This window comes from Phaeospirillum tilakii, from assembly GCF_042683125.1.
In the GTDB taxonomy this organism is placed as follows: domain Bacteria; phylum Pseudomonadota; class Alphaproteobacteria; order Rhodospirillales; family Magnetospirillaceae; genus Phaeospirillum; species Phaeospirillum tilakii.
This window is the reverse complement of record NZ_JBHUIY010000005.1, coordinates 1-55,486: the sequence shown is the minus strand read 5'-3', so window position 1 is coordinate 55,486 and position 55,486 is coordinate 1. Positions and strand designations below refer to the sequence as shown.

General features: G+C 71.6%; 50 protein-coding genes, 1 tRNA gene and 1 other RNA gene (1 of these 52 cut by a window edge). 23 read left to right on the top strand and 29 right to left on the bottom strand.

What is annotated here, in order from left to right:
- A protein-coding gene (locus tag ACFSNB_RS04015) for a methyl-accepting chemotaxis protein (RefSeq protein ID WP_377314725.1) crosses the window boundary here: on the bottom strand, positions 1–1,616 show its 5' portion. Its footprint begins 79 nt before the window's first position; 1,616 of the gene's 1,695 nt are visible here — the first part of the coding sequence; it begins with the start codon at positions 1,614–1,616; its stop codon lies beyond the left edge, outside the window.
- A gap of 224 nt (positions 1,617–1,840) precedes the next feature.
- On the opposite strand from ACFSNB_RS04015, the gene ACFSNB_RS04010 reads away from it, so the two are divergent.
- Complete coding sequence (locus ACFSNB_RS04010) at positions 1,841–4,297, top strand: helicase-related protein (RefSeq protein ID WP_377314723.1); 2,457 nt, start codon at positions 1,841–1,843, stop codon at positions 4,295–4,297.
- Between the two features lie 146 nt (positions 4,298–4,443).
- Positions 4,444–5,664, top strand: coding sequence for an MFS transporter (locus ACFSNB_RS04005; RefSeq protein WP_377314721.1), 1,221 nt, complete (start codon positions 4,444–4,446; stop codon positions 5,662–5,664).
- Positions 5,665–5,667: 3 nt separating this feature from the next.
- On the opposite strand, the gene ACFSNB_RS04000 is transcribed toward ACFSNB_RS04005, so the two are convergent.
- The 4 genes from ACFSNB_RS04000 to ACFSNB_RS03985 form a co-directional block, all read right to left on the bottom strand.
- Complete coding sequence (locus tag ACFSNB_RS04000) at positions 5,668–6,468, bottom strand: TOBE domain-containing protein (RefSeq protein ID WP_377314719.1); 801 nt, start codon at positions 6,466–6,468, stop codon at positions 5,668–5,670.
- A gap of 216 nt (positions 6,469–6,684) precedes the next feature.
- Positions 6,685–7,794 (bottom strand): patatin-like phospholipase family protein, encoded by a 1,110-nt coding sequence (locus tag ACFSNB_RS03995; RefSeq protein ID WP_377314718.1) that lies wholly within the window; start codon positions 7,792–7,794, stop codon positions 6,685–6,687.
- Between the two features lie 207 nt (positions 7,795–8,001).
- Entirely contained in the window at positions 8,002–8,889 is an 888-nt protein-coding gene (locus ACFSNB_RS03990) for a peptidoglycan-binding domain-containing protein (RefSeq protein WP_377314716.1), read from the bottom strand.
- 48 nt (positions 8,890–8,937) lie between these two features.
- Positions 8,938–10,761, bottom strand: a complete 1,824-nt coding sequence (locus ACFSNB_RS03985) for an ABCB family ABC transporter ATP-binding protein/permease (protein ID WP_377314714.1) — start codon at positions 10,759–10,761, stop codon at positions 8,938–8,940.
- Positions 10,762–10,913: 152 nt separating this feature from the next.
- On the opposite strand from ACFSNB_RS03985, the gene ACFSNB_RS03980 reads away from it, so the two are divergent.
- Together ACFSNB_RS03980 and ACFSNB_RS03975 are read left to right on the top strand one after the other, a co-directional pair.
- On the top strand, positions 10,914–12,185 hold the full coding sequence (locus ACFSNB_RS03980) for a pentapeptide repeat-containing protein (protein ID WP_377314712.1): 1,272 nt from the start codon (positions 10,914–10,916) through the stop codon (positions 12,183–12,185).
- Between the two features lie 31 nt (positions 12,186–12,216).
- Positions 12,217–12,723: an FUSC family protein gene (locus tag ACFSNB_RS03975; protein WP_377314711.1), complete on the top strand. Its 507-nt coding sequence runs from the start codon at positions 12,217–12,219 to the stop codon at positions 12,721–12,723.
- Positions 12,724–12,796: 73 nt separating this feature from the next.
- Here the strand turns inward: ACFSNB_RS03975 and ACFSNB_RS03970 are convergent, their stop codons facing one another.
- The 3 genes from ACFSNB_RS03970 to ACFSNB_RS03960 form a co-directional block, all read right to left on the bottom strand.
- On the bottom strand, positions 12,797–14,014 hold the full coding sequence (locus ACFSNB_RS03970) for an MFS transporter (protein WP_377314709.1): 1,218 nt from the start codon (positions 14,012–14,014) through the stop codon (positions 12,797–12,799).
- 107 nt (positions 14,015–14,121) lie between these two features.
- Positions 14,122–14,772, bottom strand: coding sequence for a GNAT family N-acetyltransferase (locus ACFSNB_RS03965; protein ID WP_377314707.1), 651 nt, complete (start codon positions 14,770–14,772; stop codon positions 14,122–14,124).
- A complete protein-coding gene (locus ACFSNB_RS03960; RefSeq protein ID WP_377314706.1) occupies positions 14,772–15,659 on the bottom strand; it encodes an N-formylglutamate amidohydrolase in 888 nt (295 codons plus the stop codon). The genes ACFSNB_RS03965 and ACFSNB_RS03960 overlap by 1 nt, the downstream gene beginning before the upstream one ends.
- A gap of 293 nt (positions 15,660–15,952) precedes the next feature.
- Here ACFSNB_RS03960 and ACFSNB_RS03955 point away from each other — a divergent pair.
- Positions 15,953–16,027, top strand: a tRNA-Val gene (locus ACFSNB_RS03955).
- A gap of 85 nt (positions 16,028–16,112) precedes the next feature.
- Here ACFSNB_RS03955 and ACFSNB_RS03950 read toward each other — a convergent pair.
- From ACFSNB_RS03950 to ACFSNB_RS03935, 4 genes are all read right to left on the bottom strand, one after another.
- Positions 16,113–16,400, bottom strand: coding sequence for a HigA family addiction module antitoxin (locus ACFSNB_RS03950; protein ID WP_377314704.1), 288 nt, complete (start codon positions 16,398–16,400; stop codon positions 16,113–16,115).
- A gap of 11 nt (positions 16,401–16,411) precedes the next feature.
- Positions 16,412–16,690 (bottom strand): type II toxin-antitoxin system RelE/ParE family toxin, encoded by a 279-nt coding sequence (locus ACFSNB_RS03945; protein WP_377314703.1) that lies wholly within the window; start codon positions 16,688–16,690, stop codon positions 16,412–16,414.
- A 141-nt stretch (positions 16,691–16,831) separates the two neighbouring features.
- On the bottom strand, positions 16,832–17,053 hold the full coding sequence (locus tag ACFSNB_RS03940) for a hypothetical protein (protein WP_377314701.1): 222 nt from the start codon (positions 17,051–17,053) through the stop codon (positions 16,832–16,834).
- Positions 17,054–17,256: 203 nt separating this feature from the next.
- The gene (locus ACFSNB_RS03935) at positions 17,257–18,003 is read right to left on the bottom strand and encodes a hypothetical protein (protein ID WP_377314699.1); all 747 of its coding nucleotides are present in this window, start codon (positions 18,001–18,003) and stop codon (positions 17,257–17,259) included.
- 158 nt (positions 18,004–18,161) lie between these two features.
- Here ACFSNB_RS03935 and ACFSNB_RS03930 point away from each other — a divergent pair, with 158 nt between their 5' ends.
- The 5 genes from ACFSNB_RS03930 (at position 18,162) to ACFSNB_RS03910 (ending at position 22,862) form a co-directional block, all read left to right on the top strand.
- On the top strand, positions 18,162–18,752 hold the full coding sequence (locus ACFSNB_RS03930) for a DedA family protein (protein ID WP_377314697.1): 591 nt from the start codon (positions 18,162–18,164) through the stop codon (positions 18,750–18,752).
- Between the two features lie 77 nt (positions 18,753–18,829).
- Positions 18,830–19,594 (top strand): carbonic anhydrase, encoded by a 765-nt coding sequence (locus ACFSNB_RS03925; RefSeq protein WP_377314695.1) that lies wholly within the window; start codon positions 18,830–18,832, stop codon positions 19,592–19,594.
- 129 nt (positions 19,595–19,723) lie between these two features.
- Positions 19,724–20,629 (top strand): glycoside hydrolase family 25 protein, encoded by a 906-nt coding sequence (locus ACFSNB_RS03920; RefSeq protein ID WP_377314694.1) that lies wholly within the window; start codon positions 19,724–19,726, stop codon positions 20,627–20,629.
- 209 nt (positions 20,630–20,838) lie between these two features.
- Positions 20,839–21,723, top strand: a complete 885-nt coding sequence (locus tag ACFSNB_RS03915; protein WP_377314692.1) for a LysR family transcriptional regulator — start codon at positions 20,839–20,841, stop codon at positions 21,721–21,723.
- Positions 21,720–22,862, top strand: a complete 1,143-nt coding sequence (locus tag ACFSNB_RS03910; protein ID WP_377314691.1) for a TDT family transporter — start codon at positions 21,720–21,722, stop codon at positions 22,860–22,862. Before ACFSNB_RS03915 ends, ACFSNB_RS03910 begins: the two co-directional genes overlap by 4 nt.
- A gap of 113 nt (positions 22,863–22,975) precedes the next feature.
- Here the strand turns inward: ACFSNB_RS03910 and ACFSNB_RS03905 are convergent, their stop codons facing one another.
- The 12 genes from ACFSNB_RS03905 to ACFSNB_RS03850 all read right to left on the bottom strand — a co-directional run bounded on the left by ACFSNB_RS03905 (position 22,976) and on the right by ACFSNB_RS03850 (position 38,676).
- Positions 22,976–25,057: a hypothetical protein gene (locus ACFSNB_RS03905; protein WP_377314690.1), complete on the bottom strand. Its 2,082-nt coding sequence runs from the start codon at positions 25,055–25,057 to the stop codon at positions 22,976–22,978.
- Between the two features lie 301 nt (positions 25,058–25,358).
- Positions 25,359–27,125 (bottom strand): tetratricopeptide repeat protein, encoded by a 1,767-nt coding sequence (locus ACFSNB_RS03900; RefSeq protein WP_377314689.1) that lies wholly within the window; start codon positions 27,123–27,125, stop codon positions 25,359–25,361.
- Between the two features lie 90 nt (positions 27,126–27,215).
- On the bottom strand, positions 27,216–28,427 hold the full coding sequence (locus ACFSNB_RS03895) for a sensor histidine kinase (RefSeq protein ID WP_377314688.1): 1,212 nt from the start codon (positions 28,425–28,427) through the stop codon (positions 27,216–27,218).
- Positions 28,424–29,266 (bottom strand): substrate-binding domain-containing protein, encoded by an 843-nt coding sequence (locus ACFSNB_RS03890; protein WP_377314687.1) that lies wholly within the window; start codon positions 29,264–29,266, stop codon positions 28,424–28,426. The genes ACFSNB_RS03895 and ACFSNB_RS03890 overlap by 4 nt, the downstream gene beginning before the upstream one ends.
- Positions 29,267–29,440: 174 nt before the next feature.
- Positions 29,441–30,163: a Bax inhibitor-1/YccA family protein gene (locus ACFSNB_RS03885; RefSeq protein WP_377314685.1), complete on the bottom strand. Its 723-nt coding sequence runs from the start codon at positions 30,161–30,163 to the stop codon at positions 29,441–29,443.
- A 240-nt stretch (positions 30,164–30,403) separates the two neighbouring features.
- Complete coding sequence (lpdA, locus tag ACFSNB_RS03880; RefSeq protein WP_377314683.1) at positions 30,404–31,786, bottom strand: dihydrolipoyl dehydrogenase; 1,383 nt, start codon at positions 31,784–31,786, stop codon at positions 30,404–30,406.
- 152 nt (positions 31,787–31,938) lie between these two features.
- Positions 31,939–32,811 carry a 2-oxo acid dehydrogenase subunit E2 gene (locus tag ACFSNB_RS03875; RefSeq protein ID WP_377314682.1) on the bottom strand — a complete coding sequence of 291 codons (873 nt, stop codon included), beginning with the start codon at positions 32,809–32,811 and terminating at the stop codon, positions 31,939–31,941.
- Entirely contained in the window at positions 32,808–34,181 is a 1,374-nt protein-coding gene (locus ACFSNB_RS03870) for a pyruvate dehydrogenase complex E1 component subunit beta (protein ID WP_377314681.1), read from the bottom strand. The genes ACFSNB_RS03875 and ACFSNB_RS03870 overlap by 4 nt, the downstream gene beginning before the upstream one ends.
- Before the next feature lie 13 nt (positions 34,182–34,194).
- Positions 34,195–35,205: a pyruvate dehydrogenase (acetyl-transferring) E1 component subunit alpha gene (gene pdhA, locus ACFSNB_RS03865; RefSeq protein WP_377314679.1), complete on the bottom strand. Its 1,011-nt coding sequence runs from the start codon at positions 35,203–35,205 to the stop codon at positions 34,195–34,197.
- Between the two features lie 115 nt (positions 35,206–35,320).
- The gene (locus tag ACFSNB_RS03860; protein ID WP_377314677.1) at positions 35,321–35,632 is read right to left on the bottom strand and encodes an FtsB family cell division protein; all 312 of its coding nucleotides are present in this window, start codon (positions 35,630–35,632) and stop codon (positions 35,321–35,323) included.
- A gap of 170 nt (positions 35,633–35,802) precedes the next feature.
- Positions 35,803–36,576, bottom strand: a complete 774-nt coding sequence (locus tag ACFSNB_RS03855; RefSeq protein ID WP_377314676.1) for a diguanylate cyclase domain-containing protein — start codon at positions 36,574–36,576, stop codon at positions 35,803–35,805.
- Between the two features lie 180 nt (positions 36,577–36,756).
- Entirely contained in the window at positions 36,757–38,676 is a 1,920-nt protein-coding gene (locus tag ACFSNB_RS03850) for a PAS domain S-box protein (RefSeq protein ID WP_377314674.1), read from the bottom strand.
- A gap of 104 nt (positions 38,677–38,780) precedes the next feature.
- Here ACFSNB_RS03850 and ACFSNB_RS03845 point away from each other — a divergent pair, with 104 nt between their 5' ends.
- Positions 38,781–39,596 carry a division plane positioning ATPase MipZ gene (locus ACFSNB_RS03845; RefSeq protein WP_377314672.1) on the top strand — a complete coding sequence of 272 codons (816 nt, stop codon included), beginning with the start codon at positions 38,781–38,783 and terminating at the stop codon, positions 39,594–39,596.
- 211 nt (positions 39,597–39,807) lie between these two features.
- Here the strand turns inward: ACFSNB_RS03845 and ACFSNB_RS03840 are convergent, their stop codons facing one another.
- From ACFSNB_RS03840 to ssrS, 3 genes are all read right to left on the bottom strand, one after another.
- Positions 39,808–40,623, bottom strand: coding sequence for a TIGR00282 family metallophosphoesterase (locus tag ACFSNB_RS03840; protein WP_377314670.1), 816 nt, complete (start codon positions 40,621–40,623; stop codon positions 39,808–39,810).
- The gene (locus tag ACFSNB_RS03835) at positions 40,620–41,207 is read right to left on the bottom strand and encodes a 5-formyltetrahydrofolate cyclo-ligase (RefSeq protein ID WP_377314668.1); all 588 of its coding nucleotides are present in this window, start codon (positions 41,205–41,207) and stop codon (positions 40,620–40,622) included. The genes ACFSNB_RS03840 and ACFSNB_RS03835 overlap by 4 nt, the downstream gene beginning before the upstream one ends.
- Positions 41,208–41,227: 20 nt before the next feature.
- A non-coding RNA gene (ssrS, locus tag ACFSNB_RS03830) (6S RNA) lies at positions 41,228–41,385 on the bottom strand.
- Positions 41,386–41,647: 262 nt separating this feature from the next.
- Between ssrS and ACFSNB_RS03825 the strand changes: the two genes are divergently transcribed.
- The 12 genes from ACFSNB_RS03825 (at position 41,648) to ACFSNB_RS03770 (ending at position 53,313) form a co-directional block, all read left to right on the top strand.
- The gene (locus ACFSNB_RS03825; protein ID WP_377314666.1) at positions 41,648–42,400 is read left to right on the top strand and encodes a YebC/PmpR family DNA-binding transcriptional regulator; all 753 of its coding nucleotides are present in this window, start codon (positions 41,648–41,650) and stop codon (positions 42,398–42,400) included.
- 29 nt (positions 42,401–42,429) lie between these two features.
- Complete coding sequence (gene ruvC, locus ACFSNB_RS03820) at positions 42,430–42,930, top strand: crossover junction endodeoxyribonuclease RuvC (protein ID WP_377314664.1); 501 nt, start codon at positions 42,430–42,432, stop codon at positions 42,928–42,930.
- Entirely contained in the window at positions 42,927–43,547 is a 621-nt protein-coding gene (gene ruvA / locus ACFSNB_RS03815) for a Holliday junction branch migration protein RuvA (RefSeq protein ID WP_377314662.1), read from the top strand. Before ruvC ends, ruvA begins: the two co-directional genes overlap by 4 nt.
- Before the next feature lie 187 nt (positions 43,548–43,734).
- Positions 43,735–44,784: a Holliday junction branch migration DNA helicase RuvB gene (gene ruvB / locus ACFSNB_RS03810; protein ID WP_377314660.1), complete on the top strand. Its 1,050-nt coding sequence runs from the start codon at positions 43,735–43,737 to the stop codon at positions 44,782–44,784.
- On the top strand, positions 44,781–45,200 hold the full coding sequence (locus ACFSNB_RS03805) for a YbgC/FadM family acyl-CoA thioesterase (protein WP_377314658.1): 420 nt from the start codon (positions 44,781–44,783) through the stop codon (positions 45,198–45,200). The genes ruvB and ACFSNB_RS03805 overlap by 4 nt, the downstream gene beginning before the upstream one ends.
- 5 nt (positions 45,201–45,205) lie before the next feature.
- A complete protein-coding gene (gene tolQ, locus ACFSNB_RS03800; RefSeq protein ID WP_377314656.1) occupies positions 45,206–45,931 on the top strand; it encodes a protein TolQ in 726 nt (241 codons plus the stop codon).
- Entirely contained in the window at positions 45,931–46,377 is a 447-nt protein-coding gene (gene tolR, locus ACFSNB_RS03795) for a protein TolR (RefSeq protein ID WP_377314654.1), read from the top strand. The genes tolQ and tolR overlap by 1 nt, the downstream gene beginning before the upstream one ends.
- Positions 46,378–46,385: 8 nt before the next feature.
- Positions 46,386–47,429, top strand: a complete 1,044-nt coding sequence (locus ACFSNB_RS03790) for an energy transducer TonB (RefSeq protein ID WP_377314652.1) — start codon at positions 46,386–46,388, stop codon at positions 47,427–47,429.
- A complete protein-coding gene (gene tolB / locus ACFSNB_RS03785; protein ID WP_377314651.1) occupies positions 47,426–48,772 on the top strand; it encodes a Tol-Pal system beta propeller repeat protein TolB in 1,347 nt (448 codons plus the stop codon). The genes ACFSNB_RS03790 and tolB overlap by 4 nt, the downstream gene beginning before the upstream one ends.
- A 164-nt stretch (positions 48,773–48,936) precedes the next feature.
- Positions 48,937–49,437, top strand: coding sequence for a peptidoglycan-associated lipoprotein Pal (pal, locus tag ACFSNB_RS03780; protein ID WP_377314649.1), 501 nt, complete (start codon positions 48,937–48,939; stop codon positions 49,435–49,437).
- 200 nt (positions 49,438–49,637) lie between these two features.
- Positions 49,638–50,597 (top strand): tol-pal system protein YbgF, encoded by a 960-nt coding sequence (gene ybgF / locus ACFSNB_RS03775; protein ID WP_377314647.1) that lies wholly within the window; start codon positions 49,638–49,640, stop codon positions 50,595–50,597.
- A 166-nt stretch (positions 50,598–50,763) separates the two neighbouring features.
- Complete coding sequence (locus tag ACFSNB_RS03770) at positions 50,764–53,313, top strand: penicillin-binding protein 1A (RefSeq protein WP_377314645.1); 2,550 nt, start codon at positions 50,764–50,766, stop codon at positions 53,311–53,313.
- Between the two features lie 124 nt (positions 53,314–53,437).
- Here ACFSNB_RS03770 and ACFSNB_RS03765 read toward each other — a convergent pair whose 3' ends face one another.
- Both ACFSNB_RS03765 and fliN read right to left on the bottom strand, forming a co-directional pair.
- Positions 53,438–54,523 (bottom strand): cobalt-precorrin-5B (C(1))-methyltransferase, encoded by a 1,086-nt coding sequence (locus tag ACFSNB_RS03765; protein WP_377314644.1) that lies wholly within the window; start codon positions 54,521–54,523, stop codon positions 53,438–53,440.
- Positions 54,510–54,794: a flagellar motor switch protein FliN gene (fliN, locus tag ACFSNB_RS03760; RefSeq protein WP_377314643.1), complete on the bottom strand. Its 285-nt coding sequence runs from the start codon at positions 54,792–54,794 to the stop codon at positions 54,510–54,512. The genes ACFSNB_RS03765 and fliN overlap by 14 nt, the downstream gene beginning before the upstream one ends.
- Positions 54,795–55,486: the final 692 nt, after the last annotated feature.

Below are 55,486 nucleotides of genomic sequence, written 5' to 3'. Positions count from 1 at the left end.
GCGGCGAGCACCTCGCCGGCGGCGCCCTGGGCGGCGTGGTTGGTGGTGCGCAGCCCGTCGAGATGGTCGCCCACCGCCCTTGTGCCCTCGACCGCGTCGCGGGCGTTGCGGGCGATCTCGCCGGTGGCGCTCTGCTGGCGTTCGACCGCCCCGGCGATCGCCGCCGCCACCTCGTTGATGGTGGTGATGGTGGTGCCGATCTGGTCGATCGCGCTGATGGCGTCGCGGGTGGCGTCCTGGACGGTGGCGATCTGGGCGCCGATCTCCTCGGTGGCGCGCGCGGTCTGGTTGGCGAGGTGCTTGACCTCGTTGGCGACCACCGCGAAGCCCTTGCCGGCCTCGCCGGCCCGCGCCGCCTCGATCGTCGCGTTCAAGGCCAGCAGGTTGGTCTGGTTGGCGATGTCGGTGATCAGGGCGCTGACCTCGCCGATCTTGCCGACGGCGGCGGCGAGGCCCTGGACCAGGGCGTCGGTGCGCTTCTGCGACTGCACCGCCTCGGCCGAGATCTGGTTGGAATGGCGCACCTGCCGGCTGATCTCGGCGATCGATTCGCTCAACTGGTCGGCGGCCGAGACCATCACCGTGGCGTTGTCGCTGGCCTGCCCGGCCGAGGCCGACACCCGGTCGGCGGCGGTGGCGACGTCGGACACCGTGCGCGACATCAGCTCGGCCGCCTGCTGCATCTGGCTGGCGGTCGAGCCGATCACCTGGGCCACCTGCTGGACGCTGCCCTCGAACTGGTCGGCCATCTTGAGCGCGCCCTGGCGCCGTTCGGCGGCGGCGGCGCGGCGCTGTTCCTCCTGGTCGCGGCGCAGGTGGTCGGCCTCGCGCGCTTCGTCGCGCAGCACCTGGATCGACTGGGCCAGCACCCCGATCTCGTCGCCGCGCCCGGTCCGCACCGCCCCGGCGGCGTCGGCCTCGTAATCGCCCCCGGCGAGGCGGCGGGTGACCTCGGACAGCCGCACCAGCGGGGTCGAGATGTGGCGGCCGAGCAGCAGCACCCAGCCGAGCGAGATCAGGGTCAGCAGCAGGGCGGCGACGATCTGCTGGCCGGCCGAGGTCCAGAACCGCCGGTCGAGATCGTCGAGATAAAGCCCGGTGCCGACGGTCCAGCCCCACGGCTCCAGCCGCACCGCCACCGTCATCTTTTCGCTCGGCTCGGTCTGGCCCGGCTTGGGGAACAGATAGCGCACCACGCCCCCGCCGTGGCGGGCGCCGGCGATCAGGTCGCGGATGAAGGCGACCCCGCGCGCGTCGGTGCGGTCGAGCAGCGAGCGCCCCTCCAGCTGTGGCGAGCCGGGATTGAGCAGCATGGTGCCGTCGTCGGTCAGGACGAAGATGTAATTGTTGGCCTCGCCGGCCCGCACCTGGCGCAACTGGGCCAGGGCGCGGGCCTTGGCCTCGGTTTCGGCCACCTCGCCGCGTCCGGCCGCCTGGAGGTGGCTGGCGGCGGCGTCGCGGGCCAGCGCGGCGGTCTGGCCCAGCGCGCCGGCCCGTTCCTCGACCATGCCGTTCCACTGCGTGGCGAGCGCCAGCGCGGTCAGCGCGCCGAACCCCAGCACCCCGCCGACGACGGTGGAGAGGAGTTTCCAGGAAAGGGGAAGGTTGCCGATCATGTCGTTGCCGCCGCCCGTCGTGAAACAATTGTAACGAAGTCTAGGCTGCCGCGCCGGCTTCGGCAACGATCGCGGGCGGCCGGGTAAGCAAAATCCCGCAGATCCTGGTTTTTTATTATTCTCATTCCGGGGAGTCGCGCCGGCAAGGCGCTTCCGTCGGCGGGGGAAGCGCCCTACAGTCGGGCCGGACCGGCGCCGGGTGGCGCGCGGCAGGGCGGAGGCGGATGAACAACAGCAGCGACCGGGGGCGGATCGTCGCCGTGCTCGGTCCGACCAACACCGGCAAGACCCATTTCGCCCTCGAGCGGATGCTGGGCCACGCCAGCGGGATGATCGGCTTCCCGCTGCGGCTGCTGGCGCGCGAGAATTACGACCGGATCGTCCGGCTCAAGGGGGCGGGGGCGGTGGCGCTGATCACCGGCGAGGAGCGGATCCTGCCGCCGCATCCGCGCTGGCTGGTCTGCACGGTCGAGGCGATGCCGCTCGACCGCCGGGTCGCCTGCCTCGCCATCGACGAGATCCAGCTCTGCGCCGACCCCGAGCGCGGCCATGTCTTCACCGATCGGCTGCTCCATGCCCGGGGCGAGCAGGAGACTCTGTTCCTCGGCGCCGACACCATCCGCCCGCTGCTGCGCCGGCTGGTGCCCGAGGCCGAGATCGTCACCCGGCCGCGCCTGTCGAAGCTGGTCCATGCCGGCCCGCGCAAGCTCGACCGGCTGCCGCCGCGCTCGGTGGTGGTGGCGTTCTCCGCCGCCGAGGTCTACGGGCTGGCCGAGAGCGTGCGGCGCGCCCGGGGCGGGGCGGCGGTGGTGCTGGGGGCGCTCAGCCCGCGCACCCGCAACGCCCAGGTCGCGCTGTATCAGGCCGGCGAGGTCGATCACATCGTCGCCACCGACGCGATCGGGATGGGCCTCAACATGGATGTCGATCACGTCGCCTTCGCCGCCCTGCGCAAGTTCGACGGGCGCGGCCCGCGCCCGCTGGCCCCGGCCGAGATCGCCCAGATCGCCGGCCGCGCCGGCCGCCACCTCAATGACGGCAGCTTCGGCACCACCGCCGACGCCCCTCCGCTCGATCCCGAGCTGATCGAGGCGGTCGAGAACCACCGTTTCGACCCGCTGCGCAGCCTGATGTGGCGCAATCGCGACCTGCGCTTCACCTCGCCGCGCGCGCTGCTGGCCAGCCTCGACCGGCCGCCCGACCGCGCCGGCCTGACCCGCGCCCGCGATGCCGACGACCAGCGCGCCCTGGCGGCGCTGGCGGCCGATCCGGGGGTCGAGGCGCTGGCCGGCGGTCAGGCCCGGGTCCGGCTGCTGTGGGAGGTGTGCCAGATCCCCGATTTCCGCAAGACGATGGATGAATCCCACGTCCGCCTGCTGAAATGGGTGTTCGTCGCCTTGGCGGGGCCGCGCGGCCGGCTGCCGGAGGACGGGCTCGCCGCCGCGATCGAGCGGCTCGACCGCACCGAGGGCGAGATCGACACCCTGGTCGCCCGCATCGCCGCGATCCGTACCTGGACCTTCATTTCCCATCGCGCCGACTGGGTCGAGGATCCCGGCCACTGGCAGGGCGTCACCCGGGCGATCGAGGACCGGCTGTCCGACGCGCTGCACCAGCGCCTGACCAACCGCTTCATCGACCGCCGCACCGCCGTGCTGCTGCGCCGGCTGCGCCAGCCCGAGGCGATGCGGGCCGAGCTGGACGCGGGCGGGGCGGTGACGGTCGAGGGCCATCTGATCGGCCGGCTCGACGGGCTGAGCTTCGCCCCGGCCCCGGCCGAAAACGGCGGCGCCGCCCGGGTGGTCGCCGCCGCCGCCGGCCGCGCCCTGCAAGGCGAGATCGCCGCCCGGGTCGAGCGCCTGCTCGCCGCCGAACCCGCCGCCTTCACCCTCGACCCTTGCGGGATGCTCTGGGACGGCGCGGTGGTCGCCACCCTGCGCCCCGGCACCGATCCGCTGAAGCCGCTGGCCGAGCCGGTATCGTCCGACCTGCTGGCCCCGGCGGCGCGCGACCGGCTGCGCCGCCATCTCACCGCCGCCGCCCGCGCCCGGATCGCCGAGGCCTTCGCCCCGCTGCTGCGCGCCACCGAGGCCGGCCTGACCGGGCCGGCGCGCGGGCTGGTCCACCATCTGGTCGAGGGCTGGGGCTCGGCCGCGCGCGGCCCGGCCCGCGCCACCCTGGCCCTGTTGACCCCCGCCGACCGGCAGGCGCTGGCCAGGCTCGGCATCCGCCTCGGCCAGCACGCCCTGTTCCTGCCGGCGCTGCTGAAACCGCCGGTCCAGGCGGTGCGCGCCCTGTTGTGGAGCCTCGCCGCCGACCGTCCGCCGCCGCCGCTGCCCGGTGCCCGCACCGCGCTGGAACTCGGCCCCGACGACCCGGCCGATTTCTATCCGGCGGTCGGCTATCCGCTGCGCGGCGGGGTGGCGGTGCGGGCCGACATCCTCGAACGGGTGGCCCAGACCGCCCGCGCCGCCGCGCGCGGCGGGCCGTTCGTGCCCGGTCCCGAGCTGTGCGGCCTGCTCGGCCTCGGTCCAGACCCGGTGCGCCGCCTGCTGGCCGGGATCGGGTATCAGCCCGTCGCCACCCCGCCCGGGGCGATGCGGTCCCGCGACCCGCGCGGGCTGCCGCCCGCGAACCCGCCCGGGGCGGAGCCCCGGACCCCCCTGGTATCGAAAAAATGAGGGGTTTGGGGAGCTTTGCTCCCCAAGCGGGGTGGCGGGGCGGCAGCCCTGCCCAACGGCTTGGTGTGTCGCGCGAGACTTCCGGGCCGGGGGTCGGTAGTGTCGGCTGACGGGGGCCGGCGCGGCCGCCCTGGCCTGGAGTGACCATGATTTCGTCCCGACCCTTCGCCTTCAACGCGGCGATGCCGTTCATCATGCTGACGGTGCTGATCGACATGGTGACGATCGGGGTGATCGTTCCGGTGCTGCCGGCGCTGGTCGGCGGCTTCACCGTCTCGCCGGCCGAGCAGGCGTTCTGGTTCGGGGTGGTGATGGTCGCCTTCGGCTTCGCCAACCTGATCGGCACCCCGGTGCTGGGGGCGCTGTCGGATTCGTTCGGGCGGCGGCCGGTGCTGCTGCTGGGGTTCTGCGGGCTCGGCCTCAACCTGTTCGCCACCGGTCTCGCCAGCGCGCTGTGGATGCTGATCGCGGTGCGGCTGGTCGGCGGGGCGTTGCAGGCCAACGCGGCGGTCGCCAACGCCTATGTCGCCGACATCACCCCGCCCGAGCAGCGCGCCCGCCGCTTCGGCCTGCTCGGGGCGATGTTCGGGGTCGGCTTCATCGTCGGGCCGATGCTGGGCGGCAGCCTGGGGGCGATCGATCTGCGCCTGCCGTTCTTCGTCGGCGGCGGGCTGGCGATGGTCAATCTGCTCTATGGCTGGCTGGTGCTGCCGGAATCGCTGCCGCCCGAACGGCGCCGGCCGTTCCGCTGGCGCGCGGTCGATCCGCTGGCCTCGTTCTCGGCCCTGCTCCGGCTGCGCGGGGTCGGCGGGCTGGCCTTGGTGCTGGCCCTCAACGCGCTCGGCCAGTTCCTCCAGTTCACCAGTTGGGTGCTGTTCACCAGCTTCAAGTTCGGCTGGGGGCCGGAACAGAACGGCTGGTCGCTGGCGGCGGTCGGCGGGATGGCGGTGCTGGTGCAGGGGCTGCTGCTCGGCCGCCTGCTGCGCTGGTTCACCCCGCGCAGCCTGGCCCTGGCCGGGCTGGCCTCGTGCAGCCTCGCCTGTATCGGCTTCGGCGCCGTCCCCGAGGGCTGGATGATCTATGCGGTGATCCTGCTCAACCTGCTCGGCTATACCGTCAGCGCCACCCTCAACAGCCTGATCTCCGCCGCCGCCGACGCCCGCACCCAGGGGCAGGCGCTGGGCGCGGTCAGCGCCCTCAACAGTCTGGCCGGGGTGGTCGCCCCGCTGGTCGGCGCGCCGCTGCTGGCGGCGGTGTCGCATCTGCCGCCCGGCGACTGGCGGATCGGCCTGCCGTTCTATGCCTGCGCCCTGTTGCAGGGGGCGGCGCTGCTGGCCTACCTGCCCTATTATTTCCGCCGGCGCTGAGGTTCAGTCGATCGCGATGACGACGTGGGCGGCCTGGACCAGCGCCCACACCGGATCGCCCGGGGCGAGGGCCAGTTCCTCGGCGGCGGCGCGGGTGACCAGCGCCGACAGGGTCTTGCCCTCGCCGAGATCGATCGTCACCGCGCTGCCGACCGGGCCGTCGTCGCGGCGGGCGACCCGGCCGGGGAGGGCATTGGCGGCGCTGCTGGCCGGCCGCGCCGGGCCGGGCGCCAGCACCACCACACTGGCGGCGATCAGCGCGGTGACCTCCTGCCCCGGCGTCAAGGCGAGGTCGGCGGCACTGTCGGCGGTGACCAGGGCGGTGAGGGTGACGGTCTGGTTGAGCCGCAGCGTCACCGCCTGATTGACCCCGTCCGGCCGCAACGCTTCGATCCGGCCACGGATGGCGTTGCCGGCGGTGGTGCGCAGGCCGATCCGGCTCAGCAGCAGCGGCGGGTCGAGCCCGGGGCTGCCGGCGGACAGCAGGTCGGCCACCCGCTCCAGCCGGTCCTCCAGCAGGCGGAAGGCGCGGATCAGCGCCTCGCCCTCGGCGGTCAGGCTGGCGCCGCCGCCATGGCGGCCGCCGCTCTGGGCGGCGAACACCGGACGCGGCAGCAGGTTGTTGACGGCGTTGAGCGCTTCCCACGCCCCCTTGTAGCTGAGCCCGACCGCCTCGGCGGCGGCGGCGATGCTGCCCAGCCGCGACAGTTCCTCCAGCAGGCGGATGCGGTCGCGCCCCACCGCGCCGCGCCCCGACCGGCGCAGCGCCAGCGTCGCCTCGATCCGTTCCCCGTCCCCATCCATCCCGCTGTCGCCGTCCTTCGTCGCCGTCCGCCGCGCGGACTATATGCGAACTATATAACGGAGGCGCAGAGGAAGGATAGCGACGGATCAGGAGGCGGGCTGCTGCCCGCGCCCGCTTGGGGCGATGCCCCAAACCCCCTTCTTTTTTGAAAACAAAGGAGGTCCGGGGCATCGCCCCGGTTGGGTTTGGGCGAAAGCCCAATGGGATGGAGGCGCTCAGTGATGGGGGAACAGCCGGTCGCCGTGGCGGTCGAGGAAGGCCAGCGCCGAATCGTAGCCGATCGTGAACAGCCGCTTGCCGTTGGAATAGGACCAGTCGAGCACCTCGGGCAGGTCGTCTTCCGGCACGTCGAACGGCAGCACCAGCAGGTCGCTCTTGGCGCCCTCGGACCGGCGCCAGCCATTGTTGTGCTTGAGGGCGAACAGTTCGAGGTTGCTTTCGGCCACCTTGACCAGCGGGATGATCATCGACTGCACCCACGAATCGTAAAGATTGCGCGGGCGCCGCACCAGCGGGCTGCTGCCCAGCACGTCGAGCACGACGATGGTCTCGAGGCCGGTATGCTTCTCGACCAGATCCCGGAAATTGAGCGCGTCGTGCGAGGCCGCCTCGTAATAATGATCCTCCCCCATCTGGTAGGGGCCGTAGATGAAGGGAAAGGCGAAGGCGGCGCGGAAATGATCGGGGGTGATCTCCTCCTTCGAGAAGTCCTCCATGATTTCCTGATCGATGTTGTAGGCGTTGAGATAGAAATAGGGCTCGATGTCGCGGATGCGGTCGAAATCGACCAGCTTTTCCGCCCACGGCACCCGGGCGCACAGGCCGAGCGAGTTGGGGGTGACCGCGCTCGGGGTCAGCGTCGCCGTCATCAACTGGGTCCAGTCGCGCCAGAAGCGCGGCAGCGCCTGATCGAAGCCGAAGCCGCCCGACTGGCCCAGCAGCGCGCCGCCGAACAGGGTGCGCGACCAGTCGGCCCACGGTCCCGGCTTGTGGAACACCTTGTAATCGACCGGAAACTGGCGGTAGATCCGGTCATCGACATAGGCCTCGATCCAGTTGCGCAGCGCCTCGGACGGGGCGGCGTCGCGCGGGGCCAGCCACAGCAGCGACACCAGACCGCCGGCGCCCGAGCTGGTCACCACGTCGAAGCGGACCCGCTGGTCCTCGAACGCCGCCAGCGCGCCGGCCATCAGGGCCGAATTGGGGGCGCCGCCGCCCAGCACCAGCGCGGTGCGGCTGGCGGATTCGGACATCGCGGCGTTGCGGGCGCTCTTGGCGGCCTGTTTCTGGTGCAGGCGCTGCGCCTTGGGATGGAGATGTTGCATGGTCGGGCTCGTTTGCAGGGGGGAATGCCAGACCAGCCTATCGCCCTAAACGAGAGGACTTAAACAAATCATCAGCCATAAAGGACAAGATATATCCGCGAATATACGTAGACATTAGAAAATGACCGAGTCCTACCCTAAAGGGGAAGGTCGGGCGAAAAACATCGCAAATTTTAGGCGTCTTTTGCCGTCGTCGCGCGGCGGGCGTCAGCGCAGGCTGACGCCGTCCCCGTCCCCGTCGGCATCGAGCCGGCGGCCGGCGAGCGGCAGCGCGGCGGCTTCGCTCAGTTCGAACCGCTCGAGCCGGCCGGCCGCGTCGAAGCCGGCGTCGGCGATGTCGCCGCGCTCGGTCCCGGCCTCGCGCAGCGGAGCGTCGAACAACCGGGTCAGGCGGAACTGGCCGGGGGCCAGCACCGGCGGGGCGGCGGCGCGCAGGGCGCGGGCGGAATCGACGTCGAGCCCGAGCACGATCGCCCGCCGGCCCAGCCAGGGCCTTACCGCCTCCCAGGCGATCAGGCGCTGGTCTTCCGCCCGCGCCGAGCCGGCGGGCAGGGCGGCGATCACCCCGGTGATGGCGCCGTCGGCCGACAGCACCAGATCGGCCACGCTGGCGATCCGGTCGCCGGCCGGGAGGTGGAGCGGCCGGCCGAGCAGGTCGCGGCCGTGCCACAGCGCCGGCGGCACCGCCTCGGGGGCGGTCGGGGCCTCGGCCACCGCCGGGGGGGTGGCGAGGGCGGTCCCGGCGGCGGCCGGCGTCACCAGGGATTCGATCCGTTCGACGGTGAGGCCGTCCTCGTCGGGCTGACCGTGATCGGCCAGGAAGGCCCGCGCCGCCGCCCGGGTCCGGGGCCCCCATCGCCCGTCGATCGGGCCGACCGTGTAGCCGAGTTCGCCGAGGCGCTGCTGAAGCGCGCGGACCGGATCGGCCGGCGCCGGGCGGGCGGGGGTGCGGTCGAAATCGGCATCGATCTGGCGGTATTCCTCGGGCAGGCGCGACGCCGCCCCGGCCGGCCCGGCCAGCATGGCTCCGATCACCACCAGACCCGTCATCGCCACCGCCCGCATTGTCGCCGTCCCCTTGCGCTTTTTCGTCAAAAACGACCTCCAGCCTGTCACAGCGCCCCGCTTTTGCAAAGGGCGGGGTCAGTCCGTTTCCTCGGTCACCGCATGCTGGCGGCACCACATCGCGGCATAGGTGCCGCCGGCGGCGAGCAGGGTGTCGTGGCGGCCGCGCTCGACGATCCGGCCCTCCTCCAGCACCAGGATCTCGTCGGCCTCGACCACGGTGGACAGGCGGTGGGCGATCACCAGGGTGGTGCGGTGGCGCGACAGCTCGCGCAGGCTGTCCTGGATCTCGCGCTCGGTCTGGCTGTCGAGCGCGCTGGTGGCCTCGTCGAACAGCAGGATCGCCGGCTGCTTGAGGATGGCGCGGGCGATCGCCACCCGCTGGCGCTCGCCGCCCGACAGCTTGAGGCCGCGCTCGCCCACCCGGGTGGCGTAGCCGTCGGGCAGGGCCAGGGCGAAATGGTGGATCCGCGCCAGCCGCGCCGCCCGCTCGATCTGCTCCTGGCTGGCGTCGGGGCGGCCATAGGCGATGTTGGCGGCCAGGGTGTCGTTGAACAGCACCGCGTCCTGCGGGACGATGCCGATCGCCGCGCGCAGCGAGGCCTGGGTGACCGCGCGCAGATCCTGGCCGTCGATGCGGATCGATCCGGCCTCGACATCGTAGAAGCGGAACAGCAGGCGCGACAGGGTGCTCTTGCCGGCGCCCGAGGGGCCGACGATCGCCACGGTGCGCCCGGCCGGCACGGTGAAATCGATCCCGCCCAGGATCTCGCGCTCGGGCTGGTAGCCGAACCGCACCCCCTCGAAGCGGATCTCGCCGCCGGCGAGGCGCAGCGGGCGGGCGTCGGCGGCGTCGGCCACCTCCGGCCGTTCCGCCAGCAGCCGGTACATCGCCTCGAGGTCGGTCAGCGACTGGCGGATCTCGCGATAGACCGCGCCGAGGAAATTGAGCGGCAGATAGAGCTGGACCAGATAGGAATTGACCAGCACGAAATCGCCGACGCTCATCGTCCCGGCGGCGACGTCGCGGGCGGCGCAGATCATCACCAGGGTCAGGCCGGCGGCGATGATCGCCCCCTGGCCGATGTTGAGCAGCGACAGCGACACCTTGGAGCGGGTGGCGGCCTGCTCGTACTGGCGCAGCGAGCGTTCGTAACGCTCGGCCTCGTGGGCCTCGGCGCCGAACGCCTTGACCGTCTCGAAATTGATCAGGGATTCGACCGCCCGCGCCGCCGCGTCGGTCTCGGTGCGGTTCATTTCGCGGCGGAAGCGGGTGCGCCAGTCGGTCACCACCAGGGTGAAGGCGATGTAGAGGGCGATGGTGCCGCCGGTGATCACCGCATAGACCCCGCCATACAGCCCCCACAGCACCGACACCACCAGCGCGATCTCAAGCAGGGTCGGCAGGATGCTGAACAGCAGGAAGCGCAGCAGGAACTCGATCGCCCGGGTGCCGCGGTCGATCGCCTGGGTCACCTCGCCGGTGCGGCGGTCGAGATGGAAGCGCAGGCCGAGGCGGTGGAGATGGCGGAACACCGCGAGCCCGGTGACCCGCACCGCCCGCTGGGCCACCGCGATGAAGGCGATGTCGCGCAGCTCGGCGAAGGCGCCGGCCATCGTCCGGGCCACGCCATAGGCCAGCAGCAGCCCGACCGGGGCCACCACCGCCAGCGGCGCGGCGGGGTGGGCGAGGGCATCGACCGCCTGCTTGTAGAGCACCGGCACCCCGACGGTGACCGCCTTGGCCAGGGCCAGCAGCAGCATCGCCACCACCACCCGGCCGCGCAGGCCGGGTTCGCCCGCCGGCCACAGCAGCGGCAGCAGGGCGCGCAGGGTGCGCCAGTCGGTATCGGCCGGGGCCGCCGCGCCGCCCGCCGCATCGTAGGACCGTCTTCTTCGCATCGCTGCATCATGGCGGTCCGGCGCCCCCGCCGCAACCGTCGCCATGGCGCCGGCCGGGCCGGATGTCACCGTTCCGTCGTCTTCCCCCGGTTGCGCCGCGCCGCGGCAATCCCCATCTGTCAGGCCGAACCCTGTTGCGAGCCCCCCCGCCGATGCGACACCCCACCCTTGGCGACCAGGCCGGTTGCGTCGACTGGAAAAAGGTCGCGTTGCAGGTCTATACGCCGGATGAGCCGTTCTTCTTCCTGGTGCGCCAGACCTTCCGCCGTCTCGGCACCGCCACCATCGGCCGGCTCGGGGCCGAGGCGGCGGGCGGCGGCGATCTCGCCCTGATCGATCTCGCCGCCGACCCCGAAGGCGGTCTGGCGGCGATCGCCCGGCTGCGCGCCGCCGCCGCCGCCCGGCCATTGCTGGTCGCCGCCCCCTCCAGCCTCGCCGGCCCGCTGGCCGAGGCCCACCGGCTGGGGATCGACGGGGTGGTGCCGAAGCCGGTGTCCGGCCACGAACTGACCCTGCGGGTGGCCGAGGTGCTGACCAAGCCGCGGGCTCCCGCCGCGCCGATGCCGCTGCCGCTGCGTCCGGCGCCGGTTCCCCCCCCGTCTCCCGCCGCCGCGCCCGCGCAGCCGGTCCCGTCTCCCGCCGCCGCGCCCGTCGCGCCGGCCCCGGCCGCTCCGCCGCGCCCCCCCGTCCGCTTGGGTGGCGAGGATCTGGCGCCGCCCCCCGCCGCCCCGATTTCCCCGCCGGCCGCCCGCCTGAGCGGCGACGATCTGGCCCCGCTGCCGGTGCGGCCGACCCTGCGGTCGGGGCCGCTCGAAACCGCGCCGCCGCCGGTCGAGCCGGCGCGGCCGTCATGGCAGGACGCGCTCGACCCGGCCGCCGCGCCGGTCACGTCGGGACGCGGCGGGCTCGATCTCGCCCCGCTGCTGGCCGAGCATCGCCGCTGGCTCGACAGCGCCGGCACCGAGGGATGCCGGCTGACCCTGCCCGACGCCGATCTGGCCGGGGCCGGCCTGGCCGGCGCGGTGCTGCCCAAGGCGACGCTGCGCGGGGTTGACCTGTCCGACGCCGACCTGACCGCGGCCCGCCTCGACGGGGCCGATCTGCGTCAGGCGGTGCTGTCGGCCGCCGACCTGCGCGGGGCCGATCTCGGCGTCGCGGCGCTGCGCCACGCCAAGCTCGACCTGTGCCGCCTTGACGGCGCCAGCCTGCGCGGGGCCGACCTGTCCGGGGCGGTGCTGCGCGGCGCCCAACTGGCCGGGGCCGATTGCGCCGGCGCGATCCTGACCGGGGCCGATCTCGGCGGCACCGACCTGTCGGCGGTGGAGAACCTGACCCAGAAGCAGGTCGAGCGCAGCCGCTGCGACCTCGACACCAAACTGCCGCCCGGCCTCAACCGCCCGCCGGGAGCGGAAGGCGCCGTCTAATTCCCGGTCCCCGTCCCACCTCAGGAGCGCCATGCCCGCCTTGCCTTCCTCGGTTTCCCCCAGCCTCGGCCGTGGCCTGCGGGCGGCGGCGGTGGCGCTGCTGTCCTATCCGGTGGCGTTCGGCTTCACCAGCCTGATCCACCCCGAGTCCGCCCAGTTCGGGGCGATGTGGGCGGCGGTGTCGGGATTGGCGGTGTCGCAGGATGACCCGATCTCGGGCCGTGACGGCGCGATCCTGCGCCTGGGCGGCACCCTGATCGGCGCGGCGATCGCCGCCGCCACCCTCAGCCTGTTTCCGTTCTCGGCGGTGGGGCTGGGGCTCGCCGTCGGGCTGGCGATGGCGCTGGGCAGCCTGTTCCGCCTCAGCGACGGCGGCCGGCTCGCCGCGATCACCGTCACGGTGATCATGATCCTCAGCGTGATCAATCCCGGCCTGTCACCGCTGGGCAACGCCCTGCTGCGGACGCTGGAGGCCGGAGTCGGCGCCGGCATCGCCCTGGCGGTGGCCTGGGTCTGGGTGCTGCTGACCCGCCGCTGAGCGCCTTTCGGGTGGAGGGCCCCCGGCCCTCCGCGGGATCGCCAAGGGGCGCGCCCCTTGGCCGGCTTGCCGGTCAGGCGGCGACGCGCTCCGGACGGCGCCGATGCAGCAGGATGTAAACCACCCCCCCGGCCATGATGGTGCCCCCGGCCACGGCGACGGTGGCGGCGGGTCCGATCTGCCCGGCGAGCAGCCCGCCCGCCAGGGTGCCGAACGGGGCCATGCCGACGAACATCATCGAATAGAGCGCCATGGTCCGGCCGCGATAGGCGTCGGGCACCTTGAGCTGGATCAGGGTGTTGGTCGAGGAGGTCTGGATCATGAAGGCGAAGCCGGCGACCAACTGGATCGCCGCCGACAGCCACAGCCAGGGCGACAGGCTGAAGCCGATCAGGCACAGGCCGAACAGCAGGGCGCCGCGCGCCGGCCAGGGATCGAGCCCGGCCGGACTGGTGCGGGCGGCGAGGCGCAGCGCGGCGAGGAAGGCGCCGAGGCCCGAGGCGCTCATCAGCAGGCCGAGGCTGGCCGCGCCGCCGCCGAGGATGCGGTCGGCGTAGATCGGCAGCAGCACCGCCAGGAACATCGCCATCAGGCTGGACAGGCCGAGCATCCCCATCAGGTCGCGGATCGCCCCCTGGCCCAGCACGAAACGGATCCCCTCGCCGATCGAGGCGAACACCCCGAGCCGGGCCTCGGCGCGCGGCGGCCGGGGGGCGAGCCGCATCGCCAGCAGCCCGGCCAGCACCGCGACGAAGCTGGCGGCGTTGAAGGCGAAGCACCAACCCTCGCCCCCGGCGGCGACCAGCAGGCCGGCGACCGCCGGGCCGAACAGGCGGGCGCCGTTGAACAGCGAGGAATTGAGGGCGATGGCGTTGGCGAGATCCGCGCGCTCGACCATCTCGACCACGAACGACTGGCGGGTGGGGATGTCGAAGGCGTTGGTGATCCCGAGCAGGGCGGCGATGGTGAACAAGGCGGGCAGGGTGATCTCGTCGCTCAGCGTCAGCGCCGCCAGCAGCACCGCCAGCGCCATCGACACCGACTGGGTCAGCAGCAGGATGCGGCGGCGGTCGAAGCGGTCGGCCACCACCCCCCCCAGGGTCGAGAGCAGGAACACCGGCCCCTGGGCGACGAAGCCGATCAGCCCGAGCATCTCGGACGAGCCGGTCATCCGGTAGACCAGCCAGGACTGGGCCACCGACTGCATCCAGGTGCCGATCAGCGAGATCAGTTGTCCGGTGAAGAACAGGCGGTAATTGCGGTGGTGCAGCGCGCGCAGCAGAGAGGGCATCGGCTCCGGGATCCGGTCGGTCTGGCTGAGAGGTGGGATCGAACCCCCGCCGCCGGAAGCCGGCCGTTCGGCATGGCTGCCGTGCGCCGGCCCGGTGCCGGGGGGCGTCAGGTCACCCCGCCATCCTCGTCGTCGTGATGAAAGCAGGAGGGCGGCAGCGGCGGGGCGGTGGTGCCGTCGGGCAGCAGGCGCTCGTCGCCTTCCAGCACTCGGTGCATGATCACCACATCGACCCAGCGGCCGAATTTCAGCCCGACCCCGCGCAGCACCCCTTCCTGGGCGAAACCGCGCGAGCGGTGCAGGGCGATCGAACCCTGGTTGGCCGAATCGCCGATCACCGCGATCATCTGGCGATAACCGAGCTGGGTGCAGCGTTCGATCAGGGCGGAGAGCAGGGCGCCGCCGACCCCGCGCCGCACCACGAACGGGGCGACATAGATCGAATCCTCGAGGGTGAAGCGATAGGCCGAGCGGGGACGGAACGGCCCGGCATAGGTGTAGCCCAGCACCTCGCCCTCTTCCTCGGCGACCAGATAGGGCAGGCCGCGCGCCAGCACGGCGCGGCGGCGGCCCTCCATCTCCTCCACCGTCGGCACCGCTTCCTCGAGCGAGGCGGCGGTGCGGGTGACGTAGAAGGCGTAGATCGCCTGGATCGCCGCCATGTCGTCCTCGCGCGCGTCGCGGATGGTCACCGCCAGCGGGGACCGGGGCCGCGCGGTGCGGGGCTGGGGGGAGCGGGGCGGGGGCAAGGGGGGCATCAGGGCTGTCCTTCGGCGACGAGGGCGGCGAGGGCGGCGACCATGTGGTCGAGGTCGGCCTGGACCTGGGCGAACGCGGGGCCGTGACTGTGCTCGGCCTCGTTCATGTAGAGGGCGCGGTTGAGTTCGATCTGGAGGGCGTGGCTGCCCCGGCGCGGCTTGCCGTGGCTGCGGGTGAGATGGCCGCCGGCATAGGGGGTGTTGCGCACGACGCGATAGCCGCGCGCCTGGAAGGCGGCCTCGACCACCGCGGTGATGCGGGGGGCACAGGCCTCGCCGTAACAATCGCCCAGCACCACATCGACCCGCGACAGGCCGGAATCGCGGTCCATCGGCCCGCCGATCGACGGCATCGAATGGCAATCGACCAGCAGCGACCAGCCGAAGCGCCGGCGGGTCTCGTCGAGCAGGGCGGCGAGGCGGCGGTGGTAGGGGTGGTAGCAGGTTTCCAGCCGGTGATCGATTTCGGCCAGCGGCAGCTTGCCGGCATAGATCTCGGCGCCGCTGGCGACGACGCGGGGGATGGTGCCGAGCCCGGCCAGGACGCGCGGGCTGCGGGTGTTGGCGTCGCGCGGCAGCGGCTCGGCGAACATCGCCGGGTCCAGCTCGCCCGCCTCGCGGTTGACGTCGCAATAGGCGCGGGGAAAGCGGGCGGCCAGCAGCGGCATGCCCTGGGCCACCACCCCCTGATAGAGCTGCTCGACGAAACTGTCCTCGGAGCGGCGCAGGCCGCGCGGATCGAGCCGCGAGGCGGCGACGAAGGCGGCGGGATAGTCGCGGCCGGAATGGGGCGAGGAGAACACGACCGGGACGCTCTGGTGTGCGGGGCGCAGCACCGTCAGCACGGCATCGTCATCGGCGGCAAAAGGGGGCGTGATACTGTCCATGGCCTGATCCGTCCTGTTTATCAGGTCGGGGCGGCGCTGTCATACGCCCTGTGCCGGGGCCGCCCATGATTGCGGCGGTGGCCGGCGCGGGGACGGTGGAAAATGAAAAAAAGCGCTTGCGTGGGGCGGGCGGTCCGGGTAAGAGAGGCGCTCCCGGCGGTTGGCCGGGACCGGCTCCACGGGCCGGGCAAGACAGGAAAAAAAATCTCTTGCCTTGCCGCTCCGGGACAGCTAAACAAGCGGCCCGCACAGGCCGGACGGCTTCCAAACCCGTCGAAGCGAAGTGCAAGAAAGGGCGGTTAGCTCAGCGGGAGAGCACTACGTTGACATCGTAGGGGTCACTGGTTCAATCCCAGTACCGCCCACCATCGAAACCCCCAGGGAAACCTGGGGGTTTCGTCCGTTTTGGGGCTGGTCTCGGGCGTTGGCCGTCATCCCGGAGCCGGACGGCTGTCAGGCCGCCCGGGGCTTGACTTCCTCGGCGATCAGGGCGCCGGTTTCCGCCTCTGCCTTCGACAGATCGTAGGCGGTCTGGAGGTTGATCCAGAACTGCGCGGAGGTGCCGAAATAGCGCGCCAGCCGCAACGCGGTGTCGGCGCTGACCGCCCGCCGTTCCCGCAGGATGTCGCCGATCCGGGTGGCGGGGACGCGCAGTTCGATCGCCAGACGGTGGGCGCTGATCCCCAGTGGGGTCAAAAATTCCTCGCGGAGGATTTCGCCGGGGTGGGTGCGAACGCGCATGGCCTTCTCCCTCAGTGATAATCGACGATCTCGACCCGGGCCGCGCCGTCGCCTTCCCAGACGAAGCAGAGCCGCCACTGGTCGTTGATCCGGATGCTGTGCTGTCCGGCGCGGTCTCCCCTGAGCGCCTCCAGCCGATTGCCCGGAGGAATCCGCAGATCGGCCAGTTCAGTTGCCGCGTCCAGCATGTCGAGTTTGCGCAGGGCGGCTGGGGCGATGGCGGCAAGTCGTCGTGGCGTTTCTCCACGCCAGAGTGCCGCGGTATCCCTGTCGGCGAAGCCCGTGATCATTGCCACAGAGTATAACGCGGCGCGTTGAACGGCAAGCGTTGACCGTGGCACGGTGGGCGGGGCAGGGGCGGAGGATCCCTGGTCTCGCGGTCCGTCTTCGACCTGGGCCGCCCGGGAGCCGTCCCCCCGGGCGGTTCCCCGTCAGGCCAGATCGATGCGGCCGAGGTGGTCGAGACGGGGCGAGGCGGCGTGGAGTGCCGGCTTCAGGCTGGGGCCATCCACTTGGTTGAGCACCAGCGACAGCGCCCGCCGGCACTCGTCGTGGCGGAGAATGTGGTCGTCGGGCAGGGTGTTCCCCGTTTCCGGATCGACCCCGTCGGCAAGCAGATCGAGGATTCGTTTGGCTTCGTCCAGAGTCATCATCTCTTCCTCCCCTCGAAACAGGCGCTTCTTTTTGGTTGTTTCTTGCGCGGACAGAGAACGGAGTCTGGATGCCAGCGAACGGTCTGGCATGGCGGCGCAGGACGCCGATAACGGGAAATCATGCCCGTTTTTCACCCGGTATGGGGTGGGTTTTTGATGAAATTTCGGTCAGGATCGGGCCGGTGCCGCCGGCCGGGGCGGGCTCAGCCCAGTCCGGCGCCGCGGCGGGTGAAATCGCCGGTGAAGCTGGCCGGCCCGGTATGGGTCAGCCGGCTGTCGAGGTCGAGCCAGATCTCGCCGCCGATCGCCCGCCAGCGCCGGCAGAAGGCATAATCCTCGCTGAGATAGATCCCGCTGTCGGGGTCGATCATGCTGTCGAACAGGGCATAAAGGTTGCGGCTGGCCTCGGGCGGCGGCGGATAGGTGTCGGTGGCGGCGAAATGGGTTTCGGGATAGGCCGCGACCATCCGTTCGATCGCGCCGCGGGTCAGCAGCTGGAAGCCGCCGCCGGCATGATGGGCGGTGACGAAGCGGCCGTCGGTTTTGGCCTCGGCCCCCTGGCAGGGCAGGCCGACATAGCTCAGTCCCGCCTCGGTCAGCGGCTCGCCGGCGACGTGGCGCGCCGGCAGCCGGGCCCAGTCGATGGTCTTGAGCGGGTAGAACGCGGCGGCGAAATCCTTGCCGGCGGCCAGCAGCCGCGTCACCTGATCGGGGGCGAAGGCGATGTCGGCATCGATGAACAGCAGGTGGGTGGCCTCGGGCGCGTCGAGGAAGGCGGCGACCAGGGTCGCGCGCGCCCGCGCCACCAGCGCGTCGCCGCCGAGCAAGGCGAGGCTGGCGTCGAAGCCGAGCGCCGGCGCCTCCTGGAGCAGCCGGACCACCGACAGCATGTAGAGGTGGCCGACCTGGCCGCCGAAGCAGGGGGTGGCGATCTTGAGATGGGGGCGCATCCTGGTCTCCCGGTGACGCGGCAAGGCGGGGCGGCGGGGGAGATATCCGCGTTCGGCACGGCACGTCCGCGCCGCCGGGCGTGGCCCGCCCCCACCGATTGGGTATATAGACGTCGCCACCTGTTCACAACCGGGCGTTTGCCCTGGCATGGGGGACCATGGAGCAACTGATCGCCGATTGGGGTTATCTCGCTGTGCTGGTCGGCACCTTCTTCGAGGGGGAGACGGTGCTGGTGCTGGGTGGGTTCGCCGCCCATCAGGGCTTCCTGCGCCTTGATCTGGTGATCGCCGCCGCCTTCGTCGGCTCGTTCTGCGGCGATCAGGCCTGGTTCTGGCTGGGGCGGCGGTTCGGCCGGCGCTGGCTCGAACGCCATCCCGGCAAGGCGCCGGCGATCGAGCGCGGTACCCGGCTGCTCGACCGCTGGGGGGCGTGGTTCATCCTGTCGTTCCGCTTCCTCTACGGCCTGCGCTCGATCAGCCCGGTGGCGATCGGGCTGTCGTCGATTCCGGCGCTGCGCTTCGCCGCGCTCAACCTGATCGCCGCGCTGTTGTGGGCGGTGGCGGTCGGCTGGCTCGGTTATGCCTGCGGCGACGTGCTGGAAGGGGTGCTCGGCCGGCTGCGGATGTGGGAGCATCTGTTCATCGCCGCGCTGGCGATCGCGGTGGTGCTGTTCGGGCTGCACCGGCTGGTGTGCTGGCTGCTGCGGCTGCGGCGCGGCGGCCGCGTCAGCCCGCCATCGACGGACTAGGTCTTATGGTATAGGCTAGGGGTCCCGGCCGCCGCCGGCCGCCGGCCACCCCGAATCCACCAGGAGGTCTCATGTCGATGTCCCGCCTTTCGCTGACGGCGCTCGCGCTGGTCGCCGGCCTTGGTTTCGTCTCGTCGGCCCGAGCCGAGGAGCACGGGGCGCACTGGAGCTACGAGGGGCTGTCCGGCCCGACCTATTGGGGCTCGCTGTCGCACGATTACGAGGCCTGCGCCGGCGGCCACCAGCAATCGCCGATCGACCTGCGCGCGGCGGTGCCGGCCCAGCTGGCCCCGATCGGCGTCACCTATCAGGCCCAGCCGCTGACGGTGGTCAATAACGGCCACACCCTTCAGGCCAATCTCGCCCCCGGCAATTTCATCCTGTTCGACGGCGAGCGCTACAACCTGCTGCAATATCATTTCCATACCCCGAGCGAGCACACCATCGCCGGCCAGCCGGTGCCGATGGAGGTCCATCTGGTCCACAAGAACCAGAACACCGGGGCGCTGGTGGTGCTGGGGGTGATGCTGACCGCCGGCGAGGCCAATCCGGTGCTGGAGGCGGTGCTGAATTCGGCCCCGGCCGAGGCCGGTCCGCCGCGCGAGGTTGCCGACGTCAAGGTCGATCCGGCCCGGCTGCTGCCGGCGGGACGGGAGTATTTCCGCTACGAGGGCTCGCTGACCACGCCGCCCTGCTCGGAAGTGGTGCATTGGGTGGTGTTCAAGCAGCCGGTGACGGTGTCGGCGGCGCAGATCGACCGTTTCGCCAAGCTGTTCCCGCACAACGCCCGCCCGGTCCAGCCGGCCAACCGCCGCTTCCTGCTCGAAGGCGGCAAGAAATAGTCCTGGCCCGTCCCGCCCGGGGCGGGACCGAGGTTTGAGCCCACCGCATGATCATCTTGCTTGCCTGCGGCGGCGGAAGCGCAGACTTTCCCCTTCCGGCTGGCATGGGTGAGGAAGAGGACGCGGGCGATGGGCATTTCGCGGCGGGCGGCGATAGCGGGTCTGGCGACGCTGGCGGCGGGGTGCGTGCAGAGCCCCCGCCGTCCGGCCGGGTCCGGCCCGGTGGCGAGCGGGCCGGGCGTCAACACCCCGGCCTTGCCGCCGCTGGCGCCGCTGCCGCTGGCCCGCCGCCAGGGGGCGGTGGCCGGGCCGGTTGACGACCCCGCCTCGGTCGGGCTCGACGCGGTGGTCGATCTCAGCCATTTCAACCGGGTCGGCGATTTCTCCCAGGTGCGCGACAGCGGCATCCTCGGGGTGATCCACAAGGCGACCGAGGGCGGCGACTGGGTCGATCCGCTCTATGCCCAGCGCCGGGCCCAGGCCGAGGCGGCCGGGCTGATGTGGGGCGCCTATCATTTCGGCACCTACCAGCGTTCGGGGGCCGATCAGGCCGCCAATTTCCTCGCCACCGTCCAGCCCGGCCCCTCGACCCTGCTCGCGCTCGATCTCGAACTGAACGAGCGCAACCCGGCCAACACCATGGACATCACCCGGGCCGAGGATTTCGTCCGCGCCGTGCTGACCGCCACCGGCCGGCTGCCGGTGCTCTACATCCATCCCGCCTGGGCCGATGGCGAGGCGATGGGCGGGCGCGGCCGCACCCTGGGCGGGGCGATCCGTCCCGGCTCGCTGCTGGCCGCCTGCGACCTGTGGCTGGCCGATTACCGCGCCCAGCCCGAACTGCCCTCGGCCTGGGTCGGGCGCGGCTGGCTGCTGTGGCAATATGCCGGTGACGGCCCCGGCGCCGGGCCGTTCAAGCCGCGCACCCGGCTGGTCGCCGGCATCAACAGCTGCGACCGCAACGTGTTCTCGTCCGACGCCTCCACCCTGATCGCCTATTGGCAACGTGGCCCCCGGCTGTCCCGGCGGCGCTGAGGGCGTCGGGCGCGCACCCGAACCCCGTTGGGGCGATGCCCCAAACCCCCTTTGATTTCGAAAAAAAGCAGAGGTCCGGAGGCGCCAGCCTCCGGGCGGGGTGCGGGGCGCCGCCCCGCCATTGATCGATTTTGCTTGTCGTCATGACAATAATTATGAGTTTGTCTGATCGAAGTGAACGCGGCAGGCTGCGAGGGAGGACGCGCGGGATGACACTCGATCAGGTGAGGCTGTTCGTGGCGGTGGCGGAAGAGATGCATGTGACCCGGGCGGCGCGCGGGCTGGGGCTGACCCAGTCGGCGGTCAGCGCCGCGCTGGCGGCGCTGGAGGCCCGGCACGGGGTGGCGCTGTTCGACCGGGTCGGCCGTCATGTCGAGCTGACCCCGGAGGGGCGGGCCTTCCTGCCCGAGGCCCGCGCCCTGCTGGCGGCGGCGGCCCGCGCCCAGACCCGGCTCGAAGACCTGTCCGGGCTGAAATGCGGCCGGCTGGCGCTGTTCGCCAGCCAGACCCTGGCCGGCTACTGGCTGCCGGCGCGGCTGCACCGGTTCCGCCGCCGCCATCCCGGCATCGCCATCGACGTGGCGATCGGCAATACCGCCCAGGCCTGCGCGGCGGTGCGCGACGGCGGCGCCGATCTCGCCTTCGTCGAGGGCGCGGTGGAAGATCCGCTGCTGGCGACGCGGCCGGTGGGGGGCGACCGGCTGGTGCTGGTGGTGGCGCCGTCCCATCCCGCCGCCGCCCTGGGCCGGCTCGATCCGGCCGGACTGGCCGGACTCGATTGGGTGCTGCGCGAGCCCGGCTCGGGGACGCGGGCGTGGTTCGAGGCCGGACTGGCCGGGCTGGGACTCGATCCGGCCGGGCTGCGGGTGGGGCTGCAATTGCCCTCCAACGAGGCGGTGCGGGCGGCGGTCGAGGCCGGGGCCGGGGCCGGCGTGCTGTCCGAGCTGGTGGTGGAATCGGGCGTGCGCGCCGGCACCCTGGTCGCACTCGAACCGCCGTTTCCGGCGCGTTGTTTCACCCTGGTCCGTCACCGCCAGCGCGCCCCGTCGCGGGCCGAGGCGGCGCTGACCGCTTTGTTGGACGAGGCGCCATGACCCAAGCTCTGTTCTGGCCACCGCTGGCCCGGCTCGACCACCCGCGCGAGGTGGTGCGGCAATTCACCCCCAACTGGTTCGCCACCACCATGGGCACCGGGATCCTCGCCCTGGCCCTGGCCGCGCTGCCGCTGCCGCTGCCGGGACGGGAAAGCGTGGCCGAGGCGCTGTGGGGGCTGGCGGTGCTGCTGTTCGCCGCCAGCACCCTGCTGTACGGCGCGCGCTGGCTGCTGTTCTTCGACGGGGCGCGGCGGATCCTGGCCCATCCGGTGGTGTCGATGTTCCTCGGCTGCATCCCGATGGGGCTGGCGACGATCCTCAACGGCCTGCTGCGCTTCGGCCCGGCCCATTGGGGCGAGCCGGCGGTGGTGGCGGTGGCGGCGCCGCTGTGGCTGCTCGACGCGGCGCTGGCGCTGGGCTGCGGGGTGCTGATCCCGTTCCTGATGTTTACCCGCCAGCGCCATGCCGTCGAGCAGATGACGGCGGTGTGGCTGCTGCCGGTGGTCGCGGCCGAGGTGGCGGCGGTCAGCGGCGGGCTGCTCGCCCCCCATCTCGCCGCGCCCGACCTGCAACTCGCGGTGCTGATCGCCAGCTACGCGCTGTGGGCCTGTTCGGTGCCGCTGGCGCTCAGCGTGCTGGTGATCCTGCTGCTGCGCCTTGCGGTGCATAAATTGCCGCCGGCCTCGATGGCGGCGTCGAGCTGGCTGGCGCTGGGGCCGATCGCCACCGGCGCGCTCGGGCTGCTGGTGCTGGGCGAGGCCGCCCCCGCCATCCTCGCCGCCAACGGCCTTGGCGATTACGGCCCGGCCGCGCGCGGCCTCGGCCTGATCGGCGGGGTGCTGCTGTGGGGCAACGGCCTGTGGTGGGCCGGAATCGCCACCCTGATCAATCTGCGCCACCTGCGCCACGGGCTGCCGTTCAATCTCGGCTGGTGGGGCTATACCTTCCCGCTCGGGGTCTATGCGGTGGCGACCCTGCGCCTCGCCGCGCTGCTGCCGATCCCGGCGCTGGGCTGGATCGGCGCCTCGCTGGTCGCCACCCTGGCCCTGGCCTGGCTGGTGGTCGCCGCCCGCACCACCCTCGGCGTCTGGCGCGGCGAACTGTTCTCCGCCCCCTGTCTCGCCGCTCCGGCCGAGTAGACGCGCGGGCGCCGCCCGCGACCCGCCGGGGCGATGCCCCGGACCCCCTTTGTTTTCGAAAAAGGGGGAGGTTTGGAGGCGCCAGCCTCCAAGCGGGTGCGGGCGGCAGCCCGCTACAGGGTCAGCTTGGCGACCAATTCCTCGGCGGCCTTGCGCTGGGTGGCAATGGCCTCGTCGAGGGCGCGGTCCTGCCGCTCAAGCTCGGCGAGGCGGTTTTCCTGGCCGCGCATGGTCTGGAGGTACTGCTTGCCGAGGTCGCTGCCGGTGCCGACCGATTCAAGGTTGGCGCGGATCCGTTCCTGGTCCTGGGCGATCCGGCCGCGTTCCTCCTGATTGCGGTCGTGCTGGCCCTGGGCCTTGGTGATCGCGGCGACGATGGTGGACAGCCGCTCGACGGTCTCCTTCAGCGCCGGCGAGGCGTTTTCCAGGCCGCTGATCCGCACCAGCAGCTCGTCGGGGGCGAGGCTCGACAGCGCCAGCGTCTGCTGCTCGCTGTGTTCGGTGACGAACTCGGCCCGGGTGGTCTGGCCCTTGGCGGCGGCGATCCGCCAGCGGTGCAGCGTTCCGGCGGTTTCGACCTCCCGGGTCTCGGCCGACGGTTCCCAGCCGGGGCGGCGGGGTTCCTCGACCACCAAAGCGCGGTCCTCGTCGGGGGGCGGGGTGATCTCGTAGGCGACGACATGGCGCGCGCGGGTGGTGGTGGTCAGCCTGCCCTCGGCGATGGTGCCGACCACGCTGGTCTGGATGCCGCGATCGTCGCGGCGGATCTCGGTGGCGGGGTCGAGGGCGAGGGCGAGGAAGCGGGAGGCGTCGCGCGGCACCAGCGGCAGCATCGCGTCGCCGACATGACGCGGCCCGCCGGCGGTGATCTCGTAGGCGGTGACGATCCCGGGCGGCAGGGCGGTGTCGCTCTCGTTGCGCAGCTTCAGCGCCACCAGCGGATGGCGGGCGGCGGTGTCGGGCTGGTACAGCCACACCCGCTCGGCCGGGATCTCGCGATCGACCAGCGGGATCATCAGGGTATGGCCGGTCGCCAGCGAGACCTTGCCGGGGAAGTGATAGACGATCTGGGCCGGCTGGTCCTGGGCCTCGGCCAGCGCCGGGGAGGGCGGGGCGAGGGTCAGCGCGTCCTGCGTGGGCGCCATCTTTTCCGCCCGGCCGCCGCCCGATCTGGCGGCCGGCGCCGGCATCGCCATCGCCATCGGGGCGGCGGGTTCGCGCCGGGCCTCGGTGTCGGGGCGCGGGGCGGGCGGCAGAGTCGCCACCAGCGGCACCGGGGTGCGCCGGCCGAACATCGCGGTGTAAAGCGGCTGGGTCAGCGCCACCGGGTTGCCCGACACCAGGGTCAGATCGACCCCGTTCCAGTCGCCGCCGGTCAGGTTCTCGAGGATCGCCCAGCCCTGGAGGCGGGCCTTGCCCTCGGCCTGGGGCAGCACCAGCCGCCAACTGGTCTTCCAGATCGGCGCGGCGACGACATAGCTGACCGCGATCGGGCGGGAGCCCTGGCCCTGCACCTCGATCGACAGCCGGCGGCGGTCGCGGGCGCGGTTTTCCGCCATCCCGCCCAGGGCGCGCTCGATCTGCCGCCGCGCCGCCGGGTCGGTGAAGGACAGCGCCGACAGATCCTCCAGCACCGCCTGCACCAGCCCGCGCTCGGTCATCAGGGCGAGGCGGTGATGGGTGACGGTGCCGCCATTGTCGGGCAGGGCGACCTTTTCCGGCTCGACCCGCAGGATCCGCCCCCGCGCCGACACCGGGCCGGAGATCTCGACCTCGCTGCCGACCAGGGCGTTGAGCAGCCCGGCCGGCGAGCCCAGCGCCTCGCGGTCGAACGGCAGGTCGCGGAACAATTGGTCGAGCGGGTCGCGTCCGGGCAGGCTGACCGGGCCGAGCGCCCCGGCGGCGTCGAACACGGTCAGGCTTTTCAGCACGTCATCGACCTGATCGCGCCGCACCGCGAGGCCGATGCTGGTGCCGGCCGCCGCCGGTCCCTCGTGGCCGAACTGGCCGAGGCCGGAACTGGACAGCACCACCCGGGTCAGCGGCAGCTCGGCCGGTTCGGGCGGGGGAGAATTGGCGCCGGTCGTCAGCGCGGCGGCGGCGACCGCCCCCAGCGCCACGGTCAGGCCGGCGACGCCGGCCCAGCGGGCGGAACGGGATGGCGGCGGCGGGGCCGGTTCGGTTTCAGTCGGCATGCCGGTCTGCACTCCTCTTCGCTGTCGCCCCGCCGCCCAGTTTAGGGCCGCTCCACCGCAAAGGGAACCGGCCCCGGTCCCGTCGTCTTCCCGCAAAACATCCCATTTATGGGATTTTAGGCCAATCGGTTGATCTTGAAGGAAATTGCTCCTGCCTGTCGGTGGCCGGCGCAGCTTTCGGTGGTATCGTCCGGAGCAAGGCGGCGGGGGAGTGGGTTGTTTTTTCAGCAAAAGGCCGGTTCGGCGGCGGCGTGGCGGTTGAATCGTGGGATTTCAATCCGTTGGCTGGGCTTGCCCGGTTTCACGGGAAACCGCCCAGCGCGTCGGCGAGGTCGGCGATCACCGGGTCCCAGGCCCCCGGCGCCGGCTGGCGGAACAGGCGCAGGGTGGGGTACCACGGGCTGTCCTGGCGTTCGAGCAGCCAGCGCCAGTCGGGATCGAACGGCAGCAGCAGCCAGCCCGGCCGGCCCAGCGCCCCGGCCAGATGGATCACCGAGGTATCGACCGAGATCACCAGATCGAGCCCGGCCAGCACCGCGGCGGTGTCGGTGAAATCGGCCAGCTCCGGCCCCAGGTCGAGCAGGGGCGCGCGGCCGGCCAACGCCGCCGCGTCGTCGGGGCGGGCGCCCTTTTGCAGGCTGACGAAGCTGATCCCGGGCCGGTCGAGCAGCGGGGCGAGCCGGGCCGGATCGAGCGAGCGGTTGCGGTCGTTGGTGTGCTGGGGCCGGCCGCGCCACACCAGCCCGACCTTGCGTCCGGGCAGGGCGGCGAGGCGGTCGCGCCAGCGCGCGGTGGCGGCCGGCGGCACGGCGAGATAGGGCACCGGCGCCGGCAGGGTGGCGAGGCGGGTGCCGAGCAGGCGCGGCAGCGACAGCAGCGGCGCCTGACAATCGCAGGGCGGCAGGGTGCTGATGCGCGAGACCACCCGATCGATCCCCGTCACCCCCTGCAACAGCGCCTCCAGCTCGGGCGGGCACAGCAGCACCACCCGGCCGCCCCCGCTCACGATCCGCGCGGCGAAGCGGACGAACTGGATCGAATCGCCCAAGCCCTGCTCGCACCACAGCAGCAGGGTGCGGCCGGCGAGCGGGGTGCCGTCCCATTCGGGCAGGCCGAAATCGTGGCGTTGCGCCCCGGGCCGCCGCCAGCGCCATTCATAGCCGGCCCAGCCGGTTTCCCAGGCGCCGGCCTGGAGGTCGAGCAGCGCCAGATTGAAATGGGAATCGGGGTGGTCGGGGGCGAGCCGCGCCGCCTCGCGGTAGAGGGCGCGGGCTTCGTCGCGGCGGCCCTGCTCCTGGCGCAGCTTGCCGAGATTGTTGAGGGCGAGGGGATGGTCGGGCTGGATCCGCAGCGCCGCCTCGAACTGGGCGGCGGCCTCGTCGAGCCGGCCCTGCTCCTGGCGGGCGACGCCGAGATTGCTGAGGGCGTCGGGATAGGCCGGGGCGTGGGCGAGCGCGGTCTGGTAGCAGGCGATCGCCGCGTCGAGTTCGCCGTTCTCCTGCAACGCGGCGCCGAGATTGCAATGGGCCAGGGCCAGATCGGGCTTGCGCGTCAGGGCGGCGCGGTAGGCGAGGATCGCGTCGTCGCGCCGGCCCTGGTGGTAGAGTTCGAGCCCCCATTCGAATTCGGCGACGGCGCAATCCTGCCTGACCCGCTCCGGCGCGCCGGCGGCGAGGGCCTCGTGATAGGCGGCGATCGCCTCGGGCCGTCGGCCGGCGCGCAGCAGCGCCGCCGCCAGCTTGGCGCAGAGCGGCCAATGCCGGCCGCGCACCGCGACGGCGCGGGCGAACGCCGCCGCCGCCCCGGCGAAGTCGCAGGTCAGATGCAGCGCGTCGCCCAGGGTCTGCAATGCCTGGCTGTCGTCGGGGTCGAGCGCCAGCACCGCCCGGCAATGGGTGATGCCCTGCTCCAGCCGGCCGGCCTGGCAGCACAGCACGGCGAGCAGGTTGAGGGCGTTGCGGTGAAACGCATCCTGGGCCAGCACGGCGTGGCAGGCCCGTTCCGCCGCCGCGAAATCCCCGGCCTGGAACCGGCCCAGGGCCTCGGCCCAGTCGCTGTCGCTGCTCATTCCGGCTTGTCCTCCGCGCTGCCTGTCGCCGGGGCGATTTGACCATGTTTCGCCGCCTTCGCCCAGAGCCGCCGCGCGGGGCGGGGGCGGTCAGGGGCCGGGGCGGTCGAGATGGGGCACGGTGACGGTGAACACCGAGCCGCGCCCGGGCACCGAGCGCAGGGCGATCTGATGGCCGAGCAGGCGGCCCAGCCGCACCACCAGCGCCAGCCCGAGGCCAAGCCCCTTGGTGCGGTCGCGTTCGGGATTGCCGATCTGGTAGAACGCCTCGAACACCCGCTGCTGCTGGCTGGGCGGGATGCCGATGCCGGTGTCGGCCACCCAGATCTGGAGGCAGCGGCCGCGGCGGCGGCAGCCCAGCACCACCCCGCCATGCTCGGTGTAGCGGAGGGCGTTGCCGAGCAGGTTGCGCAGGATGGTCGAGAGCAGGGTGGGGTCGCTGGCGGTGACGGCGCGGGTGGCGACGCGGCGCAGGCGCAGGCCCTTGGCCTCCGCCGTCTGGCTCATTTCGGCGATCAGGCCGTCGAACAGCGGGGTCAGCGCCACCGGCTGCTTGTTCTCCTCGATCGCGCCGACATCGATGCGGGCGATGGCGATGATCTCGTCGAGCATCCCCCCCAGCCGGCCGAGCGACAGGCACAGCATGTCGATCGCCTTGCGCTGGACCGGGGGCAGCTCGGCGGCGGCGACCACCGAGGCGAACAGCGACAGCGATTGCAGCGGCTGGCGCAGATCGTGGCCGACCGAGGACAGCAGCAGGCTCTTGCTGTCGTCGGCCGCCTTCAGCGCGGCGATCGCCCGGCGCAGCGCCCCGAGCGGCCAGGCCTGGATCGCCAGGAACAGGCCGAAGCCGAGCCCCGCCCCCAGCGCCAGCGCGCCCAGTTCCCCCAGGATCAGGCCGCCGGGCGAGCGGCGCAGCACCAGGTCGGCGGCGGGCAGGCCGGAGGCGGCGACCGGGATCCGCACCTCGATCGCCGGATCGGCGACCCGCTCCGGGGTGCGCGCCACCACCGCGCCGGTGCGGTCGAGCAGGTCGAGCGCCTGGCCCGGCTCGGCCATCTGGCGCAGGATGTCGGCATAGCGTTCCTGCTCGTACATCCACAGGCGGGGGCGTAGCGCGATCGACTGGGCGATGGTGTGGGCGTGGATCCGCCCGGTCGCCGCCATTTCCGCCCGCACCGCGCCATAGGCGATCAGGCCGTAGCCGACCGGGGGCAGCAGGCCGAACAGCAGCGACAGGGCCAGGCCGATGCGGGCCAGTCCCCGCACCCGCTGCGCCAGCGGATCGGCCCCGCCGATCATCGGCCGGCGACCGGCGGACTCATCCCGAGCGACGGCAGTCGGGCGGCCACCGCCGCGCCGGTCAGGTAATCGAGCAGGGCGCCGGCCTCGGCCGAGGGGTGGGGGCCGATCACCAGCCAGTAATCGCGAAACAGCGGGTAGCGCCCGGCGGCGAGGGTGGCGAGGTCGGGCCGCGCCCCGTCCAGCGGCAGCGGCTGGATCCGGATCCCCTCGCTGACCACCTGGAGCAGGGTCAGGGTGCCGATCGCGCCCGAGGCACCGGCGATGGTGCGGGCGGCATCCTGGTCGGTCACCGCCACCACCATGCCGGGGCGGGCATGGGCGATCGCCAGCGCCTCGGCCAGCAGCGACGAAAAAGCGGCGAGCTGGAGCGAATCGCTGTCCGACGGCGGGCGCAGCACCGGGGTGATCGGGGCGCCGTCGGCCCATTGATCGCGCCGGCCGGCCAGGATGTCGGCCAGGCCGGCGATGTCGATCGCGGTCTGGGGCACCCGGGGCGAGGCCACCACCATCAGCGGGGTGCGGCCCCACGCCACCGCGCGCAGGCCGGCGGCGGTCTCGGCCGGGGTCAGCGGTCGGGCCGAGACGCTGAGGTCGAGCGCGCCGGCGCCGACGGCGCGGATGCCGCCGTTGGTGCCGAGGCTGGAGGGGATCTCGACGGCGAGGCCGGGATGGTCGGACTCGAAGCCGGCGGTGAGCTGGCGCAGCGCGCCGAGCGCCGAGCCGGTGCCGCCGATGGTGACGGTCCCCCCGGCGGCGGCCGGACCGGCCAGCAACAGGAGCAGCAGCAGCGCCGGCAGCAGCCGGCGCGGGCAGGAAAGCAGCGGAACCTTCGGCACGATATTGTCCTCCCCTCGGCGCGCTCCGGTTGCGGTGGGGGCTCCGCCGTCCGGTCCGTTTTCGGATCAGGATAGCGCAAGCCGCAACCGGGCAGAAGGGGAGGCCGGGCAGCAAAAACCCCTCCCCCGGGTGGGGGAGGGGCGGGTGTGCTGCCCGGAGAGGGGCGGGGCCGGCTATTCGCGGCGCTCGCCCATGAACTGGAGCAGGAAGGTGAACAGGTTGATGAAGTCGAGGTAGAGCGACAGGGCGCCGATCACCGCGCTCTTGGTGGCGACGTCGCCGTAATTGGCGCCTTCCCAGTAGGTTTCCTTGATCCGCTGGGTGTCGTAGGCGGTCAGGCCGGCGAAGATCAGCACGCCCGCGGCCGAGATGACGAACTGCATCATCGGGCTCTGGAGGAAGATGTTGACGATGCCGGCGATCATGATGCCGATCACGCCCATGATCAGGAAGCTGGCGAAGCCCGACAGGTCCTTCTTGGTGGTGTAGCCATAGAGGCTGAGGCCGGCGAAGGCCGCGGCGGTGACGAAGAAGGTGCGGGCGATCGAGGCGCCGGTGAACACCAGGAACACCGAGGCGAGCGAGGCGCCCATCAGCGCGGCGAACACCCAGAACAGCGCCGAGGCGGTCGAGGCGCTCATCCGGTCGATGCGGGCGCCGAGGAAGAACACGAACCCGATCGGGGCCAGCATCACCACCCACTTCAGCGGGCTGAACACGAACAACTGGGTCAGCACCGGCACCGAGGCGACGAGCACGGCCACAATACCGGTCAGGGCGAGCGCCGAGGCCATGTAATTGTAGACCCGGAGCATGTACTGCCGCAGGCCGACGTCGATCTGGGCCGCCGGGGCCTGGGCCATTGTCATATATCTGCGGTCTGTTCCGAAGGCCATTGTCCGTTCCTTTTGCCGGAGAAAGTTGTACCTGCCGGAGAATATGGGCGGGTAGGGGAGGGAATCAAGTTACGGATATTGCATAAGGGAAAGCCGGGGTGACGGCATCGGGGGCAAAAAACGCGCGTCGCTCCCGTCTGCTCCCGCCGCCCGGATACTTGGGGCGGCGAGCCCAGACCGGCGCAGGATGGCGCTGGATTCTGGCGAGACGATGGCGACGGCCGGTCCGGTGGGGCGCGTTCAGATGTGCAGCGCCCGGCCGAACGCGGCCAGCGCCGCCTCGTGCATCGCTTCCGACAGGGTCGGATGGGGGAACACGGTGGCGATCAGCTCGGCCTCGGTGGTTTCCAGGCTCTGGGCGAGGGCGAAGCCCTGGATCATCTCCGGCGCCTCGGGGCCGAGGATGTGGGCGCCGAGCAACGCGCCGCTGTCGGCGTCGAACAGGATCTTGACCAGCCCCTCGGTGTCGCCCTGGGCGATCGCCTTGCCGTTGGCGGCGAAGGGAAAGCGGCCGACCCGGATCTTGTGCCCGGCGGCCAGCGCGGCGGCCTCGGTCAGCCCGACCGAGGCGACCGGGGGATGGCAGAAGGTGCAGCCGGGGATCCGGTGCGGGTCGAGCGGGTGAAGATCGGGCTGGCCGGCGATCGCCTCGACGCACAGCACCGCTTCGTGGCTGGCCTTGTGCGCCAGCCAGGGCGGGCCGGCGACGTCGCCGATGGCGTAGAGGCCGGGCTGGTCGGTGCGGCCGAACCGGTCGGTGACGATGTGGCCCTTCTCGACCCGGGCGGCGGTGCTGTCGAGCCCGAGCTGTTCGACATTGCCGGTGATGCCGACCGCGACGATCACCCGTTCGGCCGGCAGCCGCAACGCCTGCCCACCGGCCTCGACCAGCACCTCGACCGCCTGCGCGCCCTTCTCCAGCCCGGTGACCCGGGCGCCGGTGTGGCAGGTGATGCCCTGGCGCTCGAACGCGGTCCGGGCGAGGGCGGAGATCTCGGCATCCTCGACCGGCAACAGGCGGTCGAGCGCCTCGACCACGGTCACCTCGCTGCCGAAGGCGTTGAAGATGCTGGCGAACTCGATGCCGATCGCCCCCGAGCCGATCACCACCAGCCGGGGCGGCAGGCAATCCGGCTGCAACGCCTCGCGATAGCTCCACAGGAAGCGCCCGTCCGGCTCGAACCCGGGCAAGGCGCGGGCGCGCGCTCCGGTGGCGAGGATGATGTGCGGCGCGGCCAGCTCGCCCTGTCCCTCGACCGCCACCCGCCCCGGCCCGGCCAGCCGGGCGGTGCCGGCGATCACGGTGATGCCGGCCTTCTTCAGCAGATGTTTGACGCCGCCCTGCAATTTGGCGGCGACGGCGCGCGAGCGGGCGACCACGGCGGGCAGGTCGATCTGCGGCGGGGCGACGCCAAGGCCGAATTCCCCGGCGGCGCCGATCAGCCGGACCAGTTCGGCGGTGCGCAGCAGTGCCTTGGTCGGGATGCAGCCCCAGTTGAGGCAGATCCCGCCCAGTTCGGCGCGTTCGACCAGGGTGACCTTCAGCCCGAGCTGGGCCGCGCGCAACGCCGCGACATAGCCGCCCGGCCCGCCGCCGATCACGATCAGATCCCCGTTGGCCATCGCGCGCCCCTTTCGTGGTTTGCTCGGGCTTCGCCCGGCGGGCTGCCGCCCGCGCCCGCTTGGGGCGAGGCCCCAAACCCCCCTTATTTTTGAAAATCAAGGGGGTCCGGGGCATCGCCCCGGTTGGGTTTGGGCGAAAGCCCAACGTCAGTTCACAGCATCATCCGCAACGGATCTTCCAGCATTCCCTTGAAGGCGGCCAGCAGGCGGGCGGCGGTGGCGCCATCGACCACGCGGTGATCGACCGACAGGGTGGCGCTCATCACCGTCGCCACCGCCAGCGCGCCGTCCTTGACCACCGGCCGCTGCTCCGCCGCGCCGACGGCGAGGATGCTGGCCTGGGGCGGATTGATGATCGCGGCGAAGTCGCGCACGCCGTACATGCCGAGGTTGGACAGGGTGGCGCCGCCGCCCTGATAATCCTCGGGCGCCAGCTTGCCGTCGCGGGCGCGGGCGGCGAGGTCCTGGGCCCGGGTGGCGATCTCGCCCAGGCCGAGCCGGTCGGCGCCGCGCAGCACCGGGGTCAGCAGCCCGCCCGGGGTGGCGACGGCGAAGGCGAGGTCAACCGCATGGAAGCGGTGGAGGCCGTCCTCGGCCCAGGCGGCATTGGCCTCGGGCACCGTGCGCAGGGCGAGGGCGAGGGCGCGCAGGATCAGATCATTGAGCGACAGCTTGGCCGGGGCGAGGCGCTGGTTGAGCTGGCCGCGCAGATCGATCGCCGCATCCATCGCCACCTCGGCGGTGAGGTAGAAATGGGGGATGGTGGTCTTGGCCTCGGTCAGGCGGCGGGCGATGGTGCGGCGCATCGCGGTCAGCGGGATCAGGTCGTAATCGACCGGAGGCGTCGGGGTGGGGGCGGGAGCCGCCACCGGGGGCGGCGGGGCGGCGCGGGCGGCCTCGACGTCGGCCCGGACGATGCGGCCATGCGGGCCGCTGCCGGTCAGGGTGGCGAGGTCGAGCCCGGCGGCGGCGGCGAGGCGGCGGGCCAGCGGGCTGGCGAAGATCCGGGCGGGGGCGGCGGTCATGATCCGGCTCCGGGGCGGTAGCAGACGGCGCGGGCGGCGGCGGCGACCGCCTCGGGCTGGGGCAGGGCCAGCCGTTCGAGATTGGCGGCGTAGGGCAGGGGGACATCGGCGCCGCACACCCGGGTCGGCGGGGCGTCGAGCCAGTCGAACGCCTGTTCGACCATCAGCGCGGCGATCTCGGCGGCGATGCCGGCGGCGGGCCAGCCTTCCTCGACGGTGACGATGCGGTTGGTCTTCTGCACCGAGGCAACCAGGGTGGCGGTGTCGAGCGGGCGCAGCGAGCGCAGGTTGATCACCTCGGCTGCGATCCCCTCGGCGGCGAGCAGGTCGGCGGCGGCCAGGGCGACATCGACCATCCGCGACCACGCCACCAGGGTCACGCCGTCGCCGGGGCGGACGATCTCGGCCCGGCCGATCGGCAGGACGAAATCGGGATCGTCGGGCAGATCGAAGCTCTGGCCGTAGAGCAGCTCGTTTTCCAGCACCACCACCGGGTTGGGGTCGCGGATCGCCGCCTTCAGCAGGCCCTTGGCGTCGGCGGCGCTCCACGGCGCCACCACCTTGAGGCCGGGGCAGTGGGCGTACCAGGAGGAGAAATCCTGGCTGTGCTGGGCGGCGACCCGGGCGGCGGCGCCGTTGGGGCCGCGGAACACGATCGGGCAATTGATCTGGCCGCCCGACATATAAAGAGTCTTGGCGGCGGAATTGATCAGGTGGTCGATCGCCTGCATCGAGAAATTGAAGGTCATGAACTCGACCACCGGCCTGAGCCCGGTGAAGGCGGCGCCGCAGGCCAGCCCGGCGAAGCCGATCTCGGTGATCGGGGTGTCGATCACCCGGCGCGGGCCGAATTCGTCGAGCAGGCCCTGGCTGATCTTGTAGGCGCCCTGATATTCGGCCACCTCCTCGCCCAGCAGGAACACCTCGGGGGCGCGGCGCATTTCCTCGGCCAGCGCCTCGCGCAGCGCCTCGCGCACGGTGACGCGGCGGGTGGCGGCGGCGGCGGCCGGGTGCGGCGCGGGCGCGGCCGCGACGGCCGGGGCCGGCGCCACGGCGGCCGGGGCAGGGGGCGGCGGAACCGGGGGCGGGGCGGCGGCGGCGGGGAGGTCCCCGGCCGGCAGGGTCTCGCCCGGGGCCAGCAGCAGGGCGATCGGGGTGTTGACGGCGACGCCGTCGCTGCCGGCGGGGACCAGGATGCGGCCGAGGATGCCCTCGTCCACCGATTCCAGTTCCATCGTCGCCTTGTCGGTTTCGATCTCGGCGATCACGTCGCCGGAGCGGATCGGGTCGCCCTCGGCCTTCAGCCAGCGGGCGAGGCGGCCGTCGCGCATGGTCGGCGACAGCGCCGGCATCAGGATCGGGGTCGGCATCGGCGCGCCTCCCTCAGGCTTCGCGCACCACGTCGCGGGTCAGCGCGGCGGGGTCGGGTTCGGGGCTGGACTGGGCGAATTCGGCGGCGGCGGCGATCTCGGCCCGGACGGCGCGGTCGATCTCGTCGAGCCGGTCCTGTTCGACCAGCCCGTGGTCGAGCAGGGTCCGGGCGAGGCGGGCGATCGGGTCGTGATGCTCGCGCATCTCGGTCACCTCCTCCTTGCTGCGGTACTTGGCCGGGTCGGACATCGAATGGCCGCGATAGCGGTAGGTCATCGTCTCGAGGATGAACGGCCCGGCTCCGCCCCGGGCATGGGACAGGGCGCGGGCGGCGGCGGAGCGCACCGCCAGCACGTTCATCCCGTCCACCCGGGTGCCGGGAATGCCATAGCCGGCGCCGCGCCCGCTCAGTTCCTCGCCGGCGGCGTGGCGGGCGGCGCTGGTGCCCATCGCATAGCGGTTGTTCTCGATCACGAACAGCACCGGCAGCCGCCACAGCGCCGCCATGTTGAACGCCTCGTAGACCTGGCCCTGATTGACCGCGCCGTCGCCGAGATAGACGTGGGCCACCCCGCCATCCTCGCGGTAACGGTGGGCGAAGGCCAGCCCGACCCCGAGCGGCACCTGGGCGCCGACGATGCCGTGGCCGCCATAGAAGCCCTTCTCGCGGCTGAACAGATGCATCGAGCCGCCCTTGCCGTGCGACAGGCCGGAGGCGCGGCCGAGCAGTTCGGCCATCACCGCGCCGGGATCGACCCCGCGCGCCAGCAGATGGGCGTGGTCGCGATAGGAGGTGATGCAGGAATCCGCCGGGGCGGCGACCGCCTCGATCCCGGCCACCACCGCCTCCTGACCGATATAGAGGTGACAGAAGCCGGCGATCAGCCCCATGCCGTAAAGCTGGCCGGCCCGTTCCTCGAACCGGCGCAGCCGCAGCATGGCGCGGTAGAGATCGAGCAGAATTTCGGCGGGGAGGGACGGGGCGGCGGCGGCGGGGGCGGGGACGCGGAACGGTTCGGCCATGAATTCTCCCCTGCGACGTGAAGCAAAGGGTGACTTCCGGCAGATGGGGCCTGACCGCCCCGCCCGCAAGGGGGGGAGGGATTCCGCGCTGGGGTAGGGAAAGGGGAACGGAGGCTCAGCGCCGGCGGTCGAACACCACCACGTCGCCCTCGCGGCTCATGTTGAGCATGATCCGCGCCCGTTCCTCCAGCATGTCCTGGTCGAGATGGTCGGGGCGGAGCAGGCTGACGCGGTGTTCCATCTCGGCGCGCTCGGTGGCGATCTTGTCGAGCTGAAGCTGGGCCTCGGCGATCTCGCCGTTGAGGCGCAGCCAGGCCCGCACGCCGCGATCGCCCTCGACGGTGTGGTAGGCGAAATACACCACCGCCCCGACCCCGATCATCGGTCCGGAGATATGGCGCAGATAGCGACGAAAAACCTGAATCATGGGGTAATCAGATCACAGCCCGAATCGGCCCGTCAAGCATCGGCGCGGCCGAATCCTGCCTTTTTCGGCCGGCCAGGAAAGAGGTCGGCGCGCGGGGGCGGAGTCTGTGACTTGGCTCACAGCCAGCCTGTGAACAGACTGTGAACCGGAATTTTAGCCGTTGGCGCCGTTCATTTGTCGCGGCGGTGGCGGCGGTCGAGATCGGCGGCGGCCAGCACCGCTTCGGCCGGTTCGCTGCCGTCGATCCGGTGCAGGCCGAACCCGAAGGCAAAGGCATGGTGGCCGCCGTCCCATAGGAACGGGGTCTCGCCCAGCCGGGTGATCAGTTCGGTGGTCTTGGCCGCGGCGCGGTCGGGGTCGGTGCCCATCAGCACCAGGGCGACGTCGCCGTCGTCGAGCAGCCCGAGCGGATCGGTGGCGCGCAGGTTGGCGATCAGGGCCGAGCAGAGCTGGCGCAGCGCGGCGTCGCCGGCGGCGAGCCCGGCCCGGGCGCGGATCTGTTCCAGCCCCTCGACCTGCAACAGCACCAGGGTGCCGTCGAGGCCGTGGGCGGCGATCAGGTCGTCGATCAGGCCGATGAAGCCGTGCCGGTTGAGCACCGGCGCCAGCGGATGGTGGGTGGACTGGCCCTCAAGGGCGGCGAGGCGCTGGCGCAGATGGCTTTCCTGCCGGCGCAGCCGGTCGAGTTCGCCGAGGGTCCGGGTCACCGCCGCCAGCACCGCCGGGGTCACCGCCGTTTCCGGCAGGCCGAGGATCGAGGCGACATCGCTGGCGCTGTGTTCCGGATCGGCCCCTTCGGCGGTGGGGTAGGCGTCATAGGGCGAGGCCGGGCCGCCATGGCGATGGCCCCGGCCGGGCAGGCGGCCGGGCACGGGCACTTCCGGCTCCCGCTTCATGAGGTCGATGGCGGCGAGCACCGGCTCGGTGCGCAGATCGTTGGTCATGGCTCTCACCTTTCTGGTTGGAGGCCAAACACTCTGTCCCGCGGCCTGACGTCATCAGGCCCGGCGGGGGCGGTCCCGCCGGTTTCGGCTTCGCCGGAACAGACAGAACGCTAGATCCAAAGTCTAGCACCTTCGCCCGAGGGGGGAAACCTGTCCGGAAGCAGGGGCCGGGTCGCGGGATCAGTCGGCGACCAGCGGCAGCACCAGCCGGAACCGGCTGCCGGCGCCCGGGCCGCTTTCGACCGCGATCGCCCCGCCCATGCTCTTGACGATCCCCTGCACCACCGACAGGCCGAGCCCGGTGCCCTGGCCGACCGGCTTGGTGGTGAAGAACGGGTCGAAGATCCGCGCCCGGGTCGCCTCGTCCATGCCGCAGCCGGTGTCGGCGACGCTGATCTCGACATGGTCGCCATCGGCGGCCAGCCCCGCCAGCGGATCGGGCGGGGCATCGGCGCCGCCGATCCGGGCCGCCCGTTCCGCCGGCGCCAGCCGGCGCAGGCCGAGGGTCAGGGTGCCGCGCCCCTCCATCGCGTCGCGGGCGTTGTTGACCAGATTGAGCAGCACCTGCTGCAACTGGCCCGGCTCGCCGGTGACCTGGAGCGCGGCCGGTTCGCGTTGGATCTCGACCCGGATGGTCGGCGGCAGGGTCGGCACCGCCATCGCGGTGAAATCGTCGAAGGCGCGGGTGACGTCGAACGGGGCGACGGCGTGGCTTTCCTTGCGGCAATAGGCCAGCACGTTGCGGACGATCTCGCGGCTGTTCTTGGCGGCGCTGATGATGCGGGCGCAGCGTTCGTCGTTGCGCGGGTCGAGCCGGGCGGTGCGGGCGATCATCTCCGCCCCCATCAGGATCGGCCCCAGCATGTTGTTGAGTTCGTGGGCGACGCCCCCGGCCAGCCGCCCCAGCGCCTCCAGCTTCTGGCCCTCGTAAAGCAGCTGGGCGAGCTGGCGGCGTTCGTGGGCGTCGCGGGTCGCCTCGGTGACGTCCTCGACGAACAGCAGCAGCGACGGTTCGTCCTCGGCCGCCTTGGCCGGGAAGCGGGTGCCGGTGATCCGCCAGTGGCGCTCGGCCCCGTCGGGCAGGCCGGGATCGCATACCAGGGCGAACGACATCCCGGCCGGCGGAATCCGCGCCGGCGGCGGCAGGAAGCGGGCGCTGACCAGATCGTGCAGGTTGGTGCCGACCAGGGGATGGCTGCCGTCGCCGACCATGGTCTCGAACGCCGGGTTGGAGAACAGGATGGTGCCGTCCATCGCCATCACCACGATCCCGAGCGAGGCGGTGATGAAGGTCAGCCGCAACCGCCGCTCGCTGTCGGCCATCCGCCGTTCGGCGTCGCGGCGGCGGGTGATGTCGCGGCCGATCACGATCACCGACAGCCGGCCGTCGCGGCGCAATTCGCTGACCGTCATGTCGAACGGGAAGCGGCTGCCGTCGCGCCGCCGTCCGGTCATCTCGCGTTCGAGCGGCCGGTCGGCGGCGCCGGCCTCGTCGGCCACCATCGCCAGCGGCGACGGCTCGCCCGGGCCGGTCAGTTCGGCGAAGGGCAGCCCGGCGGCCTCGCCCGGCCCCAGCCCGAACACCCGCTGGGCGGCGGCGTTGCACCAGGTCACCCGCTCGTCGTCGGCCAGCAGGAAGATGCAGTCCTGGGCGTGCTCCATCAGGGTCTGGTGCTGGAATTCGGCCCGCACCGAGCGGGTGTTGTCCTGCCACAGCCCGTCCCACACCACCCGCCCGTCGCCGAGCCGGCGCGGCCGGGCGGATTCGCGCAGCCAGCGGGTCTCGTCGCCGGCGGTGACGACGCGGAAATCGACCCGGCACGGGGCCAGCGCGGCGGCGGAGGCGTGGATCGCGGCGGCGTGGGTGTCGCGGTCGGCCCAATGCACCACGCTGAGGGCGCCACCCGGCCCGACCGTCAGCGCCTCGGGGGCGAAGCCGAGAATCCGGGTCGCGTTGGGCGAGATCCAGGGATAATGCAGGCTGCCGTCCGGCCGCAGCTCGCGCCGCCAGGCGATGCAGTCGAGATCGGCCAGGATATCGACCATCCCTTCGTCCGGGGGGGCGAGGTCGGTCCAGATGGGCGGGCCGGACTCGGGCATGGGCGAAACCTCGCGACGGGAAGGGCAGACCAGCGCAACGGGTTCACTGTATCATGGCCTCCCGCGAGGCGCGACCTCGCGGCGGCGACAGGAAAGGGGGCAGGGTGGGGACCGACGCGCATGTGGTGGTGGTCGGCAACGAGAAGGGCGGCTCGGGCAAGACCACCCTGGCGCTGCATGTCGCGGTCGGGCTGCTGCGGCTCGGCTTCCGGGTCGGCTGCCTCGATCTCGATGCCCATCAGGCCTCGCTGACCCGGATCCTGGCCAGCCGGCGCGCCTGGGGCGAGCGCCTCGCCGCCGCCTTGCCCCATCCCCGTGTCGAGGCGGTCGCCCCCTCCAGCCTCGATTCCCGCGCCGCCGCGCTCGAGGAGGAGCGCGACCGGCTCGATTGTGCCGTCGCCGGCCTCGCCGCCGTCTGCGACTTCGTGGTGATCGACTGCCCCGGCACCGATGCCCCGCTGTCCCGCCTCGCCCATCTCCACGCCGACACCCTGCTGACCCCGATCAACGACAGCCCGCTCGACCTCGACCTGATCGGCCGGGTCGATCCGCTGCGCCGCGCCCTGGTCGCCCCTGGCCCTTATGCCGAGCGGGTGTGGGAATGGCGCCGCGAACGCTGCCGCCGCCATCGCGCCGGCCTCGACTGGCTGGTGGTGCGCTCCCGTCTCCGCAACGATGGCGGCCCGGCTCTGGCCGCCGATCTGGTCGGCCCGATGGCCCAGGTGTTGGGGTTCCGCCTGATCACCGGGCTGAGCGAACGCCGGGCCCACCGCGATCTGCTGCTGTGGGGGCTGACCGCGCTCGATCTCGACCAGCCCGGCCTCGGCCTCGACCAGACCGAGGCCCAGCGCGCCGCCCACGCCGAGGCCCGTGCCCTGCTGGCCGAATTGTGGCTGCCCCGCGTCGCCGGACGACTCTAGCGTTGCGCGGGCTCTGCCCGCCCCCGCCAAGGGCCGCAAGGCCCTTGGATCCCTGTCCTTGCCCTTCGCGCGGCCAACATCCGCGCCCAAGCGGAAAGGCCGGTCCGCGTCCGATCCTCAATGGGTTCCAAGGGCCTTGCGGCCCTTGGCGGGGGTGGGCGGAGCCCACATCACCCTGCCCGCTGACGCGTAAAAAAGGGAGGAGCCTCGCTTACACCGGCCAGGCGGTTTCGAGCCGGGGGCCGACCCGCAGCGGGGCGATGCGGGTGGCGAGGCCGGTCTTCTCGTCGGTCTCGACCAGCACCCCGCACACCGTGCCGGTTCCGTCGGCCGGGGACAGCCGTTCGCCCGGGACCTTGCGGGTGAATTTCTGGGTGGCCGGGATCTTCTTCATCCCGATCACCGAATCGTAATCGCCGCACATCCCGGCATCGGTCAGGTAGGCGGTGCCGCGCGGCAGGATCTGGGCGTCGGCGGTGGGGATGTGGGAATGGGTGCCGACCACCAGGGTGACGCGGCCGTCGCAGGAATGGCCGAGCGCCATCTTCTCGCTGGTGGCCTCGGCATGGACATCGACCAGGATCGCGTCGAGCCCGCCCGGCCCCAGCCGCAGCCGGGCCAGTTCGCGTTCCAGCGCGGCGAACGGACAGTCGAGCGCGTCCATGAACAGCCGCCCCATCACCTGGATCACCGCGACCCGGCGGCCGCGCGCCAGGGTGTAGACCCCGACCCCGCGCCCCGGCGTGCCGGGCGGAAAGTTCAGCGCCCGCAGCAGGCGCGGTTCGCCGTCGATGTAATTGAGGATCTCGCGGTGGTCCCAGGCATGGTTGCCCAGCGTCACCACATCCACCCCGGCGGCGTAGAAATCATCGCAGATCTTCGGGGTCAGGCCGAAGCCGTGGGCGGCGTTCTCGCCGTTCAGCACCACGAAGTCGGGGGCGACCCGGCTGCGGATTTCCTTCATCCAGGCCAGCACCGCATCGCGGCCCGCCCGTCCCACCACGTCCCCCAGGAACAGCAGTTTCATGCCTGCACCACGCTCACCAGTCCCTCCTCGGTCAGGATCGCGTCCAACGCCTGATCCCACGGCTCCACCGGCACGGCCGGAAGCTGCTGGGCGGCATAGGCCAGTCCGACGGCGATCAGGCCACCGTCCCGGCGCAGGGCTGCCAGCGTCCGATCATAGTAGCCGCCGCCGAAGCCGAGACGGAACCCTTTTGCGTCGAAGCCCAGCACCGGCACCAGCAGCAGGGTCGGCCGCAGCAGCGGCGCGGAGGGAAGCGGGTGGAAGGTACGGTGCGGTCCGGGCGCCAGCGGGTCGCCCGGCATCCAGCGGCGGAACCGCAGCGGCGCGTCGGGCGCCGCCACCTCGGGCAGGGCCAGCGCCGCGCCGCGCGCCGCCAGTTCGAGCAGCAGCGGGCGGTCGTCGATCTCGCCCGGCAGCGGCCAGTAGCCGGCCGCCACCGTGCCGGGCGGCAGCGCCAGTTCGGCCCCGGCCCGGGCGATCGCCGCCGCCGCCGCCGCGCCCTGGCGGGCGCTCTGTTCGCGGCGGATGCGCGACGCCTCGCGGCGCAGCGCCTGCTTCGTTTCGGCGGGGGAGGGGAGAGTCATGATGGTTCGATTCAAGTGGGAGCGGCGCCACCTCGGCCGTTGACGTGCGAGTCCTCTGTGGCCTGCTTACGCAGGTGGGTGGCCGTGTGCCGGAACCACGATCCCGGCAGGGACAGCCCCCGAGAGGTCGGTATTGGCCCCAGGGACATTGGCTGTCTGACGCACCGCGCAGCTAACCGCTCCCACCGTTACTTTAGACCGGTTTCATCCCAGTGTCATCCAAAGACGGCCGATTCGGCATAGGGTTTTACCCTTATCGGCGTAAGGGGAACGCGGGGGCGGGCGACGCGGAAAACGCGCGCCCCACCCCCGCGCCACTCGCTCGGCCCTTGCCTTGCCGCCGGCTTTGGCGTAATCGGGGCGCCATGGTCGTCGCCCGCCCTGTCAGGGGGCCGGGGCACGGCCCTCTCTCCGTTTCTGCATGGGATACGCACGGGGCCATGGCCGGTCATTCGCAGTTCAAGAACATCATGCACCGCAAGGGGGCGCAGGATGCCAAGCGCGCCAAAGTCTTCACCAAGCTGATCCGCGAACTGACGGTGTCGGCGAAGACCGGTCTGCCCGACCCGGCGGCCAATCCGCGCCTGCGCGCGGCGGTGATGGCGGCGCGTGCCGCCAACATGCCGCGCGACACCATCGACCGCGCCATCAAGCGCGGCAGCGGCGGCGGCGACGACACCAATTTCGACGAGGTGCGCTACGAGGGCTACGGCCCCGGTTCGGTGGCGATCATCGTCGAGGGTCTGACCGACAACCGCAACCGCACCGCCTCGGAAATCCGCTCGGCCTTCACCAAGAACGGCGGGGCGATGGGCGAAACCAACTCGGTGTCGTTCATGTTCGACCGGGTCGGCGCGATCCGCTATCCCGCCAGCGTCGCCGACGCCGACACCGTGCTGGAAGGCGCGATCGAGGCCGGCGCCGACAATGTCGAGAGCGACGAGGAAGGCCACGAGATCACCTGCGCGCCGGATTCGCTCGCCGCGGTGCGCGACGCGCTGGAAGCCCGCTTCGGCACCCCGGAATCCGCCCGGCTGGAGTGGAAGCCGCAGACCCTGGTCGCGGTCAATGACGAGGAAACCGCCCGCACCCTGCTGAAGCTGCTGGAAATCCTCGAGGACAATGACGATGTCCAGCGGGTCCAGGCCAATTTCGAGATCCCGGACGAGATCATGGAGCGCCTGGGCGGCTGAGGCGGCGGGACGGCCGGGGAGAACGGGCGATGAGGGTGCTGGGCCTCGACCCGGGATTGCGCCGGACCGGCTGGGGGGTGATCGACCTGACCGACACCCGCCTGCGCCACATCGCCGACGGGGTGGTTTGCTCCGACGATTCGCTCAGTCTGGCCGAGCGGCTGGTGCAGTTGCATGACGGGCTGCGGGCGGTGGTCGCCGCCTTCGTCCCCGACGCGGCGGCGGTGGAGGAGACCTTCGTCAACCGCAACCCGGAAAGCACCCTCAAGCTCGGTCAGGCCCGCGGCATCGCCCTGCTGGTGCCGGCCCAGGCCGGCATCGCCGTCGGCGAATATGCCCCGACCCGGATCAAGCAGGCGGTGGTTGGCACCGGCCGCGCCGCCAAGGAACAGGTCGGCATGATGGTCCGCACCCTGCTGCCCGGCTGCCTGGTCGAAAGCCCCGACGCCGCCGACGCCCTGGCGGTGGCGATCTGCCACGCCCACCACCTCACCACCCGCAGCCGGCTCGATCAGGCGGTGCGGCGATGATCGCCCGGCTGCGCGGCACCGTCGATGCGCTCGGCGAGGATTGGGCGGTGATCGATGTCGGTGGGGTCGGCTATCTGGTCGCCTGCTCCGGCCGCACCCTCGGCCGCCTCGCCGTCGGTACCGCCGCCGCCCTGCTGGTCGAGACCCATGTCCGCGAGGACGCGATCCTGCTCTACGGCTTCCTTGACGCCGCCGAGCGCGACTGGTTCCGCCTGCTGATCACCGTCCAGGGGGTCGGCGCCCGCCTGGCCTTGTCGATCCTGTCCGCCGCCCCGCCCGAGCAATTGCTGCGGGCGATCGCCGCCGGCGACAAGACCGGGCTGACCCGGGCCAACGGGGTCGGCCCCAAGCTGGCGCTGCGGATCCTGACCGAGTTGAAGGACAAGGTGGCGGCGATCTCGCTCGCCCCGGTCGCCGCCGGCGCGCCGGTAGCGGCGGCTCCGCTCGGCGACGGGCCGCTGGAGGATGCGGTGTCGGCCCTGGTCAATCTCGGCTACCGCCGGCTCGAAGCCTTCGAGGCGGTCGGGGTGGTGGCCGGCGAACTGGGCGAGGGCGCGGCGGTGTCGGCGCTGATCGGCGCCGCGCTGAAGCGGCTCGGCCGGGATCTGCTGAAATGAAAAAATCGTGGGCTCCGCCCACCCCCGCCAAGGGCCCGAGGCCCTTGGATCCCTTTGATGGTCGGGCACGGATCGGCCTTTCCGCTTGGGCTCAGGCGTTGGCGGCGCCCGACGATCGATGGGTTCCAAGGGCCTTGCGGCCCTTGGCGGGTGCGGGCGGAGCCCGCGTCCTTGAGCGGGGGGCGGCATGACCGGGGACCGGGTGGTGTCGCCGCTGCCGGCGGCGGAGGATGTCGAGGCCTCGGTGCGGCCGCTGCGGCTCGATGATTTCATCGGCCAGCGGTCGGTGTGCGACAATCTCAAGGTGTTCATCGACGCCGCGCGCGGCCGGGGCGAGGCGCTCGACCATGTGCTGTTCCACGGCCCGCCCGGGCTGGGCAAGACCACGCTGGCGCAGATCGTCGCCCGCGAGCTGGGGGTGGGGTTCCGCGCCACCTCGGGGCCGGTGATCCAGCGGGCGGGCGATCTCGCCGCGCTGCTGACCAACCTCGAAGCGCGCGACGTGCTGTTCATCGACGAGATCCATCGCCTTAATCCTGCCATAGAGGAGGTTCTCTATCCGGCGATGGAGGATTTCCAGCTCGATCTGATCATCGGCGAGGGCCCGGCGGCCCGGTCGGTGCGGATCGACCTGCCCCGCTTCACCCTGGTCGGCGCCACCACCCGCTCGGGGCTGCTGACCACCCCGCTGCGCGAGCGGTTCGGCATTCCCTGCCGGATGAACTTCTATCTCCCGGAGGAGATGGAGGCGATCGTCCGGCGCGGCGCCGGGGTGCTGGGGCTGGCGATGACCGATGACGGCGCCGCCGAGGTGGCCCGCCGTTCGCGCGGCACCCCCCGCGTCGCCGGGCGGCTGCTGCGGCGGGTGCGCGACTTCGCCACCGTCGCCGGCCGGCTGCCGGTCGATGCCCGCGTCGCCGATCAGGCGTTGCAGCGGCTGGAGGTCGATCGCCTCGGCCTCGACGCGATGGATCGCCGCTATCTCGGCCGCATCGCCAGCGACTATGCCGGCGGGCCGGTCGGGGTCGAGACCCTGGCCGCCGCCCTGGCCGAAAGCCGCGACACGCTGGAGGAGGTGGTCGAACCCTATCTGCTTCAGCAGGGGCTGCTGCAACGCACCCCGCGCGGGCGGATGCTGTCGGCCAGCGGCTACCGCCATCTCGGCCTGACCCCGCCGGCGCGGCCGGCCGGGGGCCAGCTCGATCTGCTCGACGGCGTCGATGAGGAGGAAGGATGACGCGGCTGCACCGCCACCCGGTCCGGGTCTATTTCGAGGACACCGACGCCGGCGGCATCGTCTATCATTCCTGCTATCTCAATTTTGCGGAACGCGCCCGCACCGAAATGGTGCGAGAGCTTGGCATCAGTCAGCAGGCCCTGCTCGAAACCGGGACCGCCTTCGCGGTGCGCCGCGCCGCGCTCGACTATCTGCGCCCGGCGCGGCTCGACGATCTGCTGGTGGTCGAGAGCGAGGTGCGGTCGGTCGGCGGCGCCACGATCGAGATGGGCCAGACCATCCGCCGCGACGGCGACGGCACGGAATTAGTACGCCTTGACGTCCGGCTGGGCTATATCACCCTGTCCGGCCGCCCGGCGCGGTTGCCCGCCGCCTTGCGCGGCCTGTTCGAGACCTGGATCAGCGAAAGGCGATAGACATCATGGATCCAACGCAGACGGCGGCGGTCGCGGGAGCGGCCATGCAGCATGACCTGTCGATGTGGGCGCTGTTCCTGCGCGCAGACATCATCGTCAAGTTGGTGATGCTGGCGCTGATCGGCGCCTCCTTCTGGTGCTGGGCGATCATCTTCGACAAGACGCTGAAGATCCGCCAGCTCACCCAGCGCGCCGACCAGTTCGAGGAATCCTTCTGGTCGGGCGGCTCGCTCGAGGAGCTCTATGACCGGATCGGCTCGCGCCCGCTCGATCCGATGTCCTCGGTGTTCGTCGCGGCGATGCGCGAATGGCGCCGCACCGCCGCCAAGGGCCTCGCCGACCGCGATCTGACCCGCGCCAGCCTGCCGCAGCGGATCGACCGGGTGATGAGCGTCACCCTCGGCCGCGAGATCGAACTGCTCGAACGCCGGCTGGGCTTCCTCGCCTCGGTCGGTTCGACCGCCCCCTTCATCGGCCTGTTCGGCACGGTGTGGGGCATCATGAACAGCTTCGAATCGATCTCGGCGACCAAGAACACCTCGCTCGCGGTGGTGGCGCCCGGCATCTCCGAGGCGCTGTTCGCCACCGCCCTCGGCCTCGTCGCCGCGATTCCGGCGGTGATCGCCTACAACAAGATCTCGAGCGACCTCGACCGCTACGGCAAGCGGCTGGAGAACTTCGCTGGCGAGTTCGGCGCGATCCTGTCCCGTCAGCTCGAGGAGAAGATCTGATGGGCGGCCCGGTCGGCATCCGCCGGGGCCGGGAGAAGTTCCGGCCGGTGGCGGCGATCAACGTCACCCCGATGGTTGACGTGATGCTGGTGCTGCTGGTGATCTTCATGGTCACCGCGCCGCTGCTGACCGCCGGGGTCCAGGTCGATCTGCCCAAGACCCAGGCCGCGCCGCTGAAGGGCGATGACCAGCCGGTCTCGGTCAGCGTCGATGCCCATGGCCGGATCTTCGTCCAGGAGACCGAGGTCCGGATGGAGGAACTGGCGCCCAAGCTCCAGGCGATCGTCGCCCAGAAGCCGGAGACCCGCATCTTCGTCCGGGGCGACAAGGGGATCGAGTACGGCAAGGTGATGGAGGTGATGGGGGTGCTCAGCAGCGCCGGGATCCCCAAGGTCGCCCTCGTCACCGAGAACCGCAGCCCCGACGCCCCCCGGACCAAGCACTAGGCGGCGTCATGGACATCCGGCGGGAAAGCTACATCTATTCCGGCCTGCTGCACCTGTTCATCGTGTTGCTGGCGGTGCTGGGCCTGCCTCACCTGTGGCGCGAGCCGCCGGTCGACGAGGAGCCGATGGTGGTCGATATCGTCCCGATCGGGCCGAAGACCAATCCGCCGCCGCTGCGCGACAACAAGCCGCAGCCGGAACCGCAGAAAATCGACGAACCGAGCCCCGAGCCGCCGACTCCCCAGCCGGTCAAGCCCGAGCCCAAGCCGATTCCGGCGCCGCCGCCGCCCACCCCGGTGCCGCCGCCGCCCAAGCCCGAACCCAAGCCCGAGCCGCCGAAGCCCGAGCCCAAGCCCGAACCGAAGCCGGAGCCGCCCAAGCCCGAGCCCAAGCCGGAACCGCCGAAGCCCGAGCCGAAGCCGGAACCGAAGCCCGAGCCCAAGCCCGAGCCCAAACCCGAGCCGAAGCCGGAGCCCAAGCCCGAGCCGCCCAAGCCCGAGCCCAAGCCGAAGCCGCCCGAGCAGAAGCGCAAGGAGCCGAGCGAGGACCTCGATTCGCTGCTGAAGTCGGTCGAGAAGAACAAGCCGCAGCCGCAGCAGGCCAAGCAGCAGCCCGACGACCTCGACAAGCTGCTGAAGGGGGTCGAATCGATGAAGCCGGCGACGCCGCAGGCCAAGGCCTCGGCCGGGCAGTCGCAGCCGCAATCGGTGCGCGGTTCCAGCCTGCACAATGCCAACGAGCCGGTGTCGATGACCGAAAAGGACGCGATCCGCGCCCATGTCGAGAAGTTCTGGGACGTCCCGGCCGGGGCCAAGGACGCCGACAAGCTGATCGTGCTGGTCCGCGTCTCGGTGATGCCCGACGGCACCGTCACCGACGCCCAGGTGGTGCCCGACCCGGTGCAGATGCTGAACCCCTATTACCAGGCCGCCGCCGACAGCGCCCGCCGCGCCGTCCGCCGCGCCAGCCCGTTGCCGATCCCGGCCAACAAATACGACCAGTTCCGGGATTTCACCCTCGCCTTCAACCCGAAATTCGCGGCAGGAAGATGATCGCCATGTCTCGTTTTCGCCTGCTGGCGGCGGTGGCCGCCGTCCTGTTGCTCGGCTGGGCCGCCTCGCCCGGCCGGGCCTTCGCCGAGGTTCGGATCGACATCACCAACGGCCAGTTGCGGCCGTTGCCGATCGCGATTCCCGATTTCGCCGGTCATGCCGGCGGGGCCACCCAGGTCGGGCGTGACATCGCCCGGGTGGTGGCGGCCGACCTCGACCGTTCCGGCCTGTTCAAGCCGATCGATCCCAACGCCTACATCCAGTCGGTCGAATCCCTCCAGGTCCAGCCGCGTTTCGCCGACTGGAAGGCGATCAACGCCGAGGCGCTGGTCCAGGGCAAGGCCGAGGCCGGCCCCGACGGCCGCATCCGCGCCGAGTTCCGGCTGTGGGACGTGATGTCGGAAACCTACATGACCGGCTGGGCGATGTCGGCGGCGCCGGCCGACTGGCGCCGTCTCGCCCACAAGATCGCCGACGCGATCTACAAGCGGGTCACCGGCGAGGACGGCTATTTCGACACCCAGATCGTCTACATCGCCGAATCCGGGCCGAAGAGCGACCGCCGCAAGCGTCTCGCCATCATGGATCAGGACGGCGAGAACCACCGCTTCCTCACCGACGGCAGCGAGCTGGTGCTGACGCCCCGCTTCTCGCCCAGTGCCCGCGAGATCACCTACCTGTCCTATTATCGCGGCACGCCCCGGGTCTACATCTTCAATCTCGACACCGGCCGGCGCGAGGCGCTCGGCAACTTCCCCGGCATGACCTTCGCCCCGCGCTTCTCGCCCGACGGCAACAAGGTGGTGTTCAGCATGGCCGAGGACGGCAACACCGAGATTTACGAGATGAACCTGATGACCCGCTCGAAGGTTCGCCTCACCAACAACCCGGCGATCGACACCGCGCCGTCCTTCTCGCCCGACGGCAGCCAGATCGTGTTCGAATCCGACCGCGGCGGCGGGCAGCAGCTCTACGTGATGGGCGCCGGCGGCGGCGGGGCCAACCGCATCAGCTTCGGCGACGGCCGCTACGCCACCCCGGTGTGGAGCCCGCGCGGCGACCTGATCGCCTTCACCAAGCAGAAGAGCGGCCGTTTCTACATAGGTGTCATGCGCCCCGACGGATCGGGCGAAAGACTGCTGGCCGAGGGCTTCCTGGTCGAGGGTCCGACCTGGGCGCCGAACGGTCGCGTGCTGGCGTTTTGGCGCGAATCTCCTTCGGATGAGCGGGGTCGCGGCCAGACCGCGCGGCTCTATACCATCGACCTGACCGGTGTGAACGAACGGATGGTGGTGACTCCGGTGGACGGGTCGGACCCTGCTTGGTCCCCCTTGATTCCGTAGGAACATCTTAGTATAGTCCGCGCCGATTAGGGTTTGTTCCTCGTGGCGCCGCATCCGCTTCAGGACGGCGTCGGCTCGGATGCGCACCAGCCAGGCTGGTGCGTGGTCCGGCCAAGCTCAATCTGGAATCCATTTCCCGTTGCATTGAGGGGGAGTCCTCAAATATGAAACTGCGTTTCCTCAGCATCGTCGCCGCCGCCGCTCTTCTCGCGGCTTGCGAATCCGCCCCGGAAAACACCGGTGCCGCTTCCGGCGGTGGCGTTTCCGCTCCGCCGGTCGCCCGCACCGCCCCGACCTCGGGCATCGTGAAGGGCTCGAAGGAAGACTTCATCGCCAATGTCGGCGACCGCGTCTTCTTCGACTTCGACAAGTACAGCCTGCGGGCGGACGCCAAGGCGACCCTCGACAAGCAGGCCGCTTGGCTGAAGACCTACCAGAACTACACCTTCACCGTCGAAGGCCATGCCGACGAGCGCGGCACCCGCGAGTACAACCTCGCCCTCGGCGAGCGTCGTGCCAACTCGGTGCGTGAGTACCTGGTTGCCGCCGGCGTTCCCGCGTCGCGCATCAAGGTTGTCTCCTACGGCAAGGAGCGTCCGGTTGCTCTCGGCTCGAACGAGGCGGCCTGGGCCCAGAACCGTCGTGGCGTGACCGTCCTGAACTAATCAGGGCCGCACCGCGACTGGTGTTCAGGGGGCGCCCGCCCGTCCGTCTGGTCCTGGACCGGCGGGTCGGGCGGGCGCCTTCCTTTTTGTTTCCGCCGGTCCCCGGGACCGTCCCCGCCGTTCCGCTCCGCCCATGGCCGGATCCGGCCAGGGCCGGCGGCGGTGACCGCAGCGCAACGTCTAACCGAAGGTCGGAGCCCTTGCGACGCCAGCTTCTCATTTCCGCCCTGTCCCTTCTGCTTGGCGCCGGAGTCGCGCCGGCGGCGGCACTGGCCCAGAGCAGCACGGTGATCCGCTCTCCCGCGATCGGCGGCGGCACCACCTCGAGCAATCCCTATGGCGCCTCGCCCTATGGCAGCGCGGCCGCCGCGGCCGGCACCCCGTCGGGTGGCGGTGGCGGCCAGATCGAACGGCTCGAGGAGCGCATCAATGAACTCGAAGACCTCGTCCGCCAACTGACCGGCAAGGTCGAGGAAGCCAATTTCAAGGCCCAGCAGGCCAACAAGGCGCTGGAGCGGATGCAGGGCGACATCGATTTCCGCTTCAAGGAAATCCAGGAAGGCAAGGGCGGCGCCGCCCCGGCCGCCGCCGCCGCTCCGCCGGCCGCCCCGGCCACCGCCGCCAACGGCGCCCCGGTGCTGATCCCGCCCAAGGGCGCGGTGGCGCCGGGCGGCAATGCCGCCGGCAGCAGCGGGCTGGCCCCCGGGCCGACCAATCTCGGCCAGACCGCCGCCAGCGGCGCGCCGGCCGCCGCCGCCCCTCCGGCCGCGCCGAAGGATCCGCAGGCGGCCTATGACGCCGCCTTCGCGATGGCGCAGAAGGGCGATTACGACAACGCGATGGCGGCGTTCGACGCCTTCCTCAAGGCCTATCCCAACCATTCGCTGGCCGCCAACGCCCGCTACTGGCAGGGCGACATCCTGTTCACCAAGAAGGATTTCGGCGCCGCCGCCGCTGTGCTGCTCGAAGCCTACAAGAAGTACCCGAAGCACCCCAAATCGCCCGACATGATCTTCAAGGCGGCGATGTCGTTCGTGCAGCGCGGGGAGACGCAGAAGGCGTGCAGCGCCTTTGCCATCCTCTACAAGAATCATCCCGACATGCCGGACCGGATCAGCCGCGCCGCCTCGGCCGAGCGGCAGCGTCTCGGCTGCAACTGACGCCGGCGGCGACGGCCCGCCGCAGGCAGGCTCCGGGCGCGCTCCCGCCGCGTTCTGGACGGCCCGGCCGTCGCACCGAGGGCACGGGGGCGCGCCCGGCGCCTTCCCGGCCCGACGCGGGCAAAGCCCCGGCCGTCCGGCCGGGCGGGCGGAGGCTCTGTTCCCGATGTATCGTTTCTTTCTCGCCGTGATCAGCCTGGGGCTGCTGTTGGCCATCACCGCCGCCGGCGGTCTGGTGGTCGCCTTCTGGCATTTTGGCCGCGACCTGCCCGATTACCGCCAGCTCGCCAATTACGACCCGCCGGTGACCACCCGGGTCTATGGCGCCGATGGCCGGCTGGTGGCGGAATATGCGGTCGAGAAGCGGGTGTTCGTGCCGCTGACCGCGATCCCCCAGATGGTCAAGGACGCCTTCCTCTCCGCCGAGGACAAGAGCTTCTACACCCATCCCGGCGTCGACATCACCGGCATCGGCCGCGCGGTGGTGACCAACCTGCGCAACAAGGGCAAGGGGGTCGATCGCCGCCCGGTCGGGGCCTCGACCATCACCCAGCAGGTGGCGAAGAACTTCCTGCTGACCAACGAGGTCTCGATCGAACGCAAGATCAAGGAAGCGATCCTGGCGCTGCGGATCGAGCGCGCCTTCACCAAGGATCACATCCTCGAACTCTACCTCAACGAGATCTATCTCGGCGCCGGCTCCTATGGCGTCGCCGCCGCCGCGCTCAATTATTTCGACAAGGGCCTCGACGAGCTGACCCCGGCCGAGGCCGCCTTCCTCGCCGCGATGCCCAAGGCGCCCAACAATTACAACCCCTACCGCCATGCCCAGGCGGCCAAGGACCGGCGCGACTGGGTGATCGGCCGGATGTACGAGGACGGCAAGCTGTCCACCGCCGATTATCAGGCGGCGCTGGCCCAGCCGCTCGAGGTGCGGGCGCGCAAGGAGACCCAGGCCAGCCTCGGCGCCGATTATTTCGCCGAGGACATCCGCCGCGAGCTTCAGGCCAAATACGGCGAGGCCGCGCTCTATCGCGGCGGGCTGGTGGTGCGTTCGACCATGGATGCCGACCTCCAGGCGCTGGGGACCCGGGTGCTGCGCGCCGGGCTGTCCCGCTATGACCGCCGCCATGGCTGGCGTGGCCCGGTCGCCCATGCCCAGACCATCGCCAATCCGGCCAAGATCCTGGCGGCGGTGCCTCGTCCCGGCGGGGCCGAGGACTGGCAACTCGGGCTGGTCACCGCCTTGTCCGACGCCGAGGCGACCCTGGCCCTGCCCGACGGTTCGGTCGGCCATCTGCCGATCGGCGAACTGCGCTGGGCGCGGCGGATCCTCGACAAGACCGGCCGCACCGGCCCGACTCCGCGCCGTCCCGCCGACATCCTGTCGGTCGGCGACGTGCTGCTGGTCGAGGCGGTCGAGAAGAGCGAGGAGGGCCGGGCCTATCCCGCCGCCACCTACGCGCTGCGTCAGGTGCCGAAGGTCGAGGGCGCGCTGGTGGCGGTCGATCCCCGCACCGGCCGCGTGCTGGCGATGGTCGGCGGCTGGTCCTACGGCAAGAGCCAGTTCAACCGCGCCAGCCAGGCGATGCGCCAGCCCGGTTCGTCGTTCAAGCCGTTCATCTACCTGACCGCGCTGGAGAACGGCTACACCCCGTCCTCGCTGGTGCTCGACGCGCCGATCGCGCTGTCGCAGGGGCCGGGCCTGCCGATGTGGCGCCCGCACAATTACCATGACAGCTATCTCGGCCCGACCACCCTGCGGGTTGGGCTGGAGAAATCGCGCAACCTGATGACCGTCCGCCTCGCCCAGGCGCTGGGGATGGACAAGGTGGCCGATCTCGCCGGCCGCTTCGGCATCTACGACAATCTGCCGCATCAGCTGGCGATGTCGCTCGGCGCGGGTGAGACCACCCCGCTCCGGCTGACCACCGCCTATGCGATGCTGGTCAATGGCGGCAAGAAGCTGCGGCCGACCCTGATCGACCGCATCCAGGACCGCAACGGCAAGACCATCTACGCCCACGATGTCCGCTTCTGCGAGGGCTGCTCGGCGCCGCGCTATTCCGGCCAGGACATGCCGACCCTGCCCGACATCCGCGAGCAATTGGTCGATCCGGTTTCGGCCTACCAGATCGTCTCGATGCTGGAAGGCGTGGTTCAGCGCGGCACCGGTGGCGCGGTCCGCGCCGTCGGCAAGCCGCTGGCCGGCAAGACCGGCACCTCCAACGATTCGAACGACGTCTGGTTCGTCGGTTTCTCGCCCGACCTCGCCGTCGGCGTGTTCGTCGGCTTCGACGACCCGGATTCGCTCGGGCCGAAGGAAACCGGCGGCTCGGTGTCGGCGCCGATCTTCCGCGACTTCATGGCGGAGGCGCTGAAGGACAAGCCGGCGACGCCGTTCCGCATGCCGGCCGGGGTGCGGCTGGTGCGGGTCGATCCCCATACCGGCCGCCCGGCGATGCCCGGCGACAAGGGGGCGATCTACGAGGCATTCAAGAGCGGTGACCGCATGCCGGGCGAGCAGGAGAACGTGCTCGACGGCGACAATGGCGATGGCAGCTTCAGCTTCGCGCCCTATTTCGGGGCCGAGGAGGGCGCCGCTCCGCCCGCGCCGGCCGATGGCCAGCCGGTGCTGATCCCGCCCGAGTCCGGCGTTCCCGCCGCCCCGACCCCGGCCCCCTCGGCCGCGCCGTCGGCCGGCGGACTGTACTGATCCGGGCTCTGCCCGGACCCGCCAAGGGCCGCAAGGCCCTTGGATCCCCTTGGTGGGGGTGCCCCTCCCATCGAAGCAGGTCCAGGAGCCGCTGGCTCCTGGCGGGTGCGGGCGGAGCCCGCCTTCAGGCCCGGCTGTCGCCGACCAATTCGCCCTGACGGTCGAACACCAACACGTCGAGATCGATCTCCGGCGCGGCAAGCGCGGTGCGGGCGACGGCTTCGGCGGCGCGGGCAATCGCGTCGCCCAGCTTCAGCCCGGCGGCGCGGGCGAGGTCGAGCACCTCAAGCGCGGTGTTGGCGGCGGCGGCGCGGGCGACCAGCGCCGGATCGGCCCCCAGCCCGGCCAGGGTGGCGGCCAGCGCGGTGGGATCGACCTGGCTGCGCTTTGAATGCAGATCGAGCGCGCCCGCCGCCAGCTTCGACATCTTGGCGAAGCCGCCGGCGATGGTGACCCGGGGCAGGGGATGATGGCGCAGGTGGCCGAGCAGGCCGCCGACGAAATCCCCCATGTCGATGATCGCCTCGGCCGGCAGATCGTAATGCCGCCGCACCGCGATTTCCGAGGTGTGGCCGACACAGCCGGCGACATGGGTCAGCCCACAGGCGCGGGCGACATCGACCCCGCGCCGGATCGAATGGATCCAGGCCGAACAGGAATAGGGCACCACCACCCCGGTGGTGCCGAGAATCGACAGCCCGCCCAGAATGCCGAGCCGGGGGTTCCAGGTGCGGGTGGCGATGCGCTCGCCGTCGGGCACGGCGATCTCGATCTCAAGGTCGCCAAGACCGGCGGCGGCCGCCGCCGCGCCCATCAGCCGGCGCGGCACCGGATTGATCGCCGGCTCGCCCACCGCCAGCGGCAAACCGGGGCGGGTGACGGTGCCGACCCCCGGGCCGGCGCGGAACAGCACCCCCTGGCCCGCCGCGGCGCGGCGCACGGTGGCGACGATGGTGGCGCCGTGGGTGACGTCGGGATCATCGCCGGCATCCTTGACCACCCCCGCCCGCGCCCAGCCCGGCCCGCTCTCGCGCAGGGCCAGGGCAAAGGAGGGCGTCTCCCCGCGCGGCAGGGTGATGGTGACCGGGTCGAAAAAATCGCCGCCGATCAGGGCGGCGAGGGCGGAGCGGGTCGCGGCGGTGGCACAGGCGCCGGTGGTCCAGCCCGGGCGCAACGGGCGGTCGGGGGCCTCCGGGTCAGTCGGCGACACGCTTCAGCACCTCGGTGATCGTCACGGCGAGGTGATCCTCGACCACCACCACCTCGGCGCGGCAGATCCGCTTGCGGTTGACGTAGAGATCGACCGGGTCGTTGACCTTGCGGTCGAGCTCGACCACCGCGCCGCGGCCCAGCTTCAGCAACTGGGCGATCGGCAGATTGGCGGTGCCGAGCACGGCCGACACCTCGACGGTGACGTCGTACACCGCCTCGCGGTTGTCGCCGACGCCCAGGGCTTCGTTGATCGCGTTGCTTTCAGCCATCTGCTCAGGTCTCGTGCGTCGCCCGGGAGAGGGAAGGGGGGAAGCCGGGGCGTGCGGCTTCCCGACCATAGCCGATTTCCCGACCGCGATGAACCGCCGCCTCGGCCCGCGCCGGGGGCGGGGCAGGGCGGCGGGGCCGTCAGGAAACCGTCTTGTCGGCTCCGGCGGGGAGGGATAGTATGAACATCCTTCGCCGTTCGGCACCGGTTCGATCGATCGTCTCACCAACGATCTCTCATCTTCCCTAAAAAAAGGGTTGACCGGCGGCGGGGGAGGGCCTAGAAAGCGCCCCTCGCCGCGACGGACCGACTGGTTCCGAAGCGACGGGGGCCTCGAAGAAGGCCGCTGCCACCGGGTCGCACCGGCGGCGTAAAAAAAGCGGTTGACACGGGGTTCGGCGCTGAAGTAGAAACGGCGCCCTTGCCGCTCCGGACTTTCCGGCGGCGGCGAAAAAAAGAGATTGACACGGCCGGCCGGGCCGAGTAGAAACCGGCCTCCCGCTGCGGCGGGCCTCGCCTCCGAGCGGGACGGAAGACGGAAACGTCCTCCTGCTGTTTGACAAGTGAAGAGACAGGAAGGGATGCGCAGGCGGCGCCGGTCCGGTTCACGGACCGACCAAAGTCAAGCGCATCTCAGCTAAGCGTGATGTAATTGCTTTGGACGAGCTCCGGTCTGCAACCTGGTTGCAGAAG

Excerpts from the sequence above, each read along its gene's own strand:
- ACFSNB_RS04010 (WP_377314723.1), top strand. The coding sequence starts at position 1,841 with ATGAACAACAGCAGCGACCGGGGGCGGATCGTCGCCGTGCTCGGTCCG.
- ACFSNB_RS04005 (WP_377314721.1), top strand. The coding sequence starts at position 4,444 with ATGATTTCGTCCCGACCCTTCGCCTTCAACGCGGCGATGCCGTTCATC.
- ACFSNB_RS04000 (WP_377314719.1), bottom strand. The coding sequence starts at position 6,468 with ATGGATGGGGACGGGGAACGGATCGAGGCGACGCTGGCGCTGCGCCGG.
- ACFSNB_RS03995 (WP_377314718.1), bottom strand. The coding sequence starts at position 7,794 with ATGCAACATCTCCATCCCAAGGCGCAGCGCCTGCACCAGAAACAGGCC.
- ACFSNB_RS03985 (WP_377314714.1), bottom strand. The coding sequence starts at position 10,761 with ATGCGAAGAAGACGGTCCTACGATGCGGCGGGCGGCGCGGCGGCCCCG.
- ACFSNB_RS03980 (WP_377314712.1), top strand. The coding sequence starts at position 10,914 with ATGCGACACCCCACCCTTGGCGACCAGGCCGGTTGCGTCGACTGGAAA.
- ACFSNB_RS03975 (WP_377314711.1), top strand. The coding sequence starts at position 12,217 with ATGCCCGCCTTGCCTTCCTCGGTTTCCCCCAGCCTCGGCCGTGGCCTG.
- ACFSNB_RS03970 (WP_377314709.1), bottom strand. The coding sequence starts at position 14,014 with ATGCCCTCTCTGCTGCGCGCGCTGCACCACCGCAATTACCGCCTGTTC.
- ACFSNB_RS03965 (WP_377314707.1), bottom strand. The coding sequence starts at position 14,772 with ATGCCCCCCTTGCCCCCGCCCCGCTCCCCCCAGCCCCGCACCGCGCGG.
- ACFSNB_RS03960 (WP_377314706.1), bottom strand. The coding sequence starts at position 15,659 with ATGGACAGTATCACGCCCCCTTTTGCCGCCGATGACGATGCCGTGCTG.
- ACFSNB_RS03950 (WP_377314704.1), bottom strand. The coding sequence starts at position 16,400 with ATGCGCGTTCGCACCCACCCCGGCGAAATCCTCCGCGAGGAATTTTTG.
- ACFSNB_RS03945 (WP_377314703.1), bottom strand. The coding sequence starts at position 16,690 with ATGATCACGGGCTTCGCCGACAGGGATACCGCGGCACTCTGGCGTGGA.
- ACFSNB_RS03940 (WP_377314701.1), bottom strand. The coding sequence starts at position 17,053 with ATGATGACTCTGGACGAAGCCAAACGAATCCTCGATCTGCTTGCCGAC.
- ACFSNB_RS03935 (WP_377314699.1), bottom strand. The coding sequence starts at position 18,003 with ATGCGCCCCCATCTCAAGATCGCCACCCCCTGCTTCGGCGGCCAGGTC.
- ACFSNB_RS03930 (WP_377314697.1), top strand. The coding sequence starts at position 18,162 with ATGGAGCAACTGATCGCCGATTGGGGTTATCTCGCTGTGCTGGTCGGC.
- ACFSNB_RS03925 (WP_377314695.1), top strand. The coding sequence starts at position 18,830 with ATGTCCCGCCTTTCGCTGACGGCGCTCGCGCTGGTCGCCGGCCTTGGT.
- ACFSNB_RS03920 (WP_377314694.1), top strand. The coding sequence starts at position 19,724 with ATGGGCATTTCGCGGCGGGCGGCGATAGCGGGTCTGGCGACGCTGGCG.
- ACFSNB_RS03915 (WP_377314692.1), top strand. The coding sequence starts at position 20,839 with ATGACACTCGATCAGGTGAGGCTGTTCGTGGCGGTGGCGGAAGAGATG.
- ACFSNB_RS03910 (WP_377314691.1), top strand. The coding sequence starts at position 21,720 with ATGACCCAAGCTCTGTTCTGGCCACCGCTGGCCCGGCTCGACCACCCG.
- ACFSNB_RS03905 (WP_377314690.1), bottom strand. The coding sequence starts at position 25,057 with ATGCCGACTGAAACCGAACCGGCCCCGCCGCCGCCATCCCGTTCCGCC.
- ACFSNB_RS03900 (WP_377314689.1), bottom strand. The coding sequence starts at position 27,125 with ATGAGCAGCGACAGCGACTGGGCCGAGGCCCTGGGCCGGTTCCAGGCC.
- ACFSNB_RS03895 (WP_377314688.1), bottom strand. The coding sequence starts at position 28,427 with ATGATCGGCGGGGCCGATCCGCTGGCGCAGCGGGTGCGGGGACTGGCC.
- ACFSNB_RS03885 (WP_377314685.1), bottom strand. The coding sequence starts at position 30,163 with ATGGCCTTCGGAACAGACCGCAGATATATGACAATGGCCCAGGCCCCG.
- lpdA (WP_377314683.1), bottom strand. The coding sequence starts at position 31,786 with ATGGCCAACGGGGATCTGATCGTGATCGGCGGCGGGCCGGGCGGCTAT.
- ACFSNB_RS03875 (WP_377314682.1), bottom strand. The coding sequence starts at position 32,811 with ATGACCGCCGCCCCCGCCCGGATCTTCGCCAGCCCGCTGGCCCGCCGC.
- ACFSNB_RS03870 (WP_377314681.1), bottom strand. The coding sequence starts at position 34,181 with ATGCCGACCCCGATCCTGATGCCGGCGCTGTCGCCGACCATGCGCGAC.
- pdhA (WP_377314679.1), bottom strand. The coding sequence starts at position 35,205 with ATGGCCGAACCGTTCCGCGTCCCCGCCCCCGCCGCCGCCGCCCCGTCC.
- ACFSNB_RS03860 (WP_377314677.1), bottom strand. The coding sequence starts at position 35,632 with ATGATTCAGGTTTTTCGTCGCTATCTGCGCCATATCTCCGGACCGATG.
- ACFSNB_RS03855 (WP_377314676.1), bottom strand. The coding sequence starts at position 36,576 with ATGACCAACGATCTGCGCACCGAGCCGGTGCTCGCCGCCATCGACCTC.
- ACFSNB_RS03850 (WP_377314674.1), bottom strand. The coding sequence starts at position 38,676 with ATGCCCGAGTCCGGCCCGCCCATCTGGACCGACCTCGCCCCCCCGGAC.
- ACFSNB_RS03840 (WP_377314670.1), bottom strand. The coding sequence starts at position 40,623 with ATGAAACTGCTGTTCCTGGGGGACGTGGTGGGACGGGCGGGCCGCGAT.
- ACFSNB_RS03835 (WP_377314668.1), bottom strand. The coding sequence starts at position 41,207 with ATGACTCTCCCCTCCCCCGCCGAAACGAAGCAGGCGCTGCGCCGCGAG.
- ACFSNB_RS03825 (WP_377314666.1), top strand. The coding sequence starts at position 41,648 with ATGGCCGGTCATTCGCAGTTCAAGAACATCATGCACCGCAAGGGGGCG.
- ruvC (WP_377314664.1), top strand. The coding sequence starts at position 42,430 with ATGAGGGTGCTGGGCCTCGACCCGGGATTGCGCCGGACCGGCTGGGGG.
- ruvA (WP_377314662.1), top strand. The coding sequence starts at position 42,927 with ATGATCGCCCGGCTGCGCGGCACCGTCGATGCGCTCGGCGAGGATTGG.
- ruvB (WP_377314660.1), top strand. The coding sequence starts at position 43,735 with ATGACCGGGGACCGGGTGGTGTCGCCGCTGCCGGCGGCGGAGGATGTC.
- ACFSNB_RS03805 (WP_377314658.1), top strand. The coding sequence starts at position 44,781 with ATGACGCGGCTGCACCGCCACCCGGTCCGGGTCTATTTCGAGGACACC.
- tolQ (WP_377314656.1), top strand. The coding sequence starts at position 45,206 with ATGGATCCAACGCAGACGGCGGCGGTCGCGGGAGCGGCCATGCAGCAT.
- tolR (WP_377314654.1), top strand. The coding sequence starts at position 45,931 with ATGGGCGGCCCGGTCGGCATCCGCCGGGGCCGGGAGAAGTTCCGGCCG.
- ACFSNB_RS03790 (WP_377314652.1), top strand. The coding sequence starts at position 46,386 with ATGGACATCCGGCGGGAAAGCTACATCTATTCCGGCCTGCTGCACCTG.
- tolB (WP_377314651.1), top strand. The coding sequence starts at position 47,426 with ATGATCGCCATGTCTCGTTTTCGCCTGCTGGCGGCGGTGGCCGCCGTC.
- pal (WP_377314649.1), top strand. The coding sequence starts at position 48,937 with ATGAAACTGCGTTTCCTCAGCATCGTCGCCGCCGCCGCTCTTCTCGCG.
- ACFSNB_RS03770 (WP_377314645.1), top strand. The coding sequence starts at position 50,764 with ATGTATCGTTTCTTTCTCGCCGTGATCAGCCTGGGGCTGCTGTTGGCC.
- fliN (WP_377314643.1), bottom strand. The coding sequence starts at position 54,794 with ATGGCTGAAAGCAACGCGATCAACGAAGCCCTGGGCGTCGGCGACAAC.